This is a genomic window from Marinomonas sp. HM11-D (assembly GCF_057626615.1).
Genome location: NZ_JBMMKT010000002.1, coordinates 1 through 57,671, shown reverse-complemented (window position 1 = coordinate 57,671; position 57,671 = coordinate 1). Strand labels below are relative to the sequence as shown.

General features: G+C 47.2%; 50 protein-coding genes and 1 tRNA gene (1 of these 51 running past the window's edge). 16 read left to right on the top strand and 35 right to left on the bottom strand.

Annotation, left to right across the window (positions count from 1 at the left end):
* From ACOSVP_RS02655 to orn, 4 genes are all read right to left on the bottom strand, one after another.
* Positions 1 to 795 carry the 5' portion of an N-acetylmuramoyl-L-alanine amidase gene (locus ACOSVP_RS02655; protein WP_487345966.1) on the bottom strand. 537 nt of this gene lie to the left of the window's left edge, so the window shows 795 of its 1,332 coding nt (coding positions 1–795); its start codon is at positions 793 to 795; its stop codon lies beyond the left edge, outside the window.
* Positions 796 to 901: 106 nt separating this feature from the next.
* A complete protein-coding gene (gene tsaE, locus ACOSVP_RS02650; RefSeq protein WP_487345965.1) occupies positions 902 to 1,369 on the bottom strand; it encodes a tRNA (adenosine(37)-N6)-threonylcarbamoyltransferase complex ATPase subunit type 1 TsaE in 468 nt (155 codons plus the stop codon).
* 44 nt (positions 1,370 to 1,413) lie between these two features.
* Positions 1,414 to 2,892, bottom strand: a complete 1,479-nt coding sequence (locus ACOSVP_RS02645; RefSeq protein ID WP_487345964.1) for an NAD(P)H-hydrate dehydratase — start codon at positions 2,890 to 2,892, stop codon at positions 1,414 to 1,416.
* A 105-nt stretch (positions 2,893 to 2,997) separates the two neighbouring features.
* Positions 2,998 to 3,549: an oligoribonuclease gene (gene orn / locus ACOSVP_RS02640; protein ID WP_487345963.1), complete on the bottom strand. Its 552-nt coding sequence runs from the start codon at positions 3,547 to 3,549 to the stop codon at positions 2,998 to 3,000.
* A 74-nt stretch (positions 3,550 to 3,623) separates the two neighbouring features.
* On the opposite strand from orn, the gene rsgA reads away from it, so the two are divergent.
* A complete protein-coding gene (rsgA, locus tag ACOSVP_RS02635; protein WP_487345962.1) occupies positions 3,624 to 4,658 on the top strand; it encodes a small ribosomal subunit biogenesis GTPase RsgA in 1,035 nt (344 codons plus the stop codon).
* A 25-nt stretch (positions 4,659 to 4,683) separates the two neighbouring features.
* Here rsgA and ACOSVP_RS02630 read toward each other — a convergent pair whose 3' ends face one another.
* Together ACOSVP_RS02630 and motA are read right to left on the bottom strand one after the other, a co-directional pair.
* Positions 4,684 to 5,586 (bottom strand): flagellar motor protein MotB, encoded by a 903-nt coding sequence (locus ACOSVP_RS02630; protein WP_487345961.1) that lies wholly within the window; start codon positions 5,584 to 5,586, stop codon positions 4,684 to 4,686.
* 9 nt (positions 5,587 to 5,595) lie between these two features.
* Positions 5,596 to 6,450, bottom strand: coding sequence for a flagellar motor stator protein MotA (gene motA, locus ACOSVP_RS02625; RefSeq protein WP_487345960.1), 855 nt, complete (start codon positions 6,448 to 6,450; stop codon positions 5,596 to 5,598).
* Between the two features lie 128 nt (positions 6,451 to 6,578).
* Here motA and ACOSVP_RS02620 point away from each other — a divergent pair, with 128 nt between their 5' ends.
* Positions 6,579 to 8,051 (top strand): HDOD domain-containing protein, encoded by a 1,473-nt coding sequence (locus tag ACOSVP_RS02620; RefSeq protein ID WP_487345959.1) that lies wholly within the window; start codon positions 6,579 to 6,581, stop codon positions 8,049 to 8,051.
* A 21-nt stretch (positions 8,052 to 8,072) separates the two neighbouring features.
* The gene (gene asd / locus ACOSVP_RS02615; protein ID WP_487345958.1) at positions 8,073 to 8,930 is read left to right on the top strand and encodes an archaetidylserine decarboxylase; all 858 of its coding nucleotides are present in this window, start codon (positions 8,073 to 8,075) and stop codon (positions 8,928 to 8,930) included.
* Positions 8,931 to 9,008: 78 nt separating this feature from the next.
* Here asd and secF read toward each other — a convergent pair whose 3' ends face one another.
* The 5 genes from secF to queA form a co-directional block, all read right to left on the bottom strand.
* Complete coding sequence (secF, locus tag ACOSVP_RS02610; RefSeq protein WP_487345957.1) at positions 9,009 to 9,914, bottom strand: protein translocase subunit SecF; 906 nt, start codon at positions 9,912 to 9,914, stop codon at positions 9,009 to 9,011.
* 14 nt (positions 9,915 to 9,928) lie between these two features.
* On the bottom strand, positions 9,929 to 11,782 hold the full coding sequence (gene secD / locus ACOSVP_RS02605) for a protein translocase subunit SecD (protein WP_487345956.1): 1,854 nt from the start codon (positions 11,780 to 11,782) through the stop codon (positions 9,929 to 9,931).
* Positions 11,783 to 11,856: 74 nt separating this feature from the next.
* On the bottom strand, positions 11,857 to 12,183 hold the full coding sequence (gene yajC / locus ACOSVP_RS02600; RefSeq protein WP_055464233.1) for a preprotein translocase subunit YajC: 327 nt from the start codon (positions 12,181 to 12,183) through the stop codon (positions 11,857 to 11,859).
* 88 nt (positions 12,184 to 12,271) lie between these two features.
* The gene (gene tgt / locus ACOSVP_RS02595) at positions 12,272 to 13,390 is read right to left on the bottom strand and encodes a tRNA guanosine(34) transglycosylase Tgt (protein ID WP_487346302.1); all 1,119 of its coding nucleotides are present in this window, start codon (positions 13,388 to 13,390) and stop codon (positions 12,272 to 12,274) included.
* Positions 13,391 to 13,422: 32 nt separating this feature from the next.
* Positions 13,423 to 14,484, bottom strand: a complete 1,062-nt coding sequence (gene queA / locus ACOSVP_RS02590; RefSeq protein WP_487345955.1) for a tRNA preQ1(34) S-adenosylmethionine ribosyltransferase-isomerase QueA — start codon at positions 14,482 to 14,484, stop codon at positions 13,423 to 13,425.
* 222 nt (positions 14,485 to 14,706) lie between these two features.
* Between queA and ACOSVP_RS02585 the strand changes: the two genes are divergently transcribed.
* Both ACOSVP_RS02585 and ACOSVP_RS02580 read left to right on the top strand, forming a co-directional pair.
* Positions 14,707 to 14,792 (top strand) — tRNA-Leu (locus ACOSVP_RS02585).
* A 233-nt stretch (positions 14,793 to 15,025) separates the two neighbouring features.
* Positions 15,026 to 16,054 carry a leishmanolysin-related zinc metalloendopeptidase gene (locus ACOSVP_RS02580; RefSeq protein ID WP_487345954.1) on the top strand — a complete coding sequence of 343 codons (1,029 nt, stop codon included), beginning with the start codon at positions 15,026 to 15,028 and terminating at the stop codon, positions 16,052 to 16,054.
* A 113-nt stretch (positions 16,055 to 16,167) separates the two neighbouring features.
* Here the strand turns inward: ACOSVP_RS02580 and ACOSVP_RS02575 are convergent, their stop codons facing one another.
* From ACOSVP_RS02575 to ACOSVP_RS02545, 7 genes are all read right to left on the bottom strand, one after another.
* Positions 16,168 to 18,069 (bottom strand): PhoX family protein, encoded by a 1,902-nt coding sequence (locus ACOSVP_RS02575; protein WP_487345953.1) that lies wholly within the window; start codon positions 18,067 to 18,069, stop codon positions 16,168 to 16,170.
* Positions 18,070 to 18,335: 266 nt separating this feature from the next.
* Complete coding sequence (locus ACOSVP_RS02570; RefSeq protein WP_487345952.1) at positions 18,336 to 20,402, bottom strand: EAL domain-containing protein; 2,067 nt, start codon at positions 20,400 to 20,402, stop codon at positions 18,336 to 18,338.
* A gap of 5 nt (positions 20,403 to 20,407) precedes the next feature.
* The gene (locus tag ACOSVP_RS02565) at positions 20,408 to 21,967 is read right to left on the bottom strand and encodes a methyl-accepting chemotaxis protein (protein WP_487345951.1); all 1,560 of its coding nucleotides are present in this window, start codon (positions 21,965 to 21,967) and stop codon (positions 20,408 to 20,410) included.
* Between the two features lie 312 nt (positions 21,968 to 22,279).
* Positions 22,280 to 22,795 (bottom strand): cytochrome b/b6 domain-containing protein, encoded by a 516-nt coding sequence (locus ACOSVP_RS02560; RefSeq protein WP_487345950.1) that lies wholly within the window; start codon positions 22,793 to 22,795, stop codon positions 22,280 to 22,282.
* Positions 22,796 to 22,819: 24 nt separating this feature from the next.
* Positions 22,820 to 23,092: a PepSY domain-containing protein gene (locus ACOSVP_RS02555; RefSeq protein WP_487345949.1), complete on the bottom strand. Its 273-nt coding sequence runs from the start codon at positions 23,090 to 23,092 to the stop codon at positions 22,820 to 22,822.
* Positions 23,093 to 23,221: 129 nt separating this feature from the next.
* Positions 23,222 to 24,469: an amidase family protein gene (locus ACOSVP_RS02550; RefSeq protein WP_487345948.1), complete on the bottom strand. Its 1,248-nt coding sequence runs from the start codon at positions 24,467 to 24,469 to the stop codon at positions 23,222 to 23,224.
* Positions 24,470 to 24,492: 23 nt separating this feature from the next.
* Positions 24,493 to 25,305 carry a helix-turn-helix domain-containing protein gene (locus ACOSVP_RS02545; RefSeq protein WP_487345947.1) on the bottom strand — a complete coding sequence of 271 codons (813 nt, stop codon included), beginning with the start codon at positions 25,303 to 25,305 and terminating at the stop codon, positions 24,493 to 24,495.
* A gap of 193 nt (positions 25,306 to 25,498) precedes the next feature.
* Between ACOSVP_RS02545 and ACOSVP_RS02540 the strand changes: the two genes are divergently transcribed.
* The 4 genes from ACOSVP_RS02540 (at position 25,499) to ACOSVP_RS02525 (ending at position 29,946) form a co-directional block, all read left to right on the top strand.
* Entirely contained in the window at positions 25,499 to 26,911 is a 1,413-nt protein-coding gene (locus tag ACOSVP_RS02540; protein ID WP_487345946.1) for an alanine/glycine:cation symporter family protein, read from the top strand.
* A gap of 73 nt (positions 26,912 to 26,984) precedes the next feature.
* Positions 26,985 to 28,388 (top strand): aspartate ammonia-lyase, encoded by a 1,404-nt coding sequence (locus ACOSVP_RS02535; RefSeq protein ID WP_487345945.1) that lies wholly within the window; start codon positions 26,985 to 26,987, stop codon positions 28,386 to 28,388.
* Between the two features lie 16 nt (positions 28,389 to 28,404).
* Positions 28,405 to 29,421 carry an asparaginase gene (locus ACOSVP_RS02530; protein WP_487345944.1) on the top strand — a complete coding sequence of 339 codons (1,017 nt, stop codon included), beginning with the start codon at positions 28,405 to 28,407 and terminating at the stop codon, positions 29,419 to 29,421.
* A 117-nt stretch (positions 29,422 to 29,538) separates the two neighbouring features.
* Positions 29,539 to 29,946, top strand: coding sequence for a DUF2721 domain-containing protein (locus ACOSVP_RS02525; protein WP_487345943.1), 408 nt, complete (start codon positions 29,539 to 29,541; stop codon positions 29,944 to 29,946).
* Positions 29,947 to 29,950: 4 nt separating this feature from the next.
* On the opposite strand, the gene ACOSVP_RS02520 is transcribed toward ACOSVP_RS02525, so the two are convergent.
* The 4 genes from ACOSVP_RS02520 to ACOSVP_RS02505 form a co-directional block, all read right to left on the bottom strand.
* Positions 29,951 to 30,151, bottom strand: coding sequence for a CPXCG motif-containing cysteine-rich protein (locus ACOSVP_RS02520; protein ID WP_487345942.1), 201 nt, complete (start codon positions 30,149 to 30,151; stop codon positions 29,951 to 29,953).
* A gap of 40 nt (positions 30,152 to 30,191) precedes the next feature.
* Positions 30,192 to 30,554, bottom strand: a complete 363-nt coding sequence (locus tag ACOSVP_RS02515; protein WP_487345941.1) for a VOC family protein — start codon at positions 30,552 to 30,554, stop codon at positions 30,192 to 30,194.
* Positions 30,555 to 30,570: 16 nt separating this feature from the next.
* Positions 30,571 to 31,455 (bottom strand): EamA family transporter, encoded by an 885-nt coding sequence (locus ACOSVP_RS02510; protein WP_487345940.1) that lies wholly within the window; start codon positions 31,453 to 31,455, stop codon positions 30,571 to 30,573.
* 170 nt (positions 31,456 to 31,625) lie between these two features.
* Positions 31,626 to 32,663: a pirin family protein gene (locus tag ACOSVP_RS02505; RefSeq protein WP_487345939.1), complete on the bottom strand. Its 1,038-nt coding sequence runs from the start codon at positions 32,661 to 32,663 to the stop codon at positions 31,626 to 31,628.
* 244 nt (positions 32,664 to 32,907) lie between these two features.
* Here ACOSVP_RS02505 and ACOSVP_RS02500 point away from each other — a divergent pair, with 244 nt between their 5' ends.
* The 4 genes from ACOSVP_RS02500 to ACOSVP_RS02485 all read left to right on the top strand — a co-directional run bounded on the left by ACOSVP_RS02500 (position 32,908) and on the right by ACOSVP_RS02485 (position 38,348).
* Positions 32,908 to 34,479, top strand: a complete 1,572-nt coding sequence (locus tag ACOSVP_RS02500) for a methyl-accepting chemotaxis protein (protein WP_487345938.1) — start codon at positions 32,908 to 32,910, stop codon at positions 34,477 to 34,479.
* Positions 34,480 to 34,711: 232 nt separating this feature from the next.
* Entirely contained in the window at positions 34,712 to 35,998 is a 1,287-nt protein-coding gene (locus ACOSVP_RS02495; RefSeq protein ID WP_487345937.1) for a 2-hydroxycarboxylate transporter family protein, read from the top strand.
* Between the two features lie 68 nt (positions 35,999 to 36,066).
* Positions 36,067 to 37,674: a sensor histidine kinase gene (locus tag ACOSVP_RS02490; RefSeq protein WP_487345936.1), complete on the top strand. Its 1,608-nt coding sequence runs from the start codon at positions 36,067 to 36,069 to the stop codon at positions 37,672 to 37,674.
* Positions 37,671 to 38,348, top strand: a complete 678-nt coding sequence (locus ACOSVP_RS02485; protein ID WP_487345935.1) for a response regulator — start codon at positions 37,671 to 37,673, stop codon at positions 38,346 to 38,348. The genes ACOSVP_RS02490 and ACOSVP_RS02485 overlap by 4 nt, the downstream gene beginning before the upstream one ends.
* On the opposite strand, the gene ACOSVP_RS02480 is transcribed toward ACOSVP_RS02485, so the two are convergent.
* Positions 38,320 to 39,198: a DMT family transporter gene (locus ACOSVP_RS02480; protein WP_487345934.1), complete on the bottom strand. Its 879-nt coding sequence runs from the start codon at positions 39,196 to 39,198 to the stop codon at positions 38,320 to 38,322. The two genes, ACOSVP_RS02485 and ACOSVP_RS02480, sit on opposite strands and share 29 nt — an antisense overlap.
* Before the next feature lie 121 nt (positions 39,199 to 39,319).
* Between ACOSVP_RS02480 and ACOSVP_RS02475 the strand changes: the two genes are divergently transcribed.
* Positions 39,320 to 39,808: a MarR family winged helix-turn-helix transcriptional regulator gene (locus ACOSVP_RS02475; protein ID WP_487345933.1), complete on the top strand. Its 489-nt coding sequence runs from the start codon at positions 39,320 to 39,322 to the stop codon at positions 39,806 to 39,808.
* Between the two features lies 1 nt (position 39,809).
* On the opposite strand, the gene ACOSVP_RS02470 is transcribed toward ACOSVP_RS02475, so the two are convergent.
* The 3 genes from ACOSVP_RS02470 to ACOSVP_RS02460 form a co-directional block, all read right to left on the bottom strand.
* Positions 39,810 to 40,280 carry a hypothetical protein gene (locus tag ACOSVP_RS02470; RefSeq protein ID WP_487345932.1) on the bottom strand — a complete coding sequence of 157 codons (471 nt, stop codon included), beginning with the start codon at positions 40,278 to 40,280 and terminating at the stop codon, positions 39,810 to 39,812.
* 118 nt (positions 40,281 to 40,398) lie between these two features.
* A complete protein-coding gene (gene lhgO, locus ACOSVP_RS02465; RefSeq protein WP_487345931.1) occupies positions 40,399 to 41,616 on the bottom strand; it encodes an L-2-hydroxyglutarate oxidase in 1,218 nt (405 codons plus the stop codon).
* Between the two features lie 62 nt (positions 41,617 to 41,678).
* On the bottom strand, positions 41,679 to 42,923 hold the full coding sequence (locus tag ACOSVP_RS02460; RefSeq protein ID WP_487345930.1) for a gallate dioxygenase: 1,245 nt from the start codon (positions 42,921 to 42,923) through the stop codon (positions 41,679 to 41,681).
* 98 nt (positions 42,924 to 43,021) lie between these two features.
* Here ACOSVP_RS02460 and ACOSVP_RS02455 point away from each other — a divergent pair, with 98 nt between their 5' ends.
* Positions 43,022 to 43,924 carry a LysR family transcriptional regulator gene (locus ACOSVP_RS02455; RefSeq protein ID WP_487345929.1) on the top strand — a complete coding sequence of 301 codons (903 nt, stop codon included), beginning with the start codon at positions 43,022 to 43,024 and terminating at the stop codon, positions 43,922 to 43,924.
* Between the two features lie 251 nt (positions 43,925 to 44,175).
* Here the strand turns inward: ACOSVP_RS02455 and sucD are convergent, their stop codons facing one another.
* The 9 genes from sucD to sdhC all read right to left on the bottom strand — a co-directional run bounded on the left by sucD (position 44,176) and on the right by sdhC (position 55,779).
* Complete coding sequence (gene sucD, locus ACOSVP_RS02450) at positions 44,176 to 45,048, bottom strand: succinate--CoA ligase subunit alpha (RefSeq protein WP_487345928.1); 873 nt, start codon at positions 45,046 to 45,048, stop codon at positions 44,176 to 44,178.
* Positions 45,049 to 45,050: 2 nt separating this feature from the next.
* Entirely contained in the window at positions 45,051 to 46,217 is a 1,167-nt protein-coding gene (sucC, locus tag ACOSVP_RS02445; protein WP_487345927.1) for an ADP-forming succinate--CoA ligase subunit beta, read from the bottom strand.
* 90 nt (positions 46,218 to 46,307) lie between these two features.
* Positions 46,308 to 47,747: a dihydrolipoyl dehydrogenase gene (gene lpdA / locus ACOSVP_RS02440; RefSeq protein ID WP_487345926.1), complete on the bottom strand. Its 1,440-nt coding sequence runs from the start codon at positions 47,745 to 47,747 to the stop codon at positions 46,308 to 46,310.
* Positions 47,748 to 47,828: 81 nt separating this feature from the next.
* Positions 47,829 to 49,346, bottom strand: coding sequence for a 2-oxoglutarate dehydrogenase complex dihydrolipoyllysine-residue succinyltransferase (gene odhB / locus ACOSVP_RS02435; protein ID WP_487345925.1), 1,518 nt, complete (start codon positions 49,344 to 49,346; stop codon positions 47,829 to 47,831).
* A gap of 31 nt (positions 49,347 to 49,377) precedes the next feature.
* Positions 49,378 to 52,215 carry a 2-oxoglutarate dehydrogenase E1 component gene (locus ACOSVP_RS02430; protein ID WP_487345924.1) on the bottom strand — a complete coding sequence of 946 codons (2,838 nt, stop codon included), beginning with the start codon at positions 52,213 to 52,215 and terminating at the stop codon, positions 49,378 to 49,380.
* 352 nt (positions 52,216 to 52,567) lie between these two features.
* A complete protein-coding gene (locus tag ACOSVP_RS02425) occupies positions 52,568 to 53,272 on the bottom strand; it encodes a succinate dehydrogenase iron-sulfur subunit (RefSeq protein ID WP_487345923.1) in 705 nt (234 codons plus the stop codon).
* Between the two features lie 12 nt (positions 53,273 to 53,284).
* A complete protein-coding gene (sdhA, locus tag ACOSVP_RS02420; protein ID WP_487345922.1) occupies positions 53,285 to 55,057 on the bottom strand; it encodes a succinate dehydrogenase flavoprotein subunit in 1,773 nt (590 codons plus the stop codon).
* 3 nt (positions 55,058 to 55,060) lie between these two features.
* The gene (gene sdhD / locus ACOSVP_RS02415) at positions 55,061 to 55,408 is read right to left on the bottom strand and encodes a succinate dehydrogenase, hydrophobic membrane anchor protein (RefSeq protein ID WP_487345921.1); all 348 of its coding nucleotides are present in this window, start codon (positions 55,406 to 55,408) and stop codon (positions 55,061 to 55,063) included.
* Complete coding sequence (gene sdhC / locus ACOSVP_RS02410; protein ID WP_487345920.1) at positions 55,402 to 55,779, bottom strand: succinate dehydrogenase, cytochrome b556 subunit; 378 nt, start codon at positions 55,777 to 55,779, stop codon at positions 55,402 to 55,404. Before sdhC ends, sdhD begins: the two co-directional genes overlap by 7 nt.
* Positions 55,780 to 56,339: 560 nt before the next feature.
* Here sdhC and gltA point away from each other — a divergent pair.
* Complete coding sequence (gene gltA, locus ACOSVP_RS02405; RefSeq protein WP_487345919.1) at positions 56,340 to 57,623, top strand: citrate synthase; 1,284 nt, start codon at positions 56,340 to 56,342, stop codon at positions 57,621 to 57,623.
* Positions 57,624 to 57,671 lie beyond the last annotated feature (48 nt).

Genomic DNA, 57,671 nt, shown 5'->3' with positions numbered 1-57,671 from the left:
CTGCGCCAACCAGCGACCCATTTCCGAGGTTTTACCACTAAGGGATAACGCCCACACAGATGCGCCGCGAGCAGAAGCTTTAGTAAAGGCATCCGCATGAATGGAGATCATCAAATCAGCATTGGCTTCACGAGCGATACGAGAACGATCTCGCAGCTGCAAATATTCATCGGTCGAGCGGGTCATAACGGCTTTAATACCTTGAATCCCGTTCAGTCGCTTCGCGAGTTCCAAACCAATCGAAAGCACAACGTCTTTTTCACGCACCTTATATTGACCAAGTGCACCAGGGTCTTTCCCCCCGTGACCGGGATCGATCACTACCACCACATCACGCTTCTCATCTGAGATAGAAGCTAAGCTTTTCACCACGGCCACCGTACTGGTTGGCGCACCGTACTCAAGCTCCACCATAATACGTGGACCATATTCACCCGAAGCCCCTAAGGCTGATGTTTTCGCTTTTACCTTTTTATTCAGGTCAAGTACAAAACGCATGCCCTTATCACGTTTCGCATAACGCACACGCATCAACACATCCGACGATAAGGCAGACAAACCGTTCACCACCTCTTGCGAGATATGAGCATTGCTGATGTCCAACACAATACGATCAGGATTACTTAGCGGGAACATTTGGTGGCTGACTGAGCCATCCAGCTCAAATACCAGACGCGTCGCTCCCGGTTGTTGGACGACACGAATATCTTTGACCTGAGCCGCTTGCGCAACGACACTCATTGTCAGCAAAAGAACTGGCAACAGCCAATTTAGAGAAAAGATTTTTTTATACATATCAGACAGCTAGCAAGTATATGTTGACACTATAACGCTTGCCGACTTTGATCTCAAATAGACGGCACTTGATAATAAAAAAGGAGGCAAGGCCTCCTTTTAAAAATCAGCTGGCAAGCCGTTGGGTTATCTCTGCTACCGCTTCGACACCGTAGCTAGTTTTGGGTTCAATGGAGATCGCTCGACCATGACGAACTAAATCCAAATGCACCACAAGATCGGGTTTTGGTAACACACCTTCCCCCATTTCGGCCCATTCCACCAAACATAAAGCCCCGTCTTTAAAATAATCACGAATCCCCATGTACTCCAACTCCTCTGCATCGCTAATACGATACAAGTCAAAGTGGAACACTTCCACGTGATCTAATTCATAAGGTTCAACGATGGTGTAAGTTGGGCTTTTTACTGGGCCAATGTAACCCAAGCCACGCAGAATACCACGCACCAATGTTGTTTTCCCCATACCTAGATTTCCATCTAGATACACCACCCCACCACTTTTGAGTGATGCTGCCAGGTTTTCCCCAAACAGCTCCATGGCTTCTTCGCCAAATACTTCTCTTTCTAACATACTTTTTAATACTCACTTATCTACACACACCTGTGTGCGCACAATCATTCCAAATAATCCAATAATTGATAAGGCTGCATCTTAACCATTCCGAGCTCTGCGCCACACTGCTGTGCCGCCTTATTGTGCCAGGCCGCAGCAATTACCGCTGCCTCAAAAGTGTCCTGATAATAGGCTAAACATGCCCCCACCATGCCACTTAACACATCACCCGACCCGCCTTTTGCAAGACCTGGGCAAGGTTTTCCGACAATCATCATGCGCCCATCAGGCGAGGCCACAACACTTGTCGCGCCTTTCAATATCACCACTGCTTGATAGCGATTGGCGATTAGATTCGCCGCTCGCGGTAAATCTTGAAGAATGTCGTTAATCTCTTTTTTGAGCAATCGCGCTGCTTCGCCTGGGTGCGGCGTCAGCACCAACTTGTCTCGCTTAATTGGCTTTAATCCCAACCAATAAAGCCCGTCCGCATCCACCACCATGGGTTGATTCAATGATTGGCACTGCTGCCAAATTGCCTTGGACCAATCTGATTGACCTAAACCTGGCCCTAGCACCACTACCGACTGCGCACCACGCAAGGTCGACTGAATGTCCGCTTGCTCAGAAGATACCGCCATCACATTGGGGTTACGTACCAGCGAGGCAGGCACATGCTTTTCCCGCGTAAATAAGCTGACCGTACCCGCGCCTGACTTAGCAGCGGCTTCGCTCGCCATAATGGCCGCACCACCGTAACCATGATCGCCACCTATGACAGTGACATGCCCATAAGTTCCCTTATGAGAGTTTAAAATTCGCTGACAAGGAGATGAGTGATCAAGTGCGGCAGGTTCAAGAAAGTATGCTTGTGGTTGCTCTGACAAGTCAACAGCTTGCAGATTTTCCGTGACAATTTCATGACAGTAGGTTGAGCCGTCTTGTAGATAGTGCCCCAGCTTATCGCCAATAAAAGTCACCACTAGATCCGCATGTACCGCCAGTGTCGCCTGACCAGAATGCAAATCCAAACCACTTGGACAATCCACACTTACCACCCAAGCGCCATTACTGGACAATTGGTTGATGGTCGTGATGACTTGCACGTACATTTCAGACAAGGGCGCCTGAAAACCAATCCCCAGCAATCCATCCACTATGACCGCAGCACTTTCATATTCAAGCTCATGAAAGCTCTTCACTTCAATGCGCGGATGCCCCATGGCGTGCTCTTCCGCCAGCTTGGCATCGCCTTTACGCGGCGAATTGGCCACATCGTAGACTCGAACCTGCATGCCGTCTTGCGCCGCTAGTTGTGCCACTACCCAACCATCGCCACCATTATTGCCTCCACCTACAACCACCGCTAACTGGGTGATCGCAGGGTGACGACGCAATATATGATCGTATAAGGCTTTTCCGGCCCGCAGCATCATGGGAAAGCTTGCTCCTTCATGGGCAAAACTCGCCTGCTCACGAGCACGAATACCCGCAATATCAAACAAAGGAATTAAATAACGTGGAGGAAGGACGGATGGCATAACGGCTGTCTCCCGATCTTATCAAAAGGTCAATAAGCGTATCAGACAAGCATAGCGGAAATAAGACATAACGTGGGCCGAAGCCCACATTATCGGACAGGGTATTTAGCCCTCAAGACCAAACATGGTTTTGCGGTAGTGCTTTAGCTCTTCGATGGACTCAATAATGTCATCTAGCGCCAAGTGCGCCCCTTTTTTCTCAAAGCCTGCTAACGCTTCCGGTTTCCAGCGCTTGGCCAATTCTTTAATCGTACTAACATCTAAATAGCGGTAGTGAAAGTAAGCTTCCAATTTCGGCATGTAGCGATACAAGAAACGGCGATCTTGGCCCACACTGTTACCACAAATTGGCGACTTACCAGCAGGCAGGTATTGCTCAAGGAAAGCAATCGTTTGTGCTTCCGCATCCGCCATAGAGATTTTTGAATTCAACACGCGTTCAGTTAGACCAGATTGTCCATGATGAGTGGTACACCATTCATCCATAGCATCCATCACCGCTTTATCTTGGTGAATCGCGAGGTTTGGGCCTTTACCCAAAACATTCAGATCTTTGTCTGTGACAATGGTCGCGATCTCAATAATGGTGTCAGTATCCGGCTCAAGTCCGGTCATTTCCAAATCAATCCAGATCAGGTTGTCTTCGCTGTAACTCATATTGCACTCAATCCTGTATTTTAATTGCCAGCCATTATACTCTATGCGTTTAAATTAACGACCTACAATTACGAATGTCAAAACGAAAGCTGACCAAACAACAAGCCTGGCGCATTGAACGAATTCAAAAAGAACGCATGGAGCGCACGCAAAAACGTGACGACCGTGCAGAAGAGACCTTACAGTCATCTGATCTAGGCCCAGAAACTGAAGGGATCATCATCTCTCACTTTGGCACGCAAGTAGAGGTCGAAGGTACGCAAGAGCCGCATATTGGACAAAGTACGCGCTGTAACATGCGCGCCAACCTTGGCCAATTGGTCACTGGTGACAAGGTCGTGTGGCGTCCGAAACAAAATGAAGGCGGTGTTGTGGTCGCGCGCGCAGATCGCGACACCTTGCTACAACGCCCTGATATGCATGGCCGCTTAAAACCTGTGGCGGCCAACATTGACTTTATCGTAGTGGTCATTGCTGCCGAGCCAGTACCACATGCCAACTTGATTGACCGCTACCTTGTCGCAGCAGAGACCGTCGATATTCCTCCGGTGATTTTGCTTAACAAGTGTGACTTGATTGATGATTCCAATAAAGAAGACCTTGAGAATCTACTGAGCACCTATATCGACTTGGGGTACCGTGTGATTCGTACTTCTACCAAGAACGAACAAGGCATGAGCGAGCTGCATGAGTTTCTACAAGACCGCATCAGCGTATTCGTGGGTCAGTCCGGTGTTGGTAAATCCTCTTTGATCGGGACGCTACTTCCAGGCATTGAAATCAGCGTTGGCGAGTTATCTCAGAAGCGCAAAAAAGGCACTCACACTACCACGACAGCACGACTATTCCATATGCCATCGGGCGGTGATTTGATTGACTCACCTGGGATTCGTGAATTTGGTCTGTGGCACATCAGTGAGGATGAGTTGTTAGAGGGCTTTGTTGAATTCCGCCCTCATCTTGGTTACTGCAAGTTCCGTGACTGCTCCCATGAACAGGAGCCAGGCTGCGCCATTCGTGAAGCGCTAGAAAAAGGCGAGATATCTGACCATCGCTTTGAAAGCTACCTGCGCATTCGTCAATCAATTCGCGATAACGACGCTTTCTAGTCCCAAACCTTATCTACTATGCCCCCTAGAACACAGTCTCGGGGGGCATAGAAGGATCCAATTGAGTTCGCTCCCCGCCAAAACGACGTCGACTGCTTTCAAGCAAGCGTTTGTAAGCAGCATCCGTCATCAAGGTAATTGAAATACGTCTATTCTCAGGACTATCAGGATTGACTCGATTATAGGGCACCGTATCCGCCAAGCCGATCACCTGAGCAATACGTCGTTGCGCCAAACCACCCTCAACTAAAGCACGCTTAGCGGAATTGGCACGCTCACTAGAAAGATCCCAATTATCCTCATAACCATTGCCAATAAAGGCAGAGGAATCCGTATGCCCTGTGATCACCACAGGGTTTTTGACTTGGTTAAACACCGACGCCATATACAGCAAGGTATTTTCCATATCCGGCACCAATTGCGCACTACCACGCTCAAACATGGGTTTATCCGGATCATCAATTAAGGTGATGCGCACCCCATCAGGCGTAATCTCAATACGCATACTGTGATTATTAGAATTGATACGGTCCATGCTTTTAAACTCTTCCACTAGCATGGCGTTCATTTTTTCCAATTCGTTCCCATTATTGCCTTCCCGCTTTGCTAACTCATCAGTTAGCTCCGGCGTACTGCCAGGCTCTGGTAAGTCCAGATCTAGCTTACGCTCAGTACTCATAGCAGGACTGCCACCGAGATCAATCGGATGATTACTGTAGCCAGACGTTGAGGCGCCAGCCGGATCATTAAAGTAGCCCTCAATGGCCGCCAACTCCTCGGGCGAAGCTACATTAATAATCCATAGCACAAGGAAAAACGCCATCATCGCCAAAGCAAAGTCAGCTAGAGCGATTTTCCAAGCGCCACCATGATGGCCACCTTTTTTGATTTTTTTAACGCGTCGTATCACTGGATCGTAATTATTCATAACGACCCCTTAACGGAACTGCTTCACTAAATCAGACAGCTCAATAAAACTGGGACGTAGATGCGGAGGTAGAAGCTTACGACCCGCTTCAACCGAGATTGCTGGCGGATGGCCGGATGCCATGGCACTGAGACAAGCTTTGATACAAAGGTAGGCTTGCAGCTCTTGCTCCCCTAAACGTTCAAGGTGAGCAGACACCGGACCCACAAAACCGTAGGCAAAGAAAATACCCAAGAAAGTCCCCACTAGTGCTGCTGCTACGTGAGCACCAATAGCCTCCATAGGCCCACCAATTGAGCCCATGGTGATCACAATCCCAAGCACCGCAGCAACGATACCAAAACCCGGCAAGGCCTCCGCGACACGATTCATTGCATGTCCGGGCGCAATTAACTCTTCAGAAACAAGCTCCAACTCTGAGTCCATCATGGCTTCGAGTTCATGAGATGGCAGCCCTGTAATAGTGTAAACACGGTAATTATCAGTAAAAAACTCGACCAATTCGCGGTCACGAATGACATCAGGAAAGCGATTAAATAGCTCGCTCTCAAACGGCGCTTCCACATCTTGCTCGACTGCCAAGAAACCATCTTGGCGACTACGCTGGAATAAGCTAAAGACACAGGTTAGTAATTGTGAATAGAAAACACGATTGTGGCGACTACCGAATAAAACCTGTGGCAACAATTTAAAGGTTTTCTTTTGCAGAGACGCTGGATTGGCAATTAAAAAAGCACCTAAGGCGGCGCCACAGATAATCAGTACTTCAAAGGGCTGCCATAATGCCAGTAACTCACCGTGAGATAACAAATACCCAGTGACAACACTTACAATTACAATCAGCATTCCAGCGATTACGAACATTATTACATCCTACTTTTTGACAGTGTATGCTCACCAGACAATATACAGTATGATTAGTGCATCCATGCAATAGAAACGGCAATGAAACGATTATTTAACAATGCCTTGAGCCTTAAATGTAACGAGCTATGATGAATAAGTCACCCTTTGGCCTCAACGAATGGCTACTCTATCTGCAAGACAGGAAGTTTCCAGTTAGCTCTGACAGCATTGCTAAGCTTAAGAAGCAAATCAAAACGCCTGACGAAACGCTCGATAGAATGCAAAAAAACATCTCATCCGAGCCGATGTTAGCCTTTGCTATTCTTAATCAAGCCAACACCATGGTTCAATACAAGCGCAACGATATTAAAAGCCCGATCCATGCGGCTTCCATGATCGGCATGTCAGGCGTTGGCAAAGTATTTGATCTGCTCGACCCTTACATTCCGAACAGCAAGAACCACGCGCATCGAGCCTTTTCCCGTGAAGTTCAAATCAGCTATGAAGCCGCCGCCATGGCGCGCCGCTGGGCGATCGAAAAGAAAATCAGCCATGTAGAAGACGTGTTTTGGATTACCTTTTTCCGTGACGCCATCCGCTGGTTATTATGGTTCCACGCCCATGACGAAATGGAGCAACTGACACAACGCTTGCGCCGCGGCGAAAGTAACTTTGCCGCAGAAAACGCCATTCTCGGCTGCCGTATCGATGAACTTACGGTTGCCTTATTTAAGCAATGGCAAGTGCCGAGCATTATTATTGAGTCGTTTCTCACCGACCAAGTACCGACAGCAGAAGAACTGCAAAGCATTGCACGACTCACCCACACGGCCGATCAGCTACCAGGCTTTGCGGAAGACAAGCGCATTACCATTTTGATGAACAGTCCGTTGATCTTAGCTTACTGTGCCACCAAGGTCTCTCAAGAAGCCAATGTGGTTGGCTGGGGTAGTAAAAATCTACCTTTCTTTTATCGTGTGATTGCCGCCATCATTCATATCCGTCTAGGCGACGCGATTCAAGTGACCCACTACGCCACCACAGAAGCCGCTCGGGATGCACGCCACTCAATTAAACCTAGTCTAGCGGCACAGCTACTGTCCCCTGCTCTCTATACACGAACGACTGGCGCTACAAGCACAACCAAGAAAGTCGCAGTCAGTCCTTTGGCTCAATTGCAAGCCAAACTTAAAGGCATTACTGACAATAAACAGCGCACCACACTGGCAATGAAAGCACTGTTAGCCTTATTCAAGGGCCACAGTGAGCAGATTTTAATCCTGAAACACACGACCAGTGACAACAAGCTCAGTCCTCTGCTGCAGTTTGGCTACGACGTAAATACATTAAAAGGGATTCAATGGAACTCACCCTCCGGTGTGATTGCCAAACTGGTCAGCAAGCGTGTGGCAGTGCATTTCGATGAAGATAAGTTTGCCAGTATGGCCCGAGACTTACCCAATGGCGTTGACGCCCTCTTGAATGGCAAACAGCACCTATTTCTTGCCTCATCACCGATTAATGAGCAAGAAACTTATATTTACTGGTTGGCAGGAAAAGGCCAATTAGACCGAGATCAGTTTGATACCTTTAAACGTGTCATCAAACTAGCTGACTAAATTACTGTATTAGGAAACACCGTGAATAAAGACAAGCTTTTTGCTTTCGTTCAGCACATCACTCCACAAAAAGCCCTATCGCGATTTGTAGGACGCATCGCAGAGTGCACCAGCAAACCGGTTAAAAACACCTTTATCGGCCAGTTTGTTAAAAAATACCAAGTGGATATGAGCGAAGCGATTAACGAAGATCCGTTAAGCTACCGTAACTTTAATGATTTCTTCACCCGCGCCATCAAACCTGAAATGCGCCCAATCGCCGCTGGCGATAAAGTGATTGCTTGCCCAGCGGATGGCGCCATCAGCCAGATCGGCAACATTGACCACGGCACTATTTATCAAGCCAAAGGCCACCGTTACAGCCTTACAGAGCTGCTTGGCGGTGACGCTGAACTGTCTAATCAATTCCTTGGTGGTAAGTTCGCAACGGTTTACCTATCACCGCGCGACTACCACCGCGTTCATATGCCACTAGATGGCAAATTGGTGAAAACCATCCACGTACCAGGCAAACTGTTTTCCGTAAACAAGGTGACCGCTGAACAAATCCCGAATGTATTTGCTCGTAACGAGCGCACGGTATGCATCTTCGATACGGCTGCAGGCCCAATGGCCGTGATCCTAGTAGGTGCCATGATTGTGGCCAGCATTGAGACCGTTTGGACAGGACAAGTGACACCGTTCAGTAAACAAGTGCAAACCTGGGATTACGAAAAACTGGCTAACATTGAGCTTAAGAAAGGCGAAGAAATGGGACGCTTTAAGCTAGGCTCTACGGCCATCGTACTATTTGGTAAAGATGTAGCGGAATGGGAAAAACATCTGCACGCCAACACACCAACACGTATGGGCATGGAGTTTGGTCGCGTCATCGTTTAATACTGACCAGAGTACCACCCATAAAAATGCCCGCACAGTGTGCGGGCATTTTTGTTTCAGATCGAAATACGAAATGCCTTATGGCATCTCGTCTTCTAGCTCTTCTTTTGGTGCAGGCACCAAGTCTTCGCGAGTAATGTTTTGCGCAAGCAACAAGTTTGCCGCAACAAAGATTGATGAGTAAGTACCAATCAAAATACCGACCAATAACGCCAGTGAGAAGTTATGGATGCTCTCACCACCAAAGAAGAACAACACCACCAATACAAACAAGGTCGTCATCGAAGTAATGATGGTACGATCCAAGGTCTGGTTGATGGAATCATTGATCAACTCATATGGCGTGGTATCACGCATGATACGGAAGTTCTCACGAATACGGTCACACACAACAATGGTGTCGTTAAGCGAGTAACCAATCACCGCCAAGATCGCTGCCAACACCGTTAGGTCAAACTCCAAGCCGAACAAGGAGAAGATACCCAATGTAATGATGACGTCGTGCGCCAAGGCCACAACCGAAGCCACAGAGAATTTGAGCTGGAAGCGAACGGCTACGTACACCATGACGATTGCCAAGGCTAACAACATGCCTAGACCGCCCTGCTCACGCAGCTCTTCACCCACTTGACCACCGACGTACTCAGAGCGCATGAGCTCAACTTGTACGCTACCGTTATCGCGCAGTGTGCTCAACACCTCGTCACCCAGTGTCGGCGTATAGGCATTACCCATACGCACCACCACATCAACTGGAGAACCAAAGTTCTGCACTGTGACATCTTGGTAATCACCTTGGGCAAGCAGAGTACGCACATCATCTAGCGCTGGCGCTTGAGTGTATTGCACTTCAATCAAACTACCACCAGTAAAGTCTAAGCCAAACTTAAGACCTTTTACCGCCAATGAGCCTAAAGAAACCAGCACCATCGCAATCGAGAACATGGCGACGACTTTGCGCATTGCCATAAATGGAATATTCATCGTTTCGCTGTCTCCTAGATAAATAAGCGCTTATTTTTACGTCCACCGTACACCAAATTAATTTGGGCGCGGGTTACCACAATCGCAGTAAACATAGACGTCAAAATACCAAGAGAAAGTGTTACAGCGAAGCCTTTAACAGGCCCTGTACCCACCGCGAATAGGATGACTGCCACCAACAAAGTAGTGATATTGGCATCCAAAATAGTGGTAAACGCACGGTTAAAGCCAGAGTGAATCGCTTGCTGACTCGGCAGACCCGCCTTCAACTCTTCCCGTATACGGGAGAATATGAGTACGTTGGCATCCACCGCCATACCCATGGTCAACACGATACCGGCAATACCTGGCAATGTCAGTGTCGCTGACAGCAATGACATACACGCCATCAACAAAACAATATTCAAGGCTAGGGAAATGTTGGCGAACAAGCCAAAGACCTTGTAGTAAAGCAGCATAAAGGCCATCACCACAAGCAAGCCGATTTGCGCCGACAACACACCTAGACGGATGTTTTCAGCACCCAGGCTTGGACCAATGGTACGCTCTTCAACAAAGTAAATTGGCGCAGCCAAGGCACCTGCACGAAGCAATAGTGCTAGTTCAGATGATTCACGCGGGCTATCAAGACCCGTAATACGGAACGAGTTGCCCAGTGTCGTTTGAATCGTTGCTAGAGAGATAATGTTTTTCTCACTGTAGCTACGACGTACTTCGGTCAACTTACCATCTTCACCTTCAACAAAACGGCTACGGCTCTTATGTTCGATGAACACTACCGCCATATTGCGACCCACGGCGGTACGTGTGACACGCGCCATTTGTGAACCGCCTTTACCATCAAGGCTAATGTTTACTTGCGGACGACCATTTTCATCAAACGAAGAACTGGCATCTGCCACGCTGTCACCGGTGATGATCACATCGCGTTCAAGACGCGCCGTACGACCACTACCATCGCGGAAAGTTAGGGTATCAATATCCGCAGCGTTAGCATCAAGACCTGCCTCTAGACGAAACTCAAGGTTAGCTGTAGCACCGATAATACGCTTCGCTGCGGCCGTATCTTGCACACCAGGAAGCTCAACTACGATACGATTACTACCTTGACGTTGCACTAGCGGCTCCGCCACACCCAATTCGTTTACACGGTTTCGCAATGTGGTTAAGTTTTGCTGCAATGCATACGCTTCGACTTCTGCACGAGCTGCTTCAGTGAAACCGATCTCAACAAAGTAATCAGTGCCATCGTTAGAGGTGTTGTAAACGTATTCTGAGAATGCATCTTGCAACAGCTTAAGTGCCGCTTGCTGATCTTCTTCACGTAGGAAGCGAATCGACATGACACCACCATTCACCTCTACACTACGGTAACGAATACGTTCCGTACGCATGCTGTTCTTCATTTCACTTGCGGCAACGTCTAGACGCTGCTTCAGTGCCGCCGGGGTATCTACCTCAAGCAAGAAGTGCACACCACCACGTAAGTCCAAACCAAGTTTGGCTGGGCCTGCACCAATAGAAGACAACCACTCAGGTGTTGTTGGCACCAAGTTAAGTGCCACAACGTAATTCTCGCCCAAAGCTGCAGCAATCACCGATTTCGCAGCCAATTGGTCTTCGCCGTTATTAAAGCGCAAGGTTCCGCCAGCGCTGGTGACTTCGGCTTGTTTTAGATCAATCCCTGCGTCTTTAAGGGCCTTTTCAGCCGTCGCAAGAGTGCGCTGATCTACCACCGAAGTGGATTTTTGAGTGGATAGTTGAAGTGCTGGATCGTCTGGATACAAGTTTGGCAGCGCATAAATGACGCCAAGCGCGATCACTAGCAGGATAAGCAAATACTTCCACAAGGGGTACTTGTTAAGCATGTAAGGTCCTTGGAGCTAACAAATAAAATGACCAAGAAAGTAGAAAAGCGCCACGGGGCGCTTTTCTCATAACATTAGATCGATTTCAGAGTGCCTTTTGGCAATACTGCACCAACGGCAGATTTCTGGAACTTCATCTCAATGTTGTCGGCAACTTCTAGTACAACGTAGTTGTCATCAACTTTCGTTACACGACCTAGAACACCACCGTTTGTTACCACTTCTGTGCCTTTCGCCAAAGAAGCAAGCAGGTTGCGATGCTCTTTAGTACGTTTAGCTTGTGGACGCCACATCAAGAAATAAAAGATAACAACGAAACCAACTAACAATACCAGGTTAAAAATCCCTGCGTCAGCTGGTGCAGCACCTTCAGCGTAAGCTGGTGAGATCAAAGCGATCATGGTGTTTACTCTCCAATGGTTAAAAAAACGGTATGCGCATATTCTTTGTAAATAGTTGCGCTACTTTGACAATTCATTTCGACAGTTGTTACTCACTCAGTGGCGGGGTTTCCATACCACGTTTCGCGTAAAACTCATCAACGAAGGCATCAAATCTACCTTCATCTAGCGCCTGACGCAATCCCGCCATTAATGTCTGGTAATAACGTAAGTTATGGATAGTGTTTAATTGCGCACCGACCATCTCTTGGCATTTGTCTAGATGATGTAAATAAGACCGAGAAAAGTTTTTACAAGTATAACAATCACATTCTTTATCTAATGGATTGGTATCGTAGCGGTGAAAGGCGTTACGAATACGTACAATGCCCTCTGACGTAAACAAATGACCATTACGCGCGTTACGAGTTGGCATCACACAGTCAAACATATCCACGCCACGGCGCACGCCTTCAACTAGGTCTTCAGGCTTACCTACGCCCATTAGGTAACGCGGTTTGTCAGCTGGCATTTTGTAAGCCAAATGATCCAAAACACGCACCATGTCTTCTTTCGGCTCACCTACAGAAAGACCACCGATGGCATAACCATCGAAGCCAATATTGGTCAGACCTTCAAGCGACTCATCACGTAATTGCTCGTACATACTGCCTTGGATAATACCGAACAAGGCAGATGGGCTATCGCCGTGCGCATCTTTTGAGCGCTGCGCCCAACGTAAACTCATGCGCATGGACTTCGCCGCTTCGTCTTCCGTCGCAGGGTACGGTGTACACTCATCAAAGATCATGACAATGTCAGAACCCAAATCACGCTGCACTTGCATCGAGATTTCGGGACTTAGGAAAACCTTGTCTCCATTCACCGGTGAACGGAAGCTTACGCCTTCTTCTGTGATCTTACGCATATCCCCCAAGGAGAATACTTGGAAACCACCTGAGTCAGTCAGGATTGGTTTTTGCCATTGAGTAAAATCATGCAGATCGCCATGGGCTTTAATGACATCCGTACCTGGACGCAACCAAAGGTGGAAGGTGTTACCAAGAATAATATCCGCACCAATGGCTTCGATATCTTTGGTCAACATACTCTTAACGGTACCGTAGGTACCCACTGGCATGAACGCAGGCGTTTCGATGTCGCCACGAGGAAAGCTCAAGCGCGCACGGCGAGCCTTACCAGAGGTCGCAAGCACCTCAAAGTCCATAAAACATTCTGGACGTTTATCTGACATTCGTCTTATTCCTCAGCTGTTGGCCCTTCGGCCTTTGGATTTCGAGTAATAAACATGGCATCGCCGTAACTAAAGAAACGGTATTTCTCTGCTACAGCCACGCGGTAGGCATTCATCACGTTGTTATACCCAGCAAAGGCACTGATCAACATAATGAGGGTCGATTCGGGTAGGTGGAAATTGGTCACCAACACATCAACCGTTTTAAATTCATAACCTGGGTAAATAAAGATGCTGGTATCGGTAGCAAAGGGCTCAATCTGGCCGGACTGACTAGCTGACTCCAACGAGCGAACACTAGTGGTACCAACGGCGATCACGCGCTTACCAGCTGCCTTTGTCGCACGCACTTTATCCACCACATCCTGAGACACTTCAGCGTATTCAGAGTGCATCACATGATCTTTGATATCGTCGACACGCACTGGCTGGAAGGTACCAGCGCCCACATGCAAGGTAACAAACGCCGTATCAACGCCCTTCGCTTTTAGTTGCGCTAGCAAGGCATCATCAAAATGCAGACCCGCTGTCGGCGCCGCTACGGCACCTGGGGTCTTGTTGTACACCGTTTGATAACGCTCTTGGTCACTCTCGTCATCGGGACGTTCGATGTAAGGAGGCAGTGGCATGTGCCCTACTTTTTCCAGCACTTCAAGCACTGGCTCATCAAAACGCAGATGGAACAAGGTATCGTCACGGCCAACCATCTCAGCACCATGAGAAGCGCCACGATCTGTGCCTAGCTCTAAACGATTACCAACTTTCGGCGACTTACTGCAACGCACGTGCGCTAAGATTTCGTGTTCTGATAATAAACGCTCAACCAACAGCTCAAGCTTACCGCCCGACGCTTTTTGGCCGTACAAGCGTGCCGGAATCACTCGGGTGTTGTTAAACACCATCAGATCACCCGGTTCAACGAAGTCTAAGACATCTTTAAATGTATTGTGTGACAGTTCGCCTGTTGGGCCATCTAGCTTAAGCAAGCGGCTCGCAGTACGTTCAGGCATTGGGTAGCGTGCAATGAGTTCCTCAGGCAGCTCAAAGCGATAATCAGAAACGCGCATAATAGCTATTTTGTTTACCTAGAAAAATGATGCGGCATTTTAGCGAATTTCTACTCGCTTGGGTACGATATAAGAAGATTTCCCATTTAACTGATCGGTTAATTTTGGCTTTTGATCAGCTTTTAAACAAAAGCCAATCAAGCGAAAGTTTTTTAATTTATTTCAGCAAAAACCGTTGACACCCCAAAAGAAATGACCATAATACGCCTCACCTTTTTCAAAGCCAGTGTGGTGGAATTGGTAGACACGATGGATTCAAAATCCATTGCCTATAAAGCGTGCCGGTTCGAGTCCGGCCACTGGTACCATCTTTATGATGCGAAAAGCCCCGAACGAAAGTTCGGGGCTTTTTTCGTTTTAGGCCGCTCAACTCGCCTTTAAATCATTCTCCAAGAACCCTTTTCCGCTAACTCATACTAGCAAGATTAGCCTGACCAACATTCCCCTTATAAATAATAGATATAAACAAACAGCTACAATTGATTAAATAATGTGCACACTTGACCGATACTTATAGAACACTCTAACAGGTAGCGCAGTCATGAATTCCAAGAAACTTATCAATTCGGAATATGGACTCTCCCACCAAGGCTATGGCCTCAATCAAGGCATGGAATATGAAATTTTTCTTTTCGACTCATTTCTAGATGCGAAAGGCGGTGGTGGTTCTGGTAGCAATAAGGGAGGAAATCCCTTGGATCCAGCACCCTCTGACACTAACGATACTTATTTAAGCAACGATGGCAATTCCAACACTGGAGAAACAGATGAATACAACATTCGCCTTAACTTCAGTTCAGGTGACTGGATTCAGGAAATCGAGACAGCAGATGGAATAATAGAAATTAATTTGAAAGATGAGTTTATTACTGCCGCCAATTTTCTAAGCAGTGTAATCACTGAAGATATTGTTCCAGATGGCTATGATTTCGATGACATAACCATCGATGCCTCATTGGTAAATATTGATGGAGAAGGCAGTGTACTCGGGCGTGCAGGCCCAACACACATTTGGAACCCAGACCTTACATCAGGAAATATTTTTACATCTCAAGCAATAATGGAATTTGATACTGCGGACGCAGTTGCATTATACAAGGATGGGCTTTGGGATGAGGTTATTCTCCACGAGATGATCCACTGTCTTGGATTAGGTACTTTATGGTCAAATGCAGGCTTAGTGACCAGAACAATCGATGATAATGACACCAAGAAGCCAACAGACGACGTAATAACATATGATTATACTGGCGACTTAGCCAATTATGCATCCGCAGTGTTATTTGATAAGTACACTGACAGTCTCGAAAACTACATAACTGCATTCAATATTAACCAAGATTACCTTAACGAAGGTGATCCTAGCTACGACAAGGATTTTCCAGTAGCAGATATCGAAGAAGATGGTGGCTCAGGCACAGCAGGCGGTCACTGGGATGAAGTGACTTATGGTAAAGAGTTAATGACAGGTTACCTAAATACAGAAGGTAACTACCTATCAGAAATGACCTATGCAGGTCTTGCAGATCTGGGCTACACAATTTCTGATACTTACTTAACTATCGCCTAACCCCACAGTTACAGTAACAAAAAGCCCCAAATAAAAGTTTGGGGCTTCTTTCATTCCTGCATAAAAAAAACGGCGCCTATTAGGCGCCGTTGCAGGAAACTTCAATTCGGATATTAGCCAATGATTTGGCCGTCATCACGAGAGATAGCAATCACGCTTGAACGTGGTGTACCGCCGTTTGGCCAGTTAGAGTTACCACCTTCACCTGGGTGCTGGATACTTACGAACATAGTCGTACGGTCTGCACTCCATGCAGCACCAGTGATTTCACACTCTTTTGGTCCCACTAGGAAACGCTTGATTTCACCTGTTTCTGGATCACCTACCAACATTTGGTTGTTACCCTGACCAGCAAAATCTTTCTCATTTGAGTAGTTACCGTCCGTTTGAATCCAAAGCATGCCTTTCTTATCAAACTTCAAGCCGTCTGGAGAGTTGAACATGTTGTCTTTGTTTACGTTCTTAGAACCCGCGTAAGCATCATCAAATACCGCTGGGTTACCCGCTAGTACGAATAGATCCCATGTAAATTTCTCAGCAGTGTGATCTTGGTTAGCTGGCACCCAACGAACGATCTGACCGAAGTTGTTCTTAACGCGTGGGTTTGGACCTACTGCAGGGGTTTCATCGCCACCCGCATTTGGCTTAACGCCACGGTTTTTGTTGTTCGTTAGCGAGCAGTAAACTTCCGCTTTATTCGGGTTAGACGCTACCCACTCAGGACGGTCCATAGTCGTTGCACCGACTTTAGACGCCGCTTCACGAGTGTAGATCGCGATTTCTGGCGCCGTCATGCCTGTTGCTTCAGGCGTTAGAGCAATCCAGTGACCAGTGTTGTTTTCGTTGAATTTCGCAACGTACAAAGTACCTTCTTCTAGAAGATCTGTGTTGTCGCCACCGACCACGTATTTGTTCTTAGATACGAAGCGGTATAGGAACTCACCACGCTCATCATCACCTAGGTAAACCACTACATGGCCGTTTGCCGCTACTTCTACTTCAGCGTTTTCATGCTTGAAACGACCTAGAGCAGTACGTTTTTTAGGACGCGCTTTTGGATTTAGTGGATCGATTTCAACGATGTAACCAAAACGGTTTGGCTCTTGTGGATCTTTAGACAGATCAAAACGATCATCTGCTAGGGCCCAGTTGTAACCACGGTCTTCATGGCTAATGCCGTAACGCTTCATTTGTGGTGTTAGCGCAAAATCCGCTGAACTGGATGAGAAGTAACCGTTGAAGTTCTCTTCACATGTTAGGTAAGTGCCCCATGGCGTTTGACCATTACCACAGTTGTTCCAAGTACCTTTTGCTACCACACCTTTAGGGTCAGCTTTGGTTTTCATTAGGTCGTGGCCGCGAGCTGGACCAGTGATGTCCATTTCTGTATCAGCCGTGATACGACGGTTGAACTCAGAATCTTTAACGATGCCCCATTTGCCGTCTTTACGTGCGATCTCAACCACAGACACACCGTGTGCGGCTTTGTTCTTACGAATGTCATCGGCGTTGATCGGCTTACCATCCGCACGGTTAGCATGCAGAGTGGTTTCGTTTGTGTATTCGTTGTTGACACAAAGGATTTGACGGCCGTTGTGAGAGAATAGCGCCATACCATCGTTGTGGTCACCAAACGCTAGTTCTTGCGACTCACCAGTACCGCCTGTTGCAGGATCAAATGCTGGTGCGTTTGAGAACAGTGGCTCACCCCAAGAGGCAACCACTTGCCAGCTGTAACCTTTTGGCACAGTTACCGTATCCAGCGCATTAGCTTTTACCATTTCAAATGCAAGGCGAGACATTTTCGCTTCTTCGCCCGCTAGCGCTTTACCTGCAGCAAGGGTTGTAGAGCCCATTACAAATGCCGTTGCACCGACTGCGGCACCACCGGTTAGGAAACCACGGCGGGATACCATGGCTTTCGCAGTTTCTTCAAACTCAACCACTTCCATCGCTGGACGAACCAATTCGTCGTGCTCATCAAAACCTAGCATTTGATCTTGCTTAACTGACATTGCAATTCCCTCAATCTATCAATCGTTTATAGTTATTCGCGCTCTGACTGCGCTCAATAAGTTTCATTCGAAACATATTTAGCCGCACTTGAATGTCATTCGTGTGATAAATAGATGACCATTTGGTTACAAATACAAGTTCAATCAAGGAAAAGTGTATTTATATTAGTCAGTTATAAAATATTGCAGAAGAATGGAAAGCATAACGCTCAGGATCACTCGTTTAAGTAACCTAAGCGTCTTTTTTGATGGCTAAACTGAGGAACTTAGTTTAGCGGCTGGAGATTTATAGCTTGAGAACGAGCACCATGATCTGATAAGAACTGCTGTAGTTCTTCTGTAGGTAAGGCTTTGGCATATAAATACCCTTGCGCGAAATCACAGCCAATTGCCGCCAAGATGTCATGCTGCTCTTGATCCTCAACACCCTCAGCGGTCACCGTTAAATGCAGTGACTTGGCGATGGAAACAATCGCTTCCAACATCACTCGCCCACGATGGGTCTTCACATCATTAACAAAGGCACGATCAATTTTAAGGTTATCTAAAGGCAATTTCCCCAAATAGCTTAACGCTGAATAACCGGTACCAAAGTCATCTAAACAGATATTAATACGATGAGTGCGTAGTAAATCTGCATTGGCCCTTACCGCCTCACCGATAGACAAGACCGCATCTTCGGTAACTTCTACTTCTACTGCTTCAGAAGGTAAGCTGCGTTCCTGCAGGCCTATAATTAAATGCTCAATCACATCTCGTCGCACAAAACTCTTGGCAGACACGTTAATCGACACAGGAGTGGCTTCACAAAACAGCGCCTTGTGGGCTTGGATGGCATTGAATGTCTTCGTGATAATGTATTTATCCAGCTCAACCACCAAGTCCAATTCATGCACAACCTTGATAATTTCAAGCGGCGAGACAAACCCTAGCTTACTATCATGCCAGCGCATTAAGGCTTCGTAGCCACATACCAACCCAGACTTCAAATCAATCTTGGGTTGCATAAACACTTGGATTTTACCCAGCGCCAAAGCGCTTAGTAGATTCTTCTCGATTTGCTTAGAACGTTCGTATTCTTTTTGGATGGACTCGTTATAAAGCACAAAGGAAATGTTTTCTTGTTCGGAATACACCAGCGCCATTTCAGAGCGTGCAACCGATTGATCAAAACTTTCACCGGACACATATACGGCACAGCCCGCACGCAACTCAGAGCCAATCACTTCATGCAAGTTCAGCAACTCCTGTAGATTGACCAAACAGGCACTAACATAGTCTTCTACATCGCTGTACTGGGGCACACGGTAAACCACCAAGAAACGCCCTTGAGCCAGGCGGCTCGCCATCACAATCGTCGGATCTTCGTCGAATACTGAAGTAATGCGACGCAGTTTTTCATCTACTTCGCTATCACCATCGAGCTTCAACATGCGCTTAAGATTGGCCAATTCAAATTGCACAAAGGCATAAGGCTGAGCTTTGCTAGCGGGCTCCAATTGATCAAACTTCTTACGCAAAAACTCAAGGTTAGGCAGTTTAGTCACCGCATCAAAGTGCTTTAAGAAGAACACTTCATTGGCCGCAATCACCTTCTCAGAAACATCAATACCGACGGCTTGAATATGCGGGCCATCACGATCCGTTACGCGGCGTAACCACCACTCGACTTCATTACGCTGGTTACCCACTTGCAAGGTAAGCGGTAGTTTAAATTCATTCTCACCACCATGGCGTAACATTTCCATACGGCTAATAAATTCGCCTTTGCTGCTCTCAAATAGGCAATCAATGAATTTCTCGCAACGCTTAGAAGCTGGCATTGAAAATAGGGTTTCGAAGGTACGGTTCGCCAGCATGATCTCACCATCCAACGTCATGCGAACGATAAATAAACCTTGGCTATCAAAGACACTGCGATAACGCATATCGATGCGCTCTAGTTGATATAAAGCACGCTTGTATTCGGTAAGATCGTGACAAATCCCAACAAAAGACGGCTTTTGATCACTACCAACGGTCTTACCAATGGATAAGTGCATCTCGAACTGCTCACCGTTTTTACGGCGTGCAACCACTTCTCGTCCGCGGCCAATAATTTCCTGCTTACCCGTCGTCAAATGACTATGAATGTATTCATCGTGCTTTAACGCAACATCTTTTGGCATCAGAATGGAAACATTCTGGCCGATTACTTCCTCTGCCTGATAGCCAAAGAGCTTCTCTGCTGCGGGTGAAAAGGTTTCAATAATGCCACGGTAGTTAATAATGATAATTCCATCTGCCGCGGCATTTAGTAATGCTTGGTACAAAACTCCCTCTTGACTGCTCATTCTTCCTATTTCCTAAAGCGTTGTACCAATTCATGTAAATCCACAGAGGAGCGCATCGACTGCTCCACGGCATCACTTAACACACCCATTAACTCGGTATTTTCATGGGCTAATTGTGCAATGCGCACCACTTGGCTGCTACTCTCTTCTATTACACCCGACTGCTGAACCGATGCGGCCGACATTTGCATCGTTCGTTCAGCAATATCATCCATACGCTCAGCCACTTGTTGGATCAGTAGCTCTTCTTGGGCAACCAATTCCATACTCAGCAAAGAAGCTTCACCGCCTTGATGAGCCAGTTTTGAAGAATGGGTGACGCTGTCTTGAAGCGCTCGAATCTGTTCATCGATATCGTGCGTTAAAGTCTGTGTTTTGCTAGCCAAGTTACGAACTTCATCCGCTACCACAGCAAAGCCTCGACCATGCTCCCCTGCACGAGCGGCTTCAATTGCAGCGTTCAGTGCTAGAAGATTGGTTTGTTCAGCAATCTGATCAATCGATTGCGTAGCATGGATAATGTTTTCGGTTAATGACTGCACCCCTTGGATCGCCTGCTCAACAGACTGCACACGGTCTTTCAACTCACCAATGGAACCTTTTACCTTGGTTCCTAGCTCTGCAGCCTCTTTGGTCAAATCCGCACCCGTTTGAGTAAACTCAGCTGTTTCTGTCACATGACGAGACACTTCCTCTGTAGTCGAAGACATCTCCGTCATCGCAGTAGCCATCAGGTCAGTTTGGTTATTCTGGTCAGTCATCTTCACACGGCCTTGCTCAAGGCTTCGGTAACAGGTCTCCATTTGCTGTTCGACGTCAGCACTAGATTCTTCGATACGAGTCAGAACCGTTATCATACGACTATGTAGTGATTTGATACCCAATGCTAAGCAAGCAACGGAACCAGGATAATCAGAGTAAGTTTTGGCGATCAGAGGATCTTGAAAGGCGTTATTACCAAGGCTGCTTCGAAGTGCAGATACAGCTCGCTGATTTTTAATCGTCATGGCGACACTGTAGGTTAAAGTGTACAAGAGCGCCAAAACCAATGTCGTTACGCTACCCATTAGGGGCTGTACGACGACTAAGGACAAGAGTGCGAGTGCCACCCAGAACCATAAATTAGCTAACCAAGCTTTCGCCTTGGACACAACAGTAGGATGGTTAACCTGCGCATAAAACTTTTCTGCACGGGCAACGTCCTCTCGTTTTGGGCAAGAACGCACGGATTCATAGCCAACCACCTGGCCGTCACGGTACATAGGCATGACATAGGCATCCACCCAGTAAAAATCACCATTTTTACTGCGGTTTTTAACCAGCCCCATCCACGCTTTGCCGGCTTTAAGAGACTGCCACATATTATCAAAGGCGGCTGGCGGCATATCTGGATGACGCACTAAGTTATGCGGTTGCCCAAGCAACTCTTCAGGCTGGTAGCCTGAGATATCGACAAACGCCTGATTAAAGCTGGTAATACGACCTTTGATGTCCGTGGTCGAGATCAGAAGGGTGTCTTCTGCAAAGCATCGCTCTTTCAGACTAATAGGAAGATTTTTCCTCATTAGATTGTTCCATGACAATAAGTGAGTTGGTTTCTGAACGGGCGGATAATGCCAACAAAGCGTGCGAGGTAAAACTACCCAGAAATGCTTTTTTACAAAATTATTTCTTGCAGCCAAATAGATTTGATATAAGTCACTACATCTTAAACAAGTATATGATTCTAATGAGAAAATAGTGCAATTATAATGCAAATATAAATTTATTTTATGCACATTCTTAACATATATAAACAGTGTTGCAATTTTATTTCTAAAACAAAAAAGGAGCTCATAGAGCTCCTTTGCTAAATTTTGTACTAGATCAATGTACAGCTATTTACTGATACGGCCTGAAACCATCTGCAAAATCAGGTTGCGTGGGCCCAAAATACTAAACAACACCACGGCAGATACATGTACGATCACTAGAGCGAAGGTTGTGTTAGCCGCTACTTCATGAACCTCTTCCGCCCAATCTACACCCCAGAAAATACCATCCAGGCTCCAGCCACTTAGACCCGTAACAATCAAGCCCAGCAATAGCGCAAACACCATCAAAGCCCCGACAGGGTTGTGACCATCTTCTTCAGGAATGTTGCCAGAACGAACCGCTTGTATATGCTGTTTAATGCCTGAGATAGATGGAAAGAAACTACTAAAGCGAGCATTCCTAGATCCAACAAAGCCCCATACGAAACGCACCGCTAAGGCACATAGAATGTAATAGCCGGCGAATTCATGTGGGTCAGCCCCCTCTTCTAAAAAGAAGAAATTCAGCAAAAACGCAAACGCAACCGTCCAATGGAAGACCCGAATCACAGGGTCCCAAATACTTCCATTTACTGTCATGGCAACTCTCCAATCGTGATGTCATTAACCGTCGATTTCTGTTTTCACTGCTTCACCCGTGACTGGGTTGAAGTAGATTTCCACTTTACGATCTTGACTATCGTAGCCATAAATTTCGTAACAGTTACCACTGGTTTCTTTGAATTTCTTGATACGGTAACCCTGATCCGTAATCTGCTGTTTCATGGCGTCTTGTGACATCCAAGCACCACGCTCGGCATCAGTACACTTTGGACCCGCAATGGCAGAACCAGCAAACGTTAGAGCAATAACAGAAGAAATTAGCAGTGCTTTCATGAACTCTCTCCTAGAGTGAATAAACAGTACTGGGCAAGAGTAGAAGGGATTTCTTAAACAAAGCTTAATAAGAAAAGCCTTTGCATAAACTTACAAAGGCTTCCTAGGAGAGATAGAAATGTATTAGTTTTAGCGGCGAAGTAAGGCTTCTATTTGCTCAGCCAGCGCCAATAAAGCAGTGTCCTGCCCGTTCAGCGCTGTTAACAGCACCCCCATCGGCTCACCTTGGTGCATAAAGGGCAAGGACACACTACAACCATCGATCACATTGGCAAAGGTAGTATTGCGTAGGCACAGTAAATTAATGCGATCAAAGTCTTCATCGCTGGCAAAATCACTAAACTTTGGCGCGCAACAAGCTACCGTCGGCAATAAAAACACCGTATTGGCAAATTGCTCGCCGAACTGTGTAATCAATTGCTGGCGCTGCTGACAGGTTTCTGCAAACGCCTGCTCTGACACATTTGCCCCACGGGCGATGCGTTTTCGTACGCGCGGATCAAGCTGCTCAGATTCCAAATCAAATAATGGCCCATAATGACGGCGACTTTCCATCGCAGAAAATTGCCAAACAGGTAGCTGCTTATAGTCTTCAAACAGCTCAATGGAAGCTTGCTCAACATTAAAGCCGTTGGCTTTGATTTGCTCGACTACAGCCTCAAAGCCACTTTTGATGGCATCATCTAGGTTATCTAGACCAAAGTTCTCAGGCACCACTAGCGTCAATGGCTGACGGCTAATATCCGTGCTTTGGTTGTTTGAGAGCACTTGCCAAGCTAAGCGACAGGTCGCAACGTCCTTGGCCATTGGCCCAACACTGTCCAAGGAATCAGACAGCGGCGCACAGCCGACTCTTGATACTGTGTTTTGGCTTGGCTTAAAGCCTGTTAGACCACAGAACGCCGCCGGAATACGCAGCGAGCCGCCGGTATCGGTACCCAGCGCAATATCCGCCAAACCTGTGGCCACGGAAACAGCGCCGCCGCTAGTAGAGCCGCCCGGTATATGCTCAGGATTCAGCGGATTCGCAGGGGTGCCATAGTGAGGGTTTAGGCCAACACCAGAATATGCCAGTTCAGTCATATTGGTGTGGCCGAGAATGCTCGCACCGGCGGCTTTTAACAGCGCCACGGCATCCGCGTCTTGCTTAGCAGGCGCTTGGCCTAATAGTGTCGAGCCAGCTGTCGTTTGGTAACCTTGTACATCAAAAGTGGCTTTCACAGACACCACTGCTCCCGATAAAGAGCCCTTGGCTTTAGCGTTTTGCTGCACAAACGGAGCAATAAACACCTGCTGTGCATTCGTCGCTACTGTTTGCTGTAACGCTTCCAAGTGACGACTAAGATCTCGTGATTGCCAAGGTAAGCTATCTGCCATAAAGCCTGTATCCTGCTAAATAATTAAAAACGTGCTCTAAAATGCCACTCGCCGTCGGCAATGTCATTCTTAATCGACTCACGAATATCATCGTCCAAACGCTCGTCATTAAAATCGTATAAACCCAGCAGTGGCAGCACTTTATTACGTTTAATGTCTTTGCCAATAAACTCATATACCACACGAGTACAGCATGGCATACGCTCACCGCTGCCCGAGACGCCTAAACGGAGGCCGGTTAAGCGATCGACACGGTTTTTAAAAGTTGGGTACAAAATGGTTTGCGTCATTTCCAAGTTGGTCAGAGTTTCGTAATCGTGTAAGAAGATACGGTCCCCCAAAAACTGCACGATACCTTTGTACATGCCATGAAACGGCTTACCTGTCGCACGGGGATTCAAACGCTCGGTACGCTGGTAATAGGTTTTATTGCCCTGACGCTCTAAGCACACCAAGGTGCGCAGTACCTTGCCTGGGTACGCCATGGACAAGTAATACTCGAAGTAATAGCCCACATACTTTTCGATACCATACTGACCAATGCTATTTAGCTGGTCGAAATATTGCTGCTCCGGCGTGCTAGCAACAGGTTCCTGCTCGGCAATCGGACGCACTTGCAATAATCGTCGAAACTGGCTGTGGGGCAATAGAATCTCATGCTCTTCCACCCCAAAGAAATCACACACGCGGCGCAAGGTACTGTTAGAAGGGAAAGTGGTACCACTTAAATAGCGGTTAAACTGCGGACGATTGATCGACAAACGGCGACATACATCAGCAATGGATTTGTAATAGCTGCAGAGCAACCTTAGGTTTTCTGGAAAACTGTCGTTCATATCATCCCCCATAATTCCCCGCATAGTAGCGCCTTTATAAAGGTAGTTAAACCCATTAAATGGCGTCAAGTGACGCTATTAAAACATCAACTAACATCTATTTAAACCAGCTTACAAACTCCCCTTTTCAAACTCAATTGGTTTCAATAGCGCTCCTAGTCGAATAAATACAATCAACACATTAGGAGTACCTATGTTAACTATCCTTAGCGACCTGCTATGGAGCAAAGTACTGATTGCAGTACTGATCGGTTTAGGTGTTTGGTTCACCGTTGCCTCTCGCTTCGTTCAATTTCGTTATTTCGGTAACATGTTCAGCATTTTGTCATGCAAAAACCGTCAGCATGACGACAAGCACTTAAGCTCCTTTCAAGCCCTAGTTCTATCCGTCGCTGGGCGTGTTGGCGGTGGTAACATTGCCGGTGTCGCGGTTGCCATTACCCTAGGTGGTCCTGGCGCAATTTTCTGGATGTGGATCGTTGGTCTAATGGGCATGGCGACCAGCTTCTTCGAATGTACTTTGGCACAAATGTACAAATCCTCTGAAGAGGATGGCACCTACCGTGGTGGCCCGGCCTACTACATCGAACGCGGCCTTGGTAAAAACTGGAAATGGCTCAGCGTTATCTTTTCAATTCTACTGTTCGCAACCTTTGGTATTGCCTTCACTACCCTACAATCTTACTCCGTTGCAACGTCTCTAGAAGATGCCTTTGGCATCCCGCTGTACTTCAGCGGTATCGGTCTGTCTCTGATCGTTGGTTTGATCATTTTTGGCGGTGTAAAACGTATCGCACAGGTTGCCGAAGTATTGGTGCCGATCATGGCCGGTGGTTACCTTCTAATTGCCATCATCGTCATTGCTCTTAACCTTTCTGATATCCCTGCGATGCTAGAGTTGATCGTAAAAAGCGCTTTCGGCCTTGAGCCTGCCATCGGCGGTGGTATCGGTGCCGCCATCATGATGGGTGTTAAACGTGGCTTGTTCTCTAACGAAGCTGGTCTAGGTAGCGCGCCAAACGTTGCCGCGGTGGCCTACGTTCCACACCCAGCGAACCAAGGTATTGTACAGTCGTTCTCAGTTTTTATTGATACGATTCTATTGTGTACCTGTACCGCGCTGATCATCTTGTTGGGTTCTGCTTACGACCCAAGCATCCAAGACTCAGTACAAGGCGTCGCTCTGACTCAAGCATCCCTTGCAACTCATTTAGGTGAATGGGGCCGCGTGTTTGTCAGTATCGCACTGCTACTGTTTGGCTTCTCGACCATTCTTTACAACTACTACCTAGGTGAAAACAGCGTTAGCTACATCACCCACAGTGGTAACAACGACTTTGTGATGAATGCCTTCCGTGTGATCACTATCTGTCTATGTTGTGTGGGCGCCATTCTAGACCTAGGTACGGTCTTCGCCTTTGCTGATTTAACCATGGGTCTATTGGCCTTGGTCAACCTGATTGCGCTAGCGCTGCTGTTTAAACCCGCGAAACGCGTGATGAAGCACTACGAAGACCAACGCAAAATGGGCGTCACTACGCCGACGTTTGCCGCGGAAGACTTCGCTGATCTTAATTTGGATGAAAGCGCTTGGCCAAAACGCTAAGCACTGATGACTTTTCCACCTTGGGTGTGCAGTGTCTTCGGTAGCGCTACACACCATTTTTTAGGATGCTGTTATGAATACTCGTTCTGAATACGATTTGCTTGGCAATTTAGACGTTCCGGCGGATGCCTACTACGGCATCCAAACGCTGCGCGCGGCGCAAAACTTCGCCATCACGGGCGTGCCCATTTCTCACTTCCCGGAGCTAATCAAAGCTTTAGCCATGGTAAAAGCCGCGGCAGCGCGTGCCAACCAAGATTTTGGTTTGCTCAGTGAAGAAAAAGCCGACGCCATCGTCTACGCTTGCCAAGACCTGATTAATGGTCAGTATCACGATCAATTTATCGTCGATGTGATCCAAGGCGGTGCCGGTACGTCCACCAATATGAACGCCAACGAAGTCATCGCCAACATTGGCTTGACCAAGCTTGGCCATAGCTTGGGCGACTACCAATACCTTCATCCAAACGATGATGTGAACCGCTCACAATCGACCAATGATGCCTACCCTACGGCAGCCTGTTTGGGTATTCAGTTTGCCGCGGATAACTTTGTTCCGTCATTAAGATCCCTTAAAGAAGCCCTAGAAGAAAAAGGCAAAGAGTTTGCTCACGTGCTAAAAATGGGCCGTACGCAGCTGCAAGACGCGGTACCTATGACCCTTGGCCAAGAGTTTGAGGCGTTTGCCGTGAACTTGGGCGAAGACATCGACCGTATCAAAGAAGCCTGTGCGCTACTGTGTGAAGTGAACCTTGGCGGTACCGCAATCGGTACAGGCATTAACACCCCAGAAGGCTATTCTGCGAAAGCGGTGGAGAAGCTAGCCACCATTTCGACTAAGCCTTTAGTGCCAGCTTCTAACCTAGTCGAAGCGACCTCTGACATGGGCGCGTTTGTGTTCTTCTCTGGCATTCTGAAGCGTTTGGCGATAAAACTGAGCAAGATGAGCAACGACTTGCGCCTACTTTCAAGCGGCCCACGCACTGGCTTTGGCGAGATTAAACTGCCTGAAATGCAACCAGGTTCGTCGATTATGCCAGGCAAGGTCAACCCTGTGATTCCTGAGGCGATGAACCAAACCGCGTATCAAGTCATGGCCTCTGATTTAGCGGTCACCTTGGCAGCTGAAGCGGGTCAATTACAGCTAAACGCCATGGAGCCAATGATTATCTATAATCTATTGAACTCGCTAAAAATGCTGAAACAAGCCTGCGAAATGCTGGAGCACAAATGTATTCGCGGCATTCAAGCCAACCAAGAAGCTTGCTTGGCGCACGTTGAAAACAGCATTGGTATTATCACAGCTTTGGTGCCTCGTATCGGTTACGCCAATTCTTCGCGTATTGCACGTCGCGCATTGCTAAGCGGCCTGACGGTGAAATCGCTAATATTAGAAGAAGCGCTATTAACCGAAGATGAATTAAACGAGTTGTTAAAGCCGGAAAACATGATCGCTCCAACTCGAGCAAAGAGCTGATCGTCAAGGAGACAAAGTGACAGAGAAACTTCTTATTATCTACACGGGCGGCACCATTGGTATGGTGCCGACTGAGCAAGGCCTTGCCCCAGCGCCAGGCCTAGCGAGCCGTATTCAAGAAACTCTTGGCGATAGCTTGAATGATCTACCAGAATTTGACGTGATTGAACTGAATCCTCTGATCGACAGTTCCAATATTACGCCTAATCACTGGAGTAAGATCTACGACACCTTGCAAAGCAATTGGTCGGCGTACTCAGGCTTCATTGTGCTGCATGGCACAGATACCCTCGCCTACACCGCTTCTGTGTTGTCTTACATGCTCGGTGCCTGCGATAAAAACGTGATCATCACGGGATCGCAAATTCCACTGGGTATGAGTCGTAGTGATGGCATTAGTAACCTTGAAGCGGCGCTGGCGATTGCAGGTGAAGAAAGCTTTGGTATGGCCACCGTGTTGTTCCATCATACTTTGATGCAAGGCAACCGTGTGACCAAGTTCTCCAGCCATGATTTTGCTGCGTTCCAGTCGTTTAATGCGGAGCCGTTGGCAAAACTGTCGATTCATAAGAACTTCACTGGCACGCAATTAAACGCTCATCATACGGCGGCCCCAAAAGTTCGTGATTATGAGTTTGCACTGGATAGCGTTGGCATTTTGCCACTCTACCCGAGCTTGCCAAAAAGTGCTTATCAAGGATTTTTAGACGACGAAAACTGTAAAGCGATTGTGTTGCAAACCTATGGTGCCGGCAATATCGCCGACTCAAACCAAGATTTGGTGGCGTTTTTAGAATCCATGCAAGCCCGTAAAAAAGTGGTCATTAATGTGACCCAGTGCGCCCACGGCGGCACATCTCAAGGGGCTTATGCAGCGGGTTCTCTTCTCAACCGTCTGTCCATTTTGGATGGTAAAGATATCACCCTTGAAGCCGCTTTTACCAAGGTGCATTGGTTATTGGCACAAGGTTTTGGCTTTGATGACATTCAAGCTAAATGGTCACAGTCTGTGATTGGAGAAGTGAACGAGTAATACGCGATTTCGAAACTTACAATAAACCCTAGGTTTCGAAAAACACACATGGCAGGTTGAATCCATAACAACCATAGAGGATGATTCTGGTATCCCATTCACTACCAGAAGATGCATATGACTATATCGCTGACCACACCTGCCATGCTTTTCCCAGCAGTGTCGCTGCTGCTTCTTGCTTACACTAACCGCTTCGTTACGCTAGCGTCTCTTATCCGAAATTTCGACCCTGAACACAGTACAGAAAGCACGCAACAACAGATCGCCAACCTGCGTAAACGTATTTATTTAATTCGTCGCATGCAGGAAGCCGGTGTCATTAGCTTTTGTTTGTGTGTGGTGTCTATGATGGCGCTGTACTGGAATTACGAGTTGGTGGGCGGCTATATCTTTGCAGCGAGTTTGGCGTGTTTGCTCTATTCGCTGTTTCTATCGGTGCGAGAGATCAACATCTCCTGTGATGCTCTTGACGTGCATTTGAAAAACTTCAAAGAAGACTTCAAGGACAGCACTAAAAAGCGCTAACACCTTAGTAGAGATCATTCTCCGAGTGGACGCTAAGCGTCTGCTCGCCGCTAATATCTACCTCAATATGAAACACAATGGGACGACAGCACACTTGGCAGTCTTCAATGTATTCATAACTCTCATCGCTTGCTTCGATCAGCACTTCAATGGTTTCACCACAATAGGGGCACCCGATCAATTCATTGGTTAATGCTTGGCTCATTGGCAGCCCCCATATAGTGTGAATTGAGTATTTGGCCGATCTAACTTTCTGTTTTTACTTTAGACCAAACCGCCCATTCATTACCGCACGGGTCAAGGAAATGAAAACGGCGGCCACCAGGAAACTCAAAAATCGGCTGTTCCACCGTGCCACCACAATGCTCAACTTTAGCCAATGTGGCTTCTAATTCATCGCTGTACAGCACGACCAATGCCGCACCGGTTTGTGGCCTTGAGGTAAAGTCCGCACGAAAGAAGCCACCATCCAAGCCTGAGTTTGCAAAGGCAGTATAGTCTGGGCCGTAGTCTTCAAACGTCCAGCCAAAGCAATCACTGAAAAAGGCTTTATTCGCGTCTAAATCCTTCGCTGGCAACTCCACGTAATTAATATGATTGGTTTGCATGGTAACGCCCTCTTATTTAAATGGTTGCCAAGGTTACTAAAATCACACTGCCTAAGATCATGACGCCTCCCAACCATTGTTGAATGGTGATGCGCTCATTAAAGCGGCGTTTGGAGAAATATAGCGTACCGAGAATCTCGGCTTGGCCCAAGGTTTTCACTAGCGCTGGATTAACTAAAGCAAAACCGGTAAACCAGCCAATCGAGCCTAAGGAGCTTAAAATTCCCACCTTCCAGCTTAGCTTGACGGAGCGGTTGACCGGAGCACGCAAATCCTTGGTCATGATGATCTGAATGGCGCATAGGATAATTGACTGTAAAGCTAGTACATACCATAGGGTCACGCCAGCGCTGGTGATGATCGAGCCTTCTAAAGAATGACTGGCCAACGACGCCGTTACCGAGGTGATGGCGAAACAAAAGCCACTACCAAGACCCGCGATTAAAGACATATCTTTGTGGACATGACGTAGATTTTGTAAACGGATACTCATCACCAAGGCACCAAACACCCCCAACACAATCCCCATCCATGCGGTAAAGCTTAACGAGTGGTGCAATAAAGGGATACCAATCAAGGCGGCTAGCACCGCCTCAGTTTTCGCCAACAAGGTGCCTAAAGCAAAACTGCCAGACTGAAACACACGTAGCATTAGGTAAGTGGCTAACACCTGCGCCAACGCACAAGCAGTAGCGTAACCGATAAACGCCAAAGCATCAGGAAAAGAAATGCTTCCCAGTGCAAACCAACATACGATTAAATACAGTGTCACCAATGGCAGACCATATAAAGAACGCGCCATGGTGGCATGTAAAAAGCCTTGCTCTTGAGATAAGGTTTTTTGGTGAGCGGTACGAAAGGCCTGGCAGGCCGCGGCAAATAAAGTGACAAAGATCCACATGTCGAAGTATTCATTCCTGTTAGTTCACAATGGCGGGAAGGATGCGCCCCTGTTTGCCATTTGTAAAAGGAATAATTAGAATTTCCGACATTCCCTGTAGGAATGAATGATCGCCTCCTTGCGATCATTTCAATCAACTTTTCCCTGTCTAAAATTTGGGTGTTTAAAGTTTAAACTGACTCTGGCGTTTCCATTTTGCCATCAGCGAATTTAGCAAAGCGGCCTTTCTCGGTACCGTGAGTCTGGTCGCTGTCTTGCCAAGGCCAACCACCAAATTGGGTGCGTTGGTAATCATAGAAAGCTTGCTGTAGCTCTTCACGGGTGTTCATGACAAACGGGCCATGTTGCTGCACGGGTTCACCAATCGGACGACCTTGTAGCAATAAGAAACGCGCTTTATTACCGGTATTCTTAATCTCCACGGCCGCGCTGCTATCCAAGACATAGGCTTCTTGAACGGATATCTCGGTGCCGTCCATTTGCCCTGTTTGACCTTCAAAGAAGTACAAGGTGCGGTTTAAACCCGCGCTGGCAGCAGGCAAGGTCCAAGTGGCATTAGGCGCTAGATCAATAATCCAAATCGCCACATCATTCTCTTTATCCCCTGCCCAAGAGTCTGGCGGTGGCGCCAAGGGTGAAATCGTGTCCCCTGTGGGTGTGCCATAAGCTCCTGCAACCACTTTGACCTGGGTTTCATTACCCGCATTATCTTGCACTTTAGCAATTGGCGTTTGCTCATTCCAAAGCATGCCAAAGTGCGGCTCAACCATTTTGTTTTTCGCAGGCAAATTCAGCCACACTTGGAACAATTCAATTGGATTGGGCTTATCTTCGTAAACCAGCGGGAACATTTCCGAGTGCTGCACACCTTTACCCGCCGTCATCCATTGCGTATCCCCTTGACCGTAACGACCCGCTGCCCCCATGGAATCTGCATGGTCGACAAAGCCTTCATTAACAATCGTCACCGTCTCGAAACCACGGTGCGGGTGTGCTGGGAAGCCTGGCACCTTACTACCGTGATACATACGCCAGCCATTGATACCCGCGAAGTCTTGGCCAATATTGCGTCCCGCTAACGAGGCCGCAGGCCCCAAAGCACCATTTCCCTCTGGAAAGCGGTCATTATGAAATGCACAAAATAAAAAAGGATCAAACGTCGGCCAAAACATTTGCAGTTTTAGTCGCTGTTGTATTGCTGCTGACATGTCTCTCTCCAATAAACACTATCAATCCTGCAAGCCTAGCCTAAGGCGCGCTTAGTTTCGATACACCTACACTGACTTCCATACTTCATTCTTTTGTTAATCATTGTTTCAAATTCAAGAAAGCGTTCCAGAACAATGAATTTGCACTCGCCAGTTAATACTTTCGTCTTATGTGTAACGCCTTTTCATGGCCCAAGTGGTTTAATCATTGAACCCAATAAAAATAACTCGGAGTGACTCTTGTATGGTGCAAATCTGGATTGCCACATTGATCATGGCTATCGTATCAGTAGTGGGGGTCGTTAATTTCGACATTCCTCTTTGGTTTGCTGTCGTGACCTGGTGTATCTGTGCCGCCAATGGTGTGATTGCCATGGTCAGTCACCGTCAATATTTCCGACAACACCACACTGGCCACACTTCAACAACTCAAGCACAACCAGAAAGTGCAGCCAGCCAAATTGCCGCCAATGTTTCGTCTACTGCCTCGAAAATGGCAATTGGCTCAGCCGAAGTGTCTTTCGCTGTAGACAGCCTCACCAAGAGCATTCAGGTTGTAGAGGATCATAGTCAACAAATCTCCCAAGCGACTTCAGATCTAAGTACCACCGGTGAGCAAGTGTCTAATCACATTGTCACGGTTAACAGCACTATGGAGCAAACTGCCCAAGCGGCGTCCCATTCAGAATACAAACTACGTGAAGGTGCAGAGCGCATTGCCGCACTAGCCAAGGCTGTGAACAGTGCCGCAGAACAGCTAGAGCGTTTAAAGCAAAGCGCCGACGATATTGAATCCATCACAGATGTGATCAAGGGCGTTTCTGAGCAAACAAATTTACTGGCGCTGAACGCTGCCATTGAAGCCGCCCGAGCCGGCGAACAGGGACGTGGTTTTGCCGTGGTTGCTGACGAGGTGCGAACCCTAGCTGGGAAAAGTGCCGAAGCCTCACAACAGATTGCCGATATGCTAAATGAAGTGCGCAGTAATACCCTGCGTACACGGGATGATATGGCCCAAGTGACCGAGCAAAGCCAATTGCTAGAAGAAGAATTAGGCGATGTGACCAAGATCTTCCTTAAGATCACCCAAGATGTACAAGAAGCTTCCGCGTCTATGGAAGAGATTAAGCAATCCAGCCTTGGCTTCCAATCAACCAGTTTGCAAATCAATAGCTCCATCGACGATATCAGTACGTCATTAGCCACGCTTTCCCAGCGCAGTGAAGAGTTGTCTCATCAGGCAGGAGGCTTAAGTCAAGGCGCAGAGAGTGTGTTCTTGACCCTAGACGGCATACCGCATAATAGCTTATTTAAAGACACTCTTGCTGAAGGTCGGCAGGCCGCTGAGCAGATTGGGCAATTATTTGAGTCTTGGATCGACCAAGGCAAAATCAGCATGAACGCCTTATTCGATCAAAGCTACACTCCGATTGCCAATACCCGTCCCACTAAGTATGCAACAGCGTACGATAAGTTTACCGATCAGTTTTTGCCCGATATCCAAGAGCCGATTTTAGAGCGCCATAAACACATTTTGTATGCGGGCGCCGTGGATCGTAAAGGCTATTTCCCAACCCATAACCGTCGTTACACACAGCCGTTGACGGGGGATTTTGATAGAGACTTGGTAAATAACCGTACCAAACGCATCTTTGACGACCCGACTGGTCGTCGCTGTGGTGCCCATACGGATTCATTTTTAATGCAAACTTACAAGCGTGATACCGGTGATATCTTGCACGATTTGTCCGTGCCGATCTTTGTTAAAGGCAAACATTGGGGTGGTTTCCGCATCGGTTTCAAAGCCAACTATTGATCGTCCTTGTTAAAAACGCCCAGAAAACAGCCTGTTTTCTGGGCGTTTTGCGTTGATTTTCCAGAAAATCCCCTGCTCTTCCATTCAAAAATGTTTTCACTAATTCTCTAATGTGAATTACAAAAGTTTCAAATCCACCGTTTACTTTCTTAACCCACCCAAGGCTTCTGTCTCGCCCAGAGATTGGTAGACTGCGCTCCAATAATAATCACAAACCTAGAGAGTATTCTTCATGATCACTAACGAAGCTATCTCATCAAACGACCAACGCGAAGTAAAAATTGTGCTTCTGATTGCGGCGTTTGTAATCCTACTAGCAACCTTCTTTAACCAATTACCAGGCGGTATGATTGGCGCATTAGGCGCAATGGTCATCGTAGGTTTTATCCTGAACTACTTGGGCGACCGTACTCCGATCATCAATCAGTTTTTCGGCGGTGGTGCTATCGTCGTTATCTTCGGTTCCTCTTACCTATTCCACAGTGGCTTCCTATCAGGCGACATTGAAAAACAAATCACGACTTTCACTAAAAGCGGCGGTTTCCTTTCCTTCTATGTAGCCAGCCTAGTAACCGGCTCTATTTTGGGCATGAGTACGGATACGCTTAAAAAAGCGGCTTTGAAATACATCCCAGTGATCTTGGGTGCCGTCGCGATCTCTTTCCTATTTGCAGGCGTAATTGGCTTGTTCTTTGGTAAGAACCTGTTTGAATCGCTAATGCTGATTGCTCTACCGATTATGGGCGGCGGCATGGGTGCCGGTGCTGTGCCATTGGTAGAAATCATGTCTGGTCGTACCGGTATGGACGCGGCATCACTGATGTCACAAATGGTGCCAGCGCTGGCCATTGGTAACGCCATTGCGATTGTCATTGCCGGCATGCTGCATAAAGTGGGTCAAATGAAGCCGACTTGGACCGGTAATGGTGAGCTAATTCGTGGTTCTGCTGACGTAATTGAAGACAAATCGACAGCAAGCGACTCTCTAGATGTGAAAAAACTAGGTATGGGTGCTTTGATTGCAATCAGCATGTTCTTCCTAGGCACTCTGCTATCGTCTGTGATCAGCATGCACACCTACGCGCTGATGATTCTTTCTATCGCCTTGATCAAAGTATCTGGCCTAATGCCTGAGCGTTTAGAAAAAGCCGCTCACGCTTGGTACACCTTTGTGGTCAGTAACCTAACCCCTGCATTGCTAGTGGGTATCGGTGTTGCCTACACAGATCTTAACCAGATCATTGACGCGCTAACGCCGATGTACTTTGTCATGGTCTTCGCGACTGTACTAGGTGCTGCGGTGGGTGCCGGTATCGTGGGCCGTATGATGGGCTTCTACCCTATCGAATCAGCCATCACCGGTGGTCTATGTATGGCCAATATGGGTGGTACCGGTGACGTTGCCGTACTGGCCGCGAGCAAACGTATGCAGCTAATGCCATTTGCACAGATTTCATCTCGAATCGGCGGCGCATTTATGTTGATCCTGGCAACCTTTGCGATTCAACTGCTTGCTTAAACTGTTCCGATATAAAGAGCCCTCTATGAGGGCTCTCTCCCCTTCTTTATAATGCTTGGTATTCGCCCATGAACGCCAATACCATGACACTCAAATCCTATCTCACTGCGATCATTCTATTTACCATCACCCTGATCATTGCGGTATCAGGTGGATTATTGGTATTTGTCACCAAGCAAACCTACCTAGATGGTGTGAGTCAACGGGGCATTGAGTTGGCAAAAGTATTGGCCAACGACGCGCATGTGATCCAAGCCACTCAGCGCTCGAACCAAGGGTCGTTTGAAAGCATCCGTGACTACATCGAAACCATTCGCGCCAAAACCGATGCGTCTTATATCGTGGTGACCAATAAAGACGGTATTCGCTTAAGCCATCCAGAACAGGAGCGCGTTGGCGAACGCTTTATTGGCGAGGACATCCAGCCCACTTTAGCGCAAGGACTGACTCGTACCACGGTAGCAACGGGCTCTTTAGGTTCAGCGATCCGTAACTTTGCCCCCATAACAGTGAACGGAGACGTTATCGGAGCCGTCAGTATTGGTTACCTTGATCAGTCAATCACAGACCTGCTGTTTAACTACTACCTTGAGGCCATTCTTTGGCTCGGTTTTATTTACATCAGCGCTATTATTCTGACCTTATCCTTGCTGAGTAAATTAAAGCGTACCTTCTTGGAATATGAGCCAGAAGAAATCGTACAACGCTTTAAAGAACACAGCTTGCTGCTCGGTAGCATTCGCGAAGGCATTATTGCTATTGATCGACAACACAAGATCACTGCGATTAATGATGCTGCGAGCTATTGGCTGGCACCGGATCAAGATCATGAGAAGCTGATTGGTTTACCACTTGAGGAACTGTCGCAAGGTCTATCTCTACTGATTGTCGATAGTCTAAGTAATCGTAGTAAACACTCGATTACCTTGGGTCGCCATGATTTTGCCGCATCGCTCTACCCATTAAATGTCGAAAGCACAGATTCGGGCTATTTGATCGTTTTGAACCACGAACAAGATATGTCTGAGCTGGAGCAAGAATTGGCGCGCACCACGGCCTATGCCCATCAGCTACGCGCAAAAACCCATGAACACAATAACAAGCTCAACGTCATCTCGGGCTTATTGCAAGCCGGCAAAACCCAAGCTGCCATCGATTATTTACAGCAAGAGAGCGACCTACACCAAAATATGCTCGGTGCCTTGGTGAAAAGCATCGAAAACAGTCCGGTCGCAGGCATGCTCTTGTCCAAGTATAATTACGCCACCGAACACCAGATTGCCTTCACCTTAGATGAAGACAGCCAATTAAAAAATTACGACCAATCCGTTAATGACGATCTGATTAGCTTGATTGGTAACTTACTGGAAAACGCCTTTTACGCAGCCACCCATAACCCAAATGCCCAAGCGACTACGGATCTTTTTATCAGTGATCGCACCAGTTATTTAATGATTACTGTGGCAGACAGTGGTGCTGGCGTAGATGAGAAAATCGCCCAACGCATCTATGATTTAGGCGTCAGTAGTAAACCTGACCCATCACAACATGGCGTTGGCCTCTATTTGGTTAGTCGTATCGTTAAACGCTACAATGGCAGCCTTGACTGGGAACACAGCAACGAAAACACCACGGTGTTTAGTGTGTACCTAGATAAACGAGAGTTAGAACAATGACACAATATTCTGTTTTGATCGTAGAAGACGATCAACAAGCCAGCTACACCCTTGAGCAAGCCGTCAATCAGCATCCTTTATTTAAAGTGATCGCCGCCGCGGAGTCGGTGGCAGAAACGCATATCTACCTAAAACAACAGCCCGATCTGATCCTATTAGACATCAGTCTGCCGGATGGCAATGGCATGGAATTGTTGCGCGAAATCCGTCAACAAAATCTCAGTGCATCGGTGATTATGACCACGGCAGAGCGAGAATCGAGCATGGTGGCGCAAGCCATTCAATTCGGCGTTAACGATTACTTGGTTAAACCACTACGCTTGTCTCGCGTACATCAAGCCCTGAATGACTTTGTCGCATTCCAGTCCAAATTAGAAGAATCCGATCATATCGATCAACTGCAGATTGATGACCTGATGCGCAAAAGCAAAACGCCGAGCAAAATTCGCAAGACCCCAAAAGGCATTGATGCCACCACTTTGGCAACCATGGTCGAGCACATTAAACTGCGCCAAGAGCCCTTCTCTGCCCAAGAAATAGGCGATGAACTGGAGCTCAGCCGCATCACCGCCCGTCGTTACTTAGAGTATTTAGAAGAGCAAGGCATGGTCAGCATGAGCCTAAACTACAATACCGGCGGCCGTCCTAAGCAGCTGTATCATGTGGTTGGCTAAAGCTAGTTGTTCTAGGTAATTGGCTCTTAAAACGGATATTCGCGACCAATAAAGAGCCAATCACCAGCGCCACACCTAGCCACTGCAAAACCCCTAAGCTCTCTTGCATTGTCCACATACCTAACCCTACGGCGACGATCGGGTTTAATAGGGATAACATGCCAAACGTATTCGGCCCCACTTGTTTAATGGCGTTTACCGCGATCAAGTAGCCAATAGCAGTATTTAGGATTACTAACCAAATTAGCCCCGGTACTTGAGACATAGTGATCATGCTCGGAGCGCCTTCAAAGAACCAGGCAATGGGTACCAACAGCACGCCAGACATCAAGAGCTGCCAAGTGGCCACACCAAGGATGTCATCCACTTGCCAATGCTTAGTCAGCAAGGTCGCAATCGCCACCACCAGCGTTGCCCCCAATGCGCAGCCCACCCCGATGGGATCTAAATTGGCCGATGGATTGAGCAGTAATAACACCCCAACAAGGCCGACTAATGCACTCAATGTGGCTTTAAACTGTGGCGTTTTGCCTTGCGCTAGCCATTGAATCACGATCAAGAGTAGCGGCAAGGTCGCCCCCAAAGTGCCTGCGACACTGCCTGGCAATCGGTAAGCGGCCATCATCAGCAAAATGAAAAACAAGCTGATATTAAAAAATCCCAACACAAACACCTTACCTAAATGCATACGTGGCAGGCGGCGTACAAATAGCCAGAGAAAGACTCCAGCCCCCAAGGCACGCCAAACCGCCATCCAGATCGGTGGCAAGTCTGTTAAAAATAGCCCTACGGCAGCGTAAGTACTGCCCCACAAGATTGGCGCCAGTGCCGCCAGCAAGATTGGATACATAACACCTCATCATTTTATCTTTTGAAAAAGATACTTTCACGAAAGATATTGTTTTGAGACATCAAAATCAAGTATCTTTTCTAAAAGATACTTTTTTATAAGCAATTTGATGGAAGCCCCCATGCCAGACCACGTCGCCAAGCTGTTACAGCAATGGCAAACCGTCCGCCCAGAATTAGACGCCAGTCCGATGGGTATCATTGGCCGAATTGGCCGAATGCAAAAATTTCTCATGCCTGAGATTGAAAGCATTATCCAGCAGCATGGCATGACGCAGATTGAGTTTGACCTCATGGCAACCCTACGCCGTGCCGATGGCCCTCTCACACCGACAGAGCTTTACAAGACCACCATGCTCTCTTCTGGAGCCGTATCGAGTAAGTTGGATAAACTGGTTGAAAAGCAATGGGTGGAGCGATTACTGAATGAAGAAGATCGCCGCAGTTGTCGCGTGGCGCTAACGGAAAAAGGTCTCGCTGTGATTGATCCGGCTGTCAATGCGCATGTTGAGAACCAAAAAAAACTCCTCGCAAGCTTAACTTGCGAGGAGCAACAGACGTTAGCAAACCTTTTGGCCAAATGGCTTGGCGAGTATGAAAAGCGGCTGTGAATTAATTCAAAGAGCTCTTCAAAGTATTTAAAGAGGCATAGCGTTCGGTAGAAGCCATCTCTACCGCACGCTTCAAGGCATCAGGGGTTTGATACACTTGCGTCATAAATTGCTGGCCTTCGATTTGCTTCGCATCTAGATAATCATGCTCAACTAACCACCCTTTCAGCGCTTGTTGGTCTAATTGACCATCAGGAAGCTTCATCTTACTCATGTCTTCTTCAGATAACTGAGCCATTCTTCCCCCCGGCAGATAAATCGCACCGGTAATAAAATCGACACCAAACGCCACCACACCAGGAACAAACCAAAACAATAACCCCAAGGCATCCAAAGCCACCACACCGATATCAAGCTTACCGCCGCTTTGTCCCTGACGCTCAGGGTAAATTAAAGTGCCACATGCCGCCAACTGTGAAGCGATTAGAGAACCAACAACGACTTTGGTCATCCCTTTCGATGTAATACTCATGCGTCTCTCCTTTTGAAAACTGACACTTTTAATTTGGCTCTATAACCGCAACTTATCAAGTCAGTGGCGCAACTTGGCCTTTGTTTGCCACTTTTTAGCACATTACTTAGACTTCAAATCAATTACCTGACAGTTGCTGTTCGAGTTTGTTGATGATGTATTCACCAATAGGAAACGCACTGGTGGCAGCAGGCGATGGCGCGTTACACACATGCAAGGTGCGTGGGCTTTGTGCGAACAGAAAATCATGCACCAGCTTACCGTCTTTGGTCACCGCTTGAGCACGGATGCCTGCTGGATAGGGTTCCAAATCGGACAATTGCACGCTGGGACAATACTTTTTTACTTCTTTTAAATAACCGGATTTGTTCCAAGAGTTGTAAGTTTCTTTAAGACCAATTTTCCAGTAGTTCTTGAGCAAGCGCCAATAGCCCGCAAAGCTCAGCATACTCACCATATCCTTGATGCTGATATTGATTCGACCGTAGCCTTCACGCTTCCAACCCTGTACCGCATTCGGCCCAACGGTGACCGAGCCATCAATCATGCGCGTTAAATGTACTCCCAGAAATGGCAACTCAGGATCTGGGATCGGATAGATAAGATGGTTGACGATCTGATTATGATACGGACTCAAGCGATAGTATTCGCCGCGAAATGGCACAATTTGAAAATCGGTTGCAATGCCTAACATCTTGGTTAAGCGATCAGCCATTAGGCCACCACACGACACAAGATAACGCGTCATAAACTGACCACGATTAGTCTCAATCGTAACGCCAGAACGATCTTCGCTGAGCCCTATGACTTGCGTCGCTAACTGTATTTCACCGCCTAAGTTCTGCACTAGCTCCGCTAATTTCTCACACAGCTTGCGGTAGTTCACAATGCCTGTAGAAGGCACAAACAAGGCCCCTTTACCGACTACATTTGGCTCACGCTGTTGCAGCTCGGCTTGGGTCAAATAATGCACTTCCAAATCATTGGTCTGACAACGCTCATACAAAGCATCCATACGTTGCAATTCAAGTGCATTAGTCGCGACCAAGAGTTTGCCGCATTCTTCGTAAGGAATCTTATGAGTCTGACAAAAGGCCTTAGTGGCAGCCGCGCCTTGTTTGCAAAACTTGGCTTTTAAACTTCCTGGGGTATAGTAAACGCCCGCGTGAATCACCCCTGAATTATGTCCTGTCTGATGAGTCGCGACTTGTTGCTCTTTCTCGATAACTACTAGGCGTTTTTGAGGGTATTTCTGCAGTAGTTGCCAAGCAGTTGATAATCCAACAATTCCTGCGCCAACAATGGCAATATCATAATCCATAGATCTTTTCTGCATTGAGAGGTCACTCCCCCGTTGATTTATACGCATCATAGCAGAGGGAGTGAAATGGGTCTCTGTTAGCTGGCTTTCGCCGACACCGAATATTGCATTGCTACTTTGCGCGAGGCTTGGAACTCCGCCATGGTCTCGCCACGCATAGCAGCATACACCTCAGGGTTAGAGCGCCCTAACACCGCGGCCATTTTCTCCAAACAGAAGAAAATCACGCCATAACGAATCAGCTCAATCCATTGTAGTCCGCTTACCATGGCCTGCTCTTCGGCCGTTAAATCGAATTTTTGCATCAGTGCCGCTTGCTCATGGATAAAGCGCTCTCGATGCTTGGGCTCAGTCAGACGACGTAAGAAATCATTTAAGCGATAAGCGCGATGGCTGGTTTCCACAGTAAAAGGATAGGTGCCTTCAAGTTGCTCAATGCCTTGGATTTGCGCCATGGGATTGAGCTCGGATAACTCATTGGTACGCTGCTCCTCCAAAATTAAGGTCGAGATATTGGTCATGGAAGGGCAATAGTTGGCCTTATGCACACAGAGGATATCATCCGATAAAGCACCGCGCATAATCAGCCACATGATCACCTCAGCGCCCTCCATACCGCCTTTGGTCGCATACTCTGCATGGGTAAGCTGGGTCAAAGATTCAGGCTCAGTCTCTAAACGTTGTAAGAACTCTTCATCCCAAGGCTCATTGTTAAAGCCACAGCGCTCCCCATGTACTTGGTGAGATAAGCCTCCCGTGGCAATAATGGCTACATTCAGGTCTTCTGGGTAACTCAAAATCGCTTGTCGCAGTGCTTTACCAAAGTCATAACAACGCTTTGCGCTAGGGGCTGGAAACTGCAGCACACCCACTTGAAGGGGGACAACAGCTCCCTGCCATGCACCCTCCTCAGCCGGCACCATCATGGAATACGGTGAAAAGAAGCCATGATCGAGCGGCTTCTTCTGGAATGTGGAAAGATCGAATTCTTGCTGGGCCATGGCAAAGGCAATATGGCGGGACAAGGCTTGATGAGCCTTCGCCGCTGGAAAGTCACGGGCACCACCACCCTCATCGGCGGTTACGTATTGATCGTCAATGCCCAATACAAAAGGTGAATAGTGATCAAAGAAGAACGACGTCACATGGTCATTAAAGATAAAAAACAACACATCGGCTTGTTTATCCGCCAGCCATTGTTTAATGACATCAAAGCCTTCAAAAATAGGTGCCCAAGCGGGATCTGACACCTTATTAGCATCTTTTGCAAAGGCAATGGTGGGTGAATGGGAGGCGCCGATACCGCCAATAATATTTGCCATAATTCTGCTCTCATTATCGTTTAGGAGTGATAGCCAACAGAATATTGAGATATAGTTATGGAAACAATTACCTTAAAAATGACAAAGCGTTTCCAAAAATGAACCATAATCCCCAGATCCTAAAAGACCTGCCCGCTTTTTATTGGAGTGCTCGCTTGCTCAATATGTCCGAGGCAGCGCTTGCCTTAGAAATGACCAAGGCCACGGTAAGTAAAGCCATCAGTCGTCTAGAGTCGACTTATCAGGTGCGTTTAATGGAGCGTAACTCTCGGAACATTCGTCTGACGCCTGAGGGACAAACCCTGTTTGAATTCGCTGAACGGGTGCTGCAGCTGACCGATGAAGCGGGCCATGCCTTAAGCGGTTTGCAGCAAACACCTCAAGGTAGCGTGCATATCGGCGTACCGTTAGCCTTTAGTCGTGAAGTCCTCGCGCCCCATCTGGCTGAGTTCCAGCGCCAATATCCTCTTATTCAGTTACGCATTCAGACCAGTCATCACCCGATGGACGTGTTGAAAGAAGACCTTGATATGGCCATTATGGTGGGCTCTATGGAGAACTCTGAACTGGTCGTTAAGACGCTCTACCCTAGCAAGCTGGTATGGGTGACATCACCAAACTACAGCCAACAGATCAAAGTGCCGCTGACACCCGACACATTAAAGCCTCATATCTTGTTTTGCGAAACGCGTTATCACAAACACCAATTTCATGTGAACTACCTAGGGCAACCCTATTGTTTGGATCTAAGTGGCGTTAATAGCTGTAACGATCCTCTCGTCGTACGCGAGGCGGTGTTACAAGGAGCGGGGATTAGTATGCTGCCAGATCAGTATTGCAATGGCTTAATTCGAGCGGGGCAGCTGGTGGAAGTGTGTCGCGATATTGAAATGAAGGAAGATGCGGCGCAATTAAAGTTGGTCTATCCAAGCAGACATTACCGCTCAACGCGAGTGCGAGCGGTGGCCGAATTTATCGAAGGAATTTGTCAGACGTTATAGCAGGTTATAAGGCAGCTCAGATACCACCCAGGCCAGTTTGCCGATATCCATTGCCGCGGCACTGATAATAACGATTCCAAGTAACTTCATGACATATTCCAAGATATTGTTTTAATTAATGCCATGATACGGAATCAAGTTATAGATGCATGCCAATTTGCACTCTTTTACAGTCAATACGTTTTCTTTACGACAAAAAAATCCCTGCACTAGGCAGGGATTTTTATAATCAATTTCTGTTAAGCGATTGCTTACCAGCCAGTGATTTCTTTTAGCGCTGCGCCGATGTCTGCTAGAGAGCGAACAGTCTTAACGCCTGCGTCTTGTAGTGCTGCGAATTTCTCGTCAGCCGTACCTTTACCACCAGAGATGATCGCACCCGCGTGGCCCATACGCTTACCAGCAGGAGCCGTTACACCAGCGATGTAAGATACAACAGGCTTAGTCACGTTTGCTTTGATGTAAGCAGCTGCTTCTTCCTCTGCCGTACCACCGATCTCACCGATCATAACGATCGCTTCAGTTTGTGGATCGTTTTGGAACATTTCTAGTACGTCGATGAAGTTAGTACCTGGGATTGGGTCACCACCGATACCAACACAAGTAGATTGACCGTAACCAGCATCCGTTGTTTGTTTAACGGCTTCGTACGTCAAAGTACCAGAACGAGAAACGATACCTACTTTACCTGGCAAGTGGATGTGACCAGGCATGATACCGATTTTACACTCTCCAGGAGTGATAACACCTGGACAGTTAGGGCCGATTAGGCGAACACCTAGCTCGTCACACTTAACTTTACAGTCAAGCATATCAAGCGTAGGAACACCTTCAGTGATACAAACGATTAGTTTGATACCAGCGTTCGCTGCTTCAAGGATAGAATCCTTAACGAAAGGCGCTGGAACGTAGATAACAGACGCTTCAGCGCCAGTCGTTTCAACCGCTTCTTTCACTGTGTTGAATACAGGTAGACCTAGGTGAGTTTGACCACCTTTACCTGGTGTTACACCACCAACCATTTTTGTACCGTAAGCAATCGCTTGCTCAGAGTGGAAAGTACCTTGGCCGCCAGTGAAACCTTGACAGATTACTTTAGTATCTTTGTTAATTAGAACAGACATTATTATTTGCCCTCCGCAGCTTTAACAACTTGTTCAGCTGCGTCTTTTAGACTTTTCGCAGCAATGATGTCTAGACCAGAGTTCGCTAGAACTTCACGGCCTTTCTCTGCGTTAGTACCTTCTAGACGTACAACAACAGGAACGTTTACACCTACCTGCTCAACTGCACCGATGATACCTTCTGCGATCATGTCACAACGTACGATACCACCGAAGATGTTAACCAATACCGCTTTAACATTGCTGTCAGAAAGAATGATCTTGAACGCTTCCGCTACACGCTCTTTGGTCGCGCCGCCACCAACGTCAAGGAAGTTAGCTGGTTTACCACCATGTAGGTTTACGATGTCCATAGTACCCATCGCTAGACCTGCACCGTTAACCATACAGCCAACGTTACCATCAAGTGCTACGTAGTTTAGTTCCCACTGAGCTGCATGGGCTTCACGCTCATCTTCTTGAGATGGATCGTGGAACTCTTGCATTTTCTTCTGACGGTATACAGCGTTGCTGTCGATGTTGATCTTACCGTCTAGACAGTGAAGGTTGCCTTCTTCAGTGATTACTAGAGGGTTGATCTCTAGTAGCGCGAAGTCGTAGTCGTGGAACATTTGCGACAAACCTAGGAAGATCTGAGTGAACTGCTTGATTTGCGCAGCGTTCAGACCCATTTTGAATGCCATTTCGCGTGCTTGGTATGGCTGTGCACCTACAAGTGGATCGATGATCGCTTTGTGGATTAGCTCAGGCGTTTCCTCAGCTACTTTCTCGATCTCAACACCACCTTCAGTAGAGGCCATGAACACTACGCGACGAGTAGAACGGTCTACTACAGCGCCTAGGTACAATTCGTTCGCGATGTCAGTGCAAGATTCCACTAGGATCTTAGCAACAGGCTGACCTTTTTCGTCAGTTTGGTAAGTTACTAGGTTTTTGCCTAACCAGTTCGCTGCGAATTCTTTTACTTCTTCCAAAGAATCAACAAGCTTCACACCGCCCGCTTTACCGCGGCCACCAGCGTGAACCTGAGCTTTAACAACCCACTTGTCACCACCAATTTTCTTCGCTGCTTCTACTGCCTCTTCTGGCGTGTCTACTGCGTACCCTGTTGATACTGGCAGGCCGTATTCAGCAAATAGCTGTTTCGCCTGATATTCATGTAGGTTCATTTGATTCTTCCGCTCATCTTAATGATTGACATAAGTCTGTCTGTTCGACAGAAATTGCCGGCTTCTCAGCCGGCAAATCGAATTTTGTTGTTATTTACGCTTACGGTTTGCAATGTGGATCGCGTGGCCATCTACTGCAAGCGCTGCTTCGTGTACTGCTTCACTTACTGTTGGGTGAGCGAATACAGTTAGAGCGATGTCTTCTGCAGTTGAGCCAAATTCCATTGCGATAACCGCTTGTGCGATCAAATCAGCCGCGTGACCACCGATGATGTGGCAGCCTAGGATGCGATCTGTTTCTTCACAAGCAATAATCTTAACGAAACCATCCGTGTCGTTAGCAGCCATGGCACGACCAGACGCAGCAAATGGGAATTTACCCACTTTGAAGTTAACGCCTTCGGCTTTTAGTTGCTGTTCGTTCTTACCAACCCAAGCTAGTTCTGGGTGAGTGTAGATAACAGATGGGATGCAATCGTAGTTCATTTGCGCTTTGTGGCCAGCGATGATGTCAGCAACCATTACACCTTCTTCAGAGGCTTTGTGCGCTAGCATTGGGCCACGAACGATATCACCGATCGCGAATACACCAGGAACGTTGGTACGGCACTGCTCGTCAACGAATACGAAACCACGCTCGTCTAGGTTAACGCCAGAGTCAGCCGCTAGACAGCCGTCAGTGAATGGCTTACGACCTACCGCTACGATTAGCTTGTCAAACGTTTGCTTCTGCTCTTCGCCTTTGGCATCAAGGTAAGTTACTTCAACTTCTTCACCCTTGATTTCGCTGCCCGTTACACGAGCACCAACGCGAATGTCTAGACCTTGTTTCTTGAAGATCTTAGCCGCTTCTTTCGCTAGATCTTGGTCACATAGGCTTAGGAATTGATCTTGTGCTTCTAGAACCACAACTTCAGAACCTAGACGCTTCCATACAGAGCCTAGCTCTAGACCGATAACGCCGGCACCGATTACACCAAGACGTTTAGGCACAGCACGGAAATCTAGTGCACCTTCGTTATCAACGATGATGTCGCCAGTACGCGGTGCTGGTGGAATGTTCACAGGTACAGAACCTGTCGCTAGGATCACGCTGTCCGCTTCAAATGTTTGAACTGAACCGTCGTGGGCTGTGAATTCAACTTTCTTGTTAGCCAACAGTTTACCAAAACCTTCAAAGCTGGTTACGCCGTTTGCTTTGAATAGACCTGCGATACCGCCAGTCAATTGGTTAACAATTTTGTCTTTGCGATCAACCATCGCATTCACGTCCATTGATACGCCATCAATGCCAATACCGTGAACTGAGAATTCTTCTTTCGCATCGTGGTACTTGTGCGAAGAGTCCAATAGAGCTTTAGATGGGATACAACCTACGTTCAAACATGTACCACCTAGACGAGGATTGTTGTCTTTATCTAGCCACTTTTCGATACATGCCGTTTTTAGACCCAATTGCGCTGCGCGAATCGCTGCAACATAACCACCTGGGCCACCACCAATTACGATAACATCAAATTTATTAGACATAGGGTTTATCCATTGTTGTTGCTAGGGCGTTGTGCGCCCTAGCAAATTATTACTCTAATCCACAGAAGTGGGTGCGATTACTTAGATTTCAAGCAGTAGACGTGCTGGATCTTCTAGTAGGTCCTTGATGGTTACAAGGAACTGCACCGCTTCTTTACCGTCGATCATACGGTGATCGTATGACAACGCTAGGTACATCATTGGTTGGATTACAACCTGACCGTTAACCGCCATTGGGCGTTCTTGGATTTTGTGCATACCCAAGATTGCAGTTTGAGGTGGGTTAAGGATAGGTGTCGACATTAGGGAACCGAAGATACCGCCGTTAGTGATAGTGAATGTACCACCTTGCATATCTTCCATGCCTAGTTTGCCGTCACGACCACGTACTGCGAAGTCCATGATGCCTGCTTCAATGTCTGCAAGACCCATTGCTTCAGTGTTACGTAGTACTGGCACCATCAAACCACGATCAGTTGATACTGCTACACCGATGTCTTGGTAGCCATGGTAAACCATGTCGTTGCCATCGATCGATGCGTTGACTGCAGGGAATCGTTTCAATGCTTCTGTCGCTGCTTTCACGAAGAACGACATGAAGCCTAGTTTAGTGCCATTGTGAGTTTTCTGGAACAAGTCTTTGTACTTGCTACGCAGCTCCATCACAGGGCCCATGTTCACTTCGTTGTAAGTGGTTAACATTGCAGCAGTTTGCTGTGCTTCCACTAGACGTTTAGCGATGGTTGCACGTAGACGTGTCATAGGCACGCGTTTCTCAACACGGCCATCTGCACTTAGTGGTGCTGGTGCAGCTGGAGCCGCTTTCGCTGGTGCTGCCGCAGGCGCCGCTGCAGCTTTGTTCTTAACTGCTGCTTCTACGTCTTCTTTAGTGATACGACCACCTTTGCCAGTGCCTTTCACTTGTGCCGCCGTTAGACCTGCTTCAGCCAAGGCTTTACGTGCCGCCGGGCCCGCTACTGCATCTTCGTCACCTGCTTCGTCTGCAACAGGTGCCGCTGCTTGAGGTGCTGCAGCAGGCGCCGAACCACCTTCAGCACCGATGGCAAAGTTTGCTAATACTTCAGCACTTAGCACGGTTTCGCCTTCCTGTTTCAGGATGTCAGCAATCACACCATCAGCTGGTGCAACCACTTCAAGCACAACTTTGTCGGTTTCGATGTCAACGATGTGCTCGTCACGTTTGCACGCTTCACCTGGCTGTTTGTGCCAAGCGGCAACCGTACCGTCTGCTACAGACTCTGGGAATGTAGGCGCTTTGATTTGCACGGTTTCTTTAGCTGCAGAAGCAGACGCTGCTGCTGGTGCTGCTGCCGCCGCCGCTGGCGCTTCAGACGCTGCTGCACCTGATTCAAAGATCGCTAGTACTTCAGCGCTTAGGACTACATCGCCCTCGCCTTTGATAACTTGCTTAAGAACGCCGTCCGCTGGAGCAACCACTTCAAGCACAACTTTGTCTGTTTCGATATCAACAATGTGCTCATCGCGTTTACATGCTTCGCCTGGCTGTTTGTACCAAGTAGCGACTGTGCCATCCGCTACAGATTCTGGAAACGTAGGTGCTTTAATTTCAATACTCATTTTTTACCCTTATCTCTGACAGGCAGTGGTGCTAGCCGACAATTGCGTCGTTAACCAGCGCTTCTTGTTCTTCAACGTGTACAGACATGTAGCCTGCTGCAGGTGCTGCAGAAGACATACGACCAGCGAAGCGGATCTTCACTTCTGGGTACAATCTGTCTAACACACGACTCATACGGTGACGGTTTGCATGCCAAGCGCCTTGGTTCTTAGGCTCTTCCTGACACCAAATCAGCTCTTCAACATTTTTGTACGGTTCCAAAATCGCTTCGAAATCAGCGTATGGGAATGGGTACAATTGCTCAAGACGAATGATCGCCACATCTTCTTTAGCCAACTCTTCACGACGGTTAAATAGGTCGTAGTAAACCTTACCGCTACAAAGCACCAGACGCTTAACGTTCTCTGGCTGAATATTCTCTGCGGCTTCTGGCAATACTGTTTTGAAGCTGCCTTCAGATAGATCTTCTAGCGTAGAGATTGCTTGTTTGTGGCGTAGCAAACTCTTCGGCGACATGATGATCAACGGACGACGCATTGGGCGAATCACCTGACGACGCAAGATGTGGAAGATCTGTGCTGGTGTCGTCGGTACACACACTTGAATGTTGTATTCCGCACACAACTGCATGAAACGCTCAAGACGCGCAGAGGAGTGCTCTGGGCCCTGACCTTCGTAACCGTGTGGCAACAACATCGTCAGACCACATAGACGGCCCCACTTGTGCTCACCACTGGTGATGAATTGGTCAATCACCACTTGCGCACCGTTAGCGAAGTCACCGAATTGTGCTTCCCAAACCACTAGGCCTTTTGGCGAAGTCGTTGAGTAACCGTATTCAAATGCAAGAACCGCTTCCTCAGATAGGTACGAGTCGTACAGATCTAGCGTTGGCTGATCATCTGACAAGTGCTTCAGAGGAATGTAGGTGCTGCCGTCTTTCTGACTGTGAATCACAGCATGACGGTGAGAGAACGTACCACGACCAGAATCCTGACCAGTAATACGGATTGGGTAACCCTGCTCAAGCAATGTTGCAAAAGCCAGTGTTTCAGCGTAACCCCAGTTGATTGGCATCGCGCCAGCGGTCATCTTATCGCGATCTTCATAGATCTTCATAACTTGACGCTGTACCACAACACCGTCTGGAATAGACGTTGTTTTCTTCGCCACTTCTTGTAGCTGAGCTAATGGGTAGGTGGTATCACCTGCATCCGTCCACTCAACACCAAGGTATGGCTTCCAATCAACAAATAGCTCTGAGTTGGATTCAAGTACCAAGCTCTTCGCTACGTGACGACCATTGTCTAGGTCTTCACGGTTTTCGTTGACCAGTTCATCCGCTTCCGCTTCGGTTACGATACCAGCAGCAATCAAGTCTTCTGCGTATTTTGTACGCGTCGTTTTCAAGCTATTGATGACTTTGTACATCAATGGCTGAGTACCTGATGGCTCATCGGTTTCGTTGTGACCACGACGGCGGTAACACACCATGTCGATCACTACATCACGACCGAACTCGTAACGGTAATCCAACGCTAGTTGGGTAACAAACAGAACCGCTTCTGGATCATCACCGTTTACGTGGAAGATCGGTGCCTGAATCATTTTCGCAACATCAGTTGCATATTCAGTCGAACGCGAGTCTTCTTGACGGTTAGTAGTAAAGCCGACCTGGTTGTTGATCACGATGTGCACAGTACCGCCAGTTTTGTAGGCGCGTGTTTGTGACATCTGGAAGGTTTCCATCACCACACCTTGACCAGCAAACGCTGCATCACCGTGGATGGAAATTGGTACGACTGTCTTACCCGTCTTGTCTTGACGACGATCTTGACGCGCACGCACAGAGCCCTCTACTACAGGAGATACGATCTCAAGGTGAGAAGGGTTGAATGCAAGCACGGTGTGAACTTCACCGCCCGCTGTCATCACGTTAGAAGAGAAACCTTGGTGGTATTTCACGTCACCAGAGGTGTTAACTAGCTTCTTACCTTCGAACTCGTCAAACAAGTCTTTCGGGTTTTTACCTAGCGTGTTAACTAATACGTTTAGACGACCACGGTGCGCCATACCGATCACAACTTCTTTCGCACCTAGTGCACCAGAACGTTGGATCAGCTCGTTCACCATTGGAATTAAGCTCTCACCACCTTCCAAACCGAAACGCTTCGCACCTGGGTAGCGACTGCCTAGGTATTTTTCTAGACCTTCTGCTGCCGTTAGGCGTTCTAGCAAAGCTTTGCGAGTTTCTTCTGAGTACTCAGGACGTGAGCGAACGGATTCAACACGTTGTTGCAACCAAGCTTTTTCTTGGGTGTCGACAATATGCATGAATTCGTAGCCGATAGAGCCACAGTAAGTTTTTTCTAGCTCAGAGATCATGTCCTTAAGCGGCATGTTTTCTTGATTGAAAAATAGTGAGCCAGTATTAAAGGAAGTATCTAGGTCGGCACCGGTTAATTGGTGGAAACCTAAATCAAGGTCAGCAACTTTTTCTCGTTTCTGAAGACCTAGTGGGTCTAGATTTGAGTGTTGGTGGCCTCGAACGCGGTAAGCGTTAATAAGTTGAAGAACATTGATCTGCTTTTGCTCATGCTCTGAGCTAGCTGCGACACCTGTAGAAACAGGAATGTTGCGGAACTTGTTTTTACCAAGTTCTAAGAATTGTTTTTGAATAACGGAGTGAGGAAGATCGGTTGACTGCGCTTCACTAACTCTCGGCAACTGATCAAAACATTTCCGCCATTCTTCCGATACTGAGTTGGGGTCAACTAAGTAGCTCTCAAACAGCCCCTCAACATATTCAAGGTTGCCCCCTGAAAAGTGAGAAGTGCTCCATAGCAACTCCATCAAACTTTCATGCATTCTCGATCACCCTTTTATGTTCGAGCCAGCTATCACCATGTTGTGATAACTCAAATTTTCATTCTGGTTAAACTAATCAGTGAAAAGTCGCCAGGTTATTATTTACTTTTACTAAATGACACTTAAACAGTCCAATTCTAAAGCACAGGTGCCTTACTTATTAGTAATAAATGGGGCTATTTAGTGTTTTTTCATGCCTAGATATATCTCTACCATGAAAAACTAAATTCTTCGCAACTCTTATTATATGCGGATTTAACGTTGCGTATAAATCCAGCATCAAAGTAGCCCCTATTTTATAGGAGCTACTTTGCTATGTACCATTATAAAAACGGTACGGGCATTTCAATTATCAGGTCGCACGCTGAATCAACATAGTACGAATGTTACCAATCGCTTTAGTTGGGTTCAGACCTTTTGGACAAACGTTGACACAGTTCATGATGCCGTGGCAACGGAATACACTGAACGGATCATCAAGATCGCCAAGACGCTCTTGCGTTGCTGTGTCACGGCTATCCGCCAAGAAACGGTAGGCTTGTAGCAAACCAGATGGACCGATGAACTTGTCTGGATTCCACCAGAAAGATGGACACGCAGTCGAACAACAAGCACACAAGATACACTCGTATAGACCATCAAGCTTTTCACGCTCTTCAGGGCTCTGCAGACGCTCAATTGCTGGCGCTGGTGTATCGTTGATCAAGAATGGCTTGATCTTTTCGTACTGTTTGTAGAACTGACCCATGTCCACAACAAGGTCACGGACCACTGGTAGACCTGGTAGCGGACGCAAGACAAGCTTGTTGTTCTTCGTCGCAGCCGATACTGGCGTGATACACGCTAGACCGTTTTTACCAGACATGTTCATACCGTCAGAACCACACACACCTTCACGGCATGAACGACGGTAAGAAATACTTGGATCTTGTGCTTTTAGAAGGTTTAGCACATCAAGCACCATCAAGTCTTTACCTGCTGGTAGCTCGATTTCGAAATCCTGCATGTAAGGCGCGTCGTCCTTCTCAGGATTGTAACGATAGATACTCACTAACATCGACATAACTCCTTAGTATGAACGAACTTTAGGTGGGAAAGCTTCCATAGTTTTTGGCGCGAAGTTTACATCACGCTTGGTCACTTTCTTCGTTGCTGGGTGGAACAGAGAGTGTTTCAACCAGTTCTCATCGTCACGTTCAGTAAAGTCATTACGGGCGTGTGCGCCACGGCTTTCTTTACGGAATTCCGCAGGAATCGCCGTTGCTTCCGCAACTTCTAGCAAGTTTTCAAGCTCAAGCGCTTCAATACGTGCAGTGTTGAATGCTTGACTCTTATCTTCAAGGTGCAGGTTCTCAACGCGCTTACGGATTTCTTTAAGCTGCTCAAGACCTTTCTGCATAGAAGGACCTTCACGGAATACACCGAAGTATAGCTGCATGGTTTTCTGAAGTTCTGCACGAACTTCTGCAACTGACTCGCCACCGGTTGAGCCGTTTAGGCGGTTTAAACGCGCCATTGCTTTTTCTACGTCCGTATCGCTAGCGTCCATAGAGTCGAAACCTTCATCTAGAGATTTCTTAACTTGTAGACCTACCGCACGACCGAATACCACCAAGTCTAGTAGCGAGTTACCACCTAGACGGTTAGCACCGTGTACCGATACACAGGCGATTTCACCACATGCATAAAGACCAGGAATGACCACATCTTCACCAGCATCATTTTGCAATAGTGCCTGACCACCAATGTTCGTTGGCACACCACCCATCATGTAGTGACAAGTCGGTACCACTGGAATTGGCTCTTTCACTGGGTCAACGTGAGCAAAAGTACGAGATAGCTCAAGGATACCTGGTAGACGCTTGTTCAGAGTCTCTTCACCTAGGTGATCCAATTTTAGAAGCACGTGGTCACCGTGTTCACCACAGCCACGACCTTCAAGAATTTCAAGAATCATTGAACGAGCTACCACGTCACGACCAGCAAGGTCTTTCGCGTTTGGCGCGTAACGTTCCATGAAACGTTCGCCGTCTTTGTTGATTAGGTAACCACCTTCACCACGACAGCCTTCTGTTACCAGCGTACCCGCACCGTAAATACCGGTTGGGTGGAACTGCCACATTTCCATGTCTTGCATTGGTACGCCAGCACGAAGTGCCATACCTACACCATCACCTGTGTTGATGTGTGCGTTAGTAGTAGACTGGAAGATACGACCTGCACCACCGGTTGCAAGTACCGTCGCTTTCGCTTTTAGGTAAACCACTTCACCTGTTTCAACACAGATAGAAACGGCACCAACGATTGCGCCTTCAGAGTTTTTCACCAAATCAACCGCGTACCACTCGTTAAAGAATGTCGTACCGCCTTTAAGGTTAGCTTGGTAAAGAGTGTGTAATAGCGCGTGACCTGTACGGTCTGCTGCAGCACAAGTACGCGCTGCTTGACCACCTTTACCGAAATCTTTCGATTGACCACCGAAAGGACGTTGGTAAATACGGCCATTTTCTTTACGAGAGAATGGTAGACCCATGTGCTCAAGCTCAAATACCGCTTGTGGACCTACAGAACACATGTACTCGATAGCGTCTTGGTCACCGATGTAGTCGGAACCTTTAACGGTATCGTACATGTGCCAGCGCCAATCATCATTTGGGTCTTCACTTGCAATCGCACAAGTGATACCACCTTGCGCAGATACCGTGTGTGAACGAGTTGGGAATACTTTCGTTACACACGCAGTGTTTAAACCAGATTCAGTCAACTGAAGTGCCGCACGCATACCTGCGCCACCACCACCAATTACAATGGCATCAAAAGAAATAGTACGAATATTAGCCATTACTTACAGCCCCCAAAGAACCTGAACACCCCATACGACGTAGATAAACATTACTAGGCCACATAGAGATTGAAAGAAGAAACGAACACCTGTTGCTTTAATGTAGTCAGTCGATACCGACCACAAGCCGATCCATGAGTGAATACCAACAGATAGCAGCGCTAGTAGAGAGAAAATGCGCATTGAAGTCGTTTCGAACAAACCACTCCACTGTTCGTACGTTAGATCTGGGTTAAGAAGCAAGTAACCGATAATGAAGATACTGTATACCGCCAATACTAATGCAGAAATACGCTGCATCATCCAGTCGTACAGACCCGAACGGCCAAAGCTAGTAATTTGAGTTACCATATCCATACCCCTGCTAATAGAATCAGAACAACAGCGATCACTAAGTTCGCTTTTGCCGCAGCGCGGCCACTTTCAAGTTCTTCGAAATGTCCCATGTCCATAAACAAGTGTTTAACACCCGCTACGAAATGGTACATCAGCGCTGAAACGACACCCCAAACGACAAATTTCGCTAGAAAATTGTTTTGTAGCACCTCTACCACTTGATCAAATCCTTGCTGTGAAGACAATGACTGATCAAACGCGTAGAACAGGAATACCAAACCAATAAATAGGATGATACCGGTCACACGGTGAAGGATAGAGACAATTGCGGTTACGGGCATTGATATTGTGGAAATATCAAGGTTGACTGGTCTTTTTTTGTTCACGACTCTTTACACCATTTTATTTGATTGAATGGTCAATCACGACCCAAATTCTAATGTCACCAAGGAAAAGCAAAGCTTCACTGGATCCATAGGCCTCCTTGAAAATCCCATCGATTTGCAAGCGACATTGGCACATGCGACTCAAACTTGCCAAATAACACCGACAAATCAATGAAATCATCGGGTGGCAATTATAGACTAGGCGAAAAACCTAAGACAAATAGACAGAACGTAGGGTTTCTGATGGTCGTCATTCACAAAATGAATGCACCCATAAACAAAAGCAATAATGGTATAAAATTACAGCTTTTCACCCCCACCAAAATTTAATTTTATTCTTAATAATCAAAGAACTAACGTAAATTAGATCAATATTCACCCACCCACCTCCTAGAATCTTGTTACAAATTTACAAAGAAATTACTAGGATCAACTAACTAGTAAAAATTTTGTCTAATTGACTTTGTAACCCCTAAGAAAGTATTTTTTCCGCACCTTCTGGGCCAGGAGAGCTAATTCAAGGCTCTTTGCCCCGGACCAGAGTACGAAGGAGACCAAAAATGGCTGACAAAAAAGCTCGCATAACGGTAGACGGTATCGATCAAACGATTGAACTTCCTGTATTAACAGGGACATTAGGACAAGACGTGATAGATGTAAGAACTTTAGGTTCTCACGGCGTCTTCACTTATGATCCTGGCTTCATGTCTACTGGCTCATGTGAATCTGCTATCACCTACATCGATGGTGATGCAGGCGTGCTTCTACATCGCGGTTACAAAATTGCCGATCTAGCACAACACTCAGATTACCTAGAAACTTGTTACCTACTTCTATACGGAGAGTTGCCAACTGCAGCGCAGAAAGCAGAATTCGTAGATACAGTTAAAAACCACACCATGGTGTCAGAATCCATGCAGAAGTTCCTTGATGGCTTCCGCAACGATGCTCACCCAATGGCGGTTATGGTAGGTCTAGTGGGTGCAATGTCTGCGTTCTACCAAGATCACATGGACATTACTGATCCTAAGCACCGCGAAATCGCAGCATTCCGCTTGATTTCTAAAATGCCAACCCTTGCAGCTATGTGTTACAAGTACTCAAAAGGTCAACCGACCATGTACCCACGTAACGACCTAGGCTACGCAGCAAACTTTCTACACATGATGTTTGCAACGCCATGTGAAGATTACAAAGTTAACCCTGTATTTGCGAAAGCAATGGACCGCATCTTTATCCTACACGCGGACCACGAGCAAAACGCTTCTACATCTACAGTACGTCTTGCAGGTTCATCCGGTGCAAACCCATTCGCATGTATTGCGGCAGGCTTTGTAACCCTTTGGGGCCCAGCTCACGGTGGCGCTAACGAAGCCGTGTTGAACATGCTTGAAGAAATTGGTGATGAGTCGCACATTGATGAATTCATTGCTAAAGCAAAAGACAAAAACGATCCGTTCCGCCTAATGGGCTTCGGTCACCGCGTTTACAAAAACTTCGACCCTCGTGCGAAAGTTATGCGTGAAACCTGTGACCAAGTATTGGCTGAACTAGGTCAATCTGATGATCCAATGCTGAAAATTGCGAAACGCCTAGAGCAAATCGCCCTAGAAGACCCTTACTTCGTAGAGCGTAAGCTGTACCCGAACGTAGACTTCTACTCTGGCATCATCATGAAAGCGATCGGCATTCCTACTTCTATGTTTACTGTAATCTTCGCCATGGCACGTACCATCGGCTGGATTTCACACTGGAATGAAATGATCGGTGGCGCATACAAGATCGGCCGTCCACGCCAATTGTATGTAGGTCACGCAGAACGCGACTACCCTGTTGAAAAATAAGGTTAAGTCATAAAAAAAGCGGCTATTAGCCGCTTTTTTTTGCTCTCA

Coding starts and splice junctions, on each gene's coding strand:
- tsaE (WP_487345965.1), bottom strand. CDS start 1,369: ATGTTAGAAAGAGAAGTATTTGGCGAAGAAGCCATGGAGCTGTTTGGG.
- ACOSVP_RS02645 (WP_487345964.1), bottom strand. CDS start 2,892: ATGCCATCCGTCCTTCCTCCACGTTATTTAATTCCTTTGTTTGATATT.
- orn (WP_487345963.1), bottom strand. CDS start 3,549: ATGAGTTACAGCGAAGACAACCTGATCTGGATTGATTTGGAAATGACC.
- rsgA (WP_487345962.1), top strand. CDS start 3,624: ATGTCAAAACGAAAGCTGACCAAACAACAAGCCTGGCGCATTGAACGA.
- ACOSVP_RS02630 (WP_487345961.1), bottom strand. CDS start 5,586: ATGAATAATTACGATCCAGTGATACGACGCGTTAAAAAAATCAAAAAA.
- motA (WP_487345960.1), bottom strand. CDS start 6,450: ATGTTCGTAATCGCTGGAATGCTGATTGTAATTGTAAGTGTTGTCACT.
- ACOSVP_RS02620 (WP_487345959.1), top strand. CDS start 6,579: ATGATGAATAAGTCACCCTTTGGCCTCAACGAATGGCTACTCTATCTG.
- secF (WP_487345957.1), bottom strand. CDS start 9,914: ATGAATATTCCATTTATGGCAATGCGCAAAGTCGTCGCCATGTTCTCG.
- secD (WP_487345956.1), bottom strand. CDS start 11,782: ATGCTTAACAAGTACCCCTTGTGGAAGTATTTGCTTATCCTGCTAGTG.
- yajC (WP_055464233.1), bottom strand. CDS start 12,183: ATGATCGCTTTGATCTCACCAGCTTACGCTGAAGGTGCTGCACCAGCT.
- tgt (WP_487346302.1), bottom strand. CDS start 13,390: ATGGACTTTGAGGTGCTTGCGACCTCTGGTAAGGCTCGCCGTGCGCGC.
- queA (WP_487345955.1), bottom strand. CDS start 14,484: ATGCGCGTTTCTGATTATCGCTTTGAGCTGCCTGAGGAACTCATTGCA.
- ACOSVP_RS02580 (WP_487345954.1), top strand. CDS start 15,026: ATGAATTCCAAGAAACTTATCAATTCGGAATATGGACTCTCCCACCAA.
- ACOSVP_RS02575 (WP_487345953.1), bottom strand. CDS start 18,069: ATGTCAGTTAAGCAAGATCAAATGCTAGGTTTTGATGAGCACGACGAA.
- ACOSVP_RS02570 (WP_487345952.1), bottom strand. CDS start 20,402: ATGAGCAGTCAAGAGGGAGTTTTGTACCAAGCATTACTAAATGCCGCG.
- ACOSVP_RS02565 (WP_487345951.1), bottom strand. CDS start 21,967: ATGAGGAAAAATCTTCCTATTAGTCTGAAAGAGCGATGCTTTGCAGAA.
- ACOSVP_RS02560 (WP_487345950.1), bottom strand. CDS start 22,795: ATGACAGTAAATGGAAGTATTTGGGACCCTGTGATTCGGGTCTTCCAT.
- ACOSVP_RS02555 (WP_487345949.1), bottom strand. CDS start 23,092: ATGAAAGCACTGCTAATTTCTTCTGTTATTGCTCTAACGTTTGCTGGT.
- ACOSVP_RS02550 (WP_487345948.1), bottom strand. CDS start 24,469: ATGGCAGATAGCTTACCTTGGCAATCACGAGATCTTAGTCGTCACTTG.
- ACOSVP_RS02545 (WP_487345947.1), bottom strand. CDS start 25,305: ATGAACGACAGTTTTCCAGAAAACCTAAGGTTGCTCTGCAGCTATTAC.
- ACOSVP_RS02540 (WP_487345946.1), top strand. CDS start 25,499: ATGTTAACTATCCTTAGCGACCTGCTATGGAGCAAAGTACTGATTGCA.
- ACOSVP_RS02535 (WP_487345945.1), top strand. CDS start 26,985: ATGAATACTCGTTCTGAATACGATTTGCTTGGCAATTTAGACGTTCCG.
- ACOSVP_RS02525 (WP_487345943.1), top strand. CDS start 29,539: ATGACTATATCGCTGACCACACCTGCCATGCTTTTCCCAGCAGTGTCG.
- ACOSVP_RS02520 (WP_487345942.1), bottom strand. CDS start 30,151: ATGAGCCAAGCATTAACCAATGAATTGATCGGGTGCCCCTATTGTGGT.
- ACOSVP_RS02515 (WP_487345941.1), bottom strand. CDS start 30,554: ATGCAAACCAATCATATTAATTACGTGGAGTTGCCAGCGAAGGATTTA.
- ACOSVP_RS02510 (WP_487345940.1), bottom strand. CDS start 31,455: ATGTGGATCTTTGTCACTTTATTTGCCGCGGCCTGCCAGGCCTTTCGT.
- ACOSVP_RS02505 (WP_487345939.1), bottom strand. CDS start 32,663: ATGTCAGCAGCAATACAACAGCGACTAAAACTGCAAATGTTTTGGCCG.
- ACOSVP_RS02500 (WP_487345938.1), top strand. CDS start 32,908: ATGGTGCAAATCTGGATTGCCACATTGATCATGGCTATCGTATCAGTA.
- ACOSVP_RS02495 (WP_487345937.1), top strand. CDS start 34,712: ATGATCACTAACGAAGCTATCTCATCAAACGACCAACGCGAAGTAAAA.
- ACOSVP_RS02490 (WP_487345936.1), top strand. CDS start 36,067: ATGAACGCCAATACCATGACACTCAAATCCTATCTCACTGCGATCATT.
- ACOSVP_RS02485 (WP_487345935.1), top strand. CDS start 37,671: ATGACACAATATTCTGTTTTGATCGTAGAAGACGATCAACAAGCCAGC.
- ACOSVP_RS02480 (WP_487345934.1), bottom strand. CDS start 39,198: ATGTATCCAATCTTGCTGGCGGCACTGGCGCCAATCTTGTGGGGCAGT.
- ACOSVP_RS02475 (WP_487345933.1), top strand. CDS start 39,320: ATGCCAGACCACGTCGCCAAGCTGTTACAGCAATGGCAAACCGTCCGC.
- ACOSVP_RS02470 (WP_487345932.1), bottom strand. CDS start 40,280: ATGAGTATTACATCGAAAGGGATGACCAAAGTCGTTGTTGGTTCTCTA.
- lhgO (WP_487345931.1), bottom strand. CDS start 41,616: ATGCAGAAAAGATCTATGGATTATGATATTGCCATTGTTGGCGCAGGA.
- ACOSVP_RS02460 (WP_487345930.1), bottom strand. CDS start 42,923: ATGGCAAATATTATTGGCGGTATCGGCGCCTCCCATTCACCCACCATT.
- ACOSVP_RS02455 (WP_487345929.1), top strand. CDS start 43,022: ATGAACCATAATCCCCAGATCCTAAAAGACCTGCCCGCTTTTTATTGG.
- sucD (WP_487345928.1), bottom strand. CDS start 45,048: ATGTCTGTTCTAATTAACAAAGATACTAAAGTAATCTGTCAAGGTTTC.
- sucC (WP_487345927.1), bottom strand. CDS start 46,217: ATGAACCTACATGAATATCAGGCGAAACAGCTATTTGCTGAATACGGC.
- lpdA (WP_487345926.1), bottom strand. CDS start 47,747: ATGTCTAATAAATTTGATGTTATCGTAATTGGTGGTGGCCCAGGTGGT.
- odhB (WP_487345925.1), bottom strand. CDS start 49,346: ATGAGTATTGAAATTAAAGCACCTACGTTTCCAGAATCTGTAGCGGAT.
- ACOSVP_RS02430 (WP_487345924.1), bottom strand. CDS start 52,215: ATGCATGAAAGTTTGATGGAGTTGCTATGGAGCACTTCTCACTTTTCA.
- ACOSVP_RS02425 (WP_487345923.1), bottom strand. CDS start 53,272: ATGTTAGTGAGTATCTATCGTTACAATCCTGAGAAGGACGACGCGCCT.
- sdhA (WP_487345922.1), bottom strand. CDS start 55,057: ATGGCTAATATTCGTACTATTTCTTTTGATGCCATTGTAATTGGTGGT.
- sdhD (WP_487345921.1), bottom strand. CDS start 55,408: ATGGTAACTCAAATTACTAGCTTTGGCCGTTCGGGTCTGTACGACTGG.
- gltA (WP_487345919.1), top strand. CDS start 56,340: ATGGCTGACAAAAAAGCTCGCATAACGGTAGACGGTATCGATCAAACG.